The organism is Raoultella sp. T31 (genome assembly GCF_002806725.1).
In the GTDB taxonomy this organism is placed as follows: Bacteria; Pseudomonadota; Gammaproteobacteria; order Enterobacterales; family Enterobacteriaceae; genus Klebsiella; species Klebsiella electrica.
In genome coordinates this window covers 1-57,671 of record NZ_PIBO01000002.1, presented here as the reverse complement: position 1 = coordinate 57,671, position 57,671 = coordinate 1, and the positions used below count along the sequence as shown (strand labels likewise).

50 protein-coding genes are annotated in these 57,671 nt (G+C 55.9%); 34 read left to right on the top strand and 16 right to left on the bottom strand.

What is annotated here, in order from left to right:
• Positions 1–185: 185 nt before the first annotated feature.
• The 5 genes from mrcB (at position 186) to fhuB (ending at position 8,891) form a co-directional block, all read left to right on the top strand.
• Positions 186–2,735 carry a bifunctional glycosyl transferase/transpeptidase gene (gene mrcB / locus CWM52_RS01755; protein ID WP_100682514.1) on the top strand — a complete coding sequence of 850 codons (2,550 nt, stop codon included), beginning with the start codon at positions 186–188 and terminating at the stop codon, positions 2,733–2,735.
• A 229-nt stretch (positions 2,736–2,964) separates the two neighbouring features.
• Positions 2,965–5,178, top strand: a complete 2,214-nt coding sequence (gene fhuA / locus CWM52_RS01750) for a ferrichrome porin FhuA (RefSeq protein WP_100682513.1) — start codon at positions 2,965–2,967, stop codon at positions 5,176–5,178.
• A 46-nt stretch (positions 5,179–5,224) separates the two neighbouring features.
• Positions 5,225–6,022, top strand: a complete 798-nt coding sequence (fhuC, locus tag CWM52_RS01745; RefSeq protein ID WP_100682512.1) for a Fe3+-hydroxamate ABC transporter ATP-binding protein FhuC — start codon at positions 5,225–5,227, stop codon at positions 6,020–6,022.
• The gene (gene fhuD / locus CWM52_RS01740) at positions 6,022–6,912 is read left to right on the top strand and encodes a Fe(3+)-hydroxamate ABC transporter substrate-binding protein FhuD (protein ID WP_100682511.1); all 891 of its coding nucleotides are present in this window, start codon (positions 6,022–6,024) and stop codon (positions 6,910–6,912) included. The genes fhuC and fhuD overlap by 1 nt, the downstream gene beginning before the upstream one ends.
• Entirely contained in the window at positions 6,909–8,891 is a 1,983-nt protein-coding gene (gene fhuB / locus CWM52_RS01735; protein ID WP_100682510.1) for a Fe(3+)-hydroxamate ABC transporter permease FhuB, read from the top strand. Before fhuD ends, fhuB begins: the two co-directional genes overlap by 4 nt.
• A 275-nt stretch (positions 8,892–9,166) precedes the next feature.
• On the opposite strand, the gene hemL is transcribed toward fhuB, so the two are convergent.
• On the bottom strand, positions 9,167–10,447 hold the full coding sequence (gene hemL / locus CWM52_RS01730; protein WP_100682509.1) for a glutamate-1-semialdehyde 2,1-aminomutase: 1,281 nt from the start codon (positions 10,445–10,447) through the stop codon (positions 9,167–9,169).
• Positions 10,448–10,625: 178 nt separating this feature from the next.
• On the opposite strand from hemL, the gene clcA reads away from it, so the two are divergent.
• Complete coding sequence (clcA, locus tag CWM52_RS01725) at positions 10,626–12,044, top strand: H(+)/Cl(-) exchange transporter ClcA (protein ID WP_100682657.1); 1,419 nt, start codon at positions 10,626–10,628, stop codon at positions 12,042–12,044.
• Positions 12,045–12,125: 81 nt separating this feature from the next.
• Positions 12,126–12,470 carry an iron-sulfur cluster insertion protein ErpA gene (gene erpA / locus CWM52_RS01720; RefSeq protein ID WP_004858085.1) on the top strand — a complete coding sequence of 115 codons (345 nt, stop codon included), beginning with the start codon at positions 12,126–12,128 and terminating at the stop codon, positions 12,468–12,470.
• A 57-nt stretch (positions 12,471–12,527) separates the two neighbouring features.
• On the opposite strand, the gene CWM52_RS01715 is transcribed toward erpA, so the two are convergent.
• The 3 genes from CWM52_RS01715 to mtnN all read right to left on the bottom strand — a co-directional run bounded on the left by CWM52_RS01715 (position 12,528) and on the right by mtnN (position 14,786).
• Entirely contained in the window at positions 12,528–13,151 is a 624-nt protein-coding gene (locus CWM52_RS01715) for a TRIC cation channel family protein (RefSeq protein WP_100682508.1), read from the bottom strand.
• A 143-nt stretch (positions 13,152–13,294) separates the two neighbouring features.
• Complete coding sequence (btuF, locus tag CWM52_RS01710; RefSeq protein ID WP_100682507.1) at positions 13,295–14,095, bottom strand: vitamin B12 ABC transporter substrate-binding protein BtuF; 801 nt, start codon at positions 14,093–14,095, stop codon at positions 13,295–13,297.
• Positions 14,088–14,786 carry a 5'-methylthioadenosine/S-adenosylhomocysteine nucleosidase gene (gene mtnN / locus CWM52_RS01705; RefSeq protein WP_100682506.1) on the bottom strand — a complete coding sequence of 233 codons (699 nt, stop codon included), beginning with the start codon at positions 14,784–14,786 and terminating at the stop codon, positions 14,088–14,090. Before mtnN ends, btuF begins: the two co-directional genes overlap by 8 nt.
• A gap of 84 nt (positions 14,787–14,870) precedes the next feature.
• Between mtnN and dgt the strand changes: the two genes are divergently transcribed.
• The 3 genes from dgt to CWM52_RS01690 all read left to right on the top strand — a co-directional run bounded on the left by dgt (position 14,871) and on the right by CWM52_RS01690 (position 19,306).
• Positions 14,871–16,385 carry a dGTPase gene (dgt, locus tag CWM52_RS01700; protein ID WP_100682505.1) on the top strand — a complete coding sequence of 505 codons (1,515 nt, stop codon included), beginning with the start codon at positions 14,871–14,873 and terminating at the stop codon, positions 16,383–16,385.
• Between the two features lie 133 nt (positions 16,386–16,518).
• Positions 16,519–17,958: a serine endoprotease DegP gene (gene degP, locus CWM52_RS01695; protein ID WP_100682504.1), complete on the top strand. Its 1,440-nt coding sequence runs from the start codon at positions 16,519–16,521 to the stop codon at positions 17,956–17,958.
• Between the two features lie 190 nt (positions 17,959–18,148).
• Positions 18,149–19,306, top strand: coding sequence for a CdaR family transcriptional regulator (locus tag CWM52_RS01690; protein ID WP_100682503.1), 1,158 nt, complete (start codon positions 18,149–18,151; stop codon positions 19,304–19,306).
• A 70-nt stretch (positions 19,307–19,376) separates the two neighbouring features.
• Here CWM52_RS01690 and CWM52_RS01685 read toward each other — a convergent pair whose 3' ends face one another.
• The 4 genes from CWM52_RS01685 to map all read right to left on the bottom strand — a co-directional run bounded on the left by CWM52_RS01685 (position 19,377) and on the right by map (position 24,471).
• Entirely contained in the window at positions 19,377–19,763 is a 387-nt protein-coding gene (locus tag CWM52_RS01685; RefSeq protein ID WP_100682502.1) for a DUF3461 family protein, read from the bottom strand.
• A gap of 107 nt (positions 19,764–19,870) precedes the next feature.
• The gene (gene dapD / locus CWM52_RS01680; protein WP_004858103.1) at positions 19,871–20,695 is read right to left on the bottom strand and encodes a 2,3,4,5-tetrahydropyridine-2,6-dicarboxylate N-succinyltransferase; all 825 of its coding nucleotides are present in this window, start codon (positions 20,693–20,695) and stop codon (positions 19,871–19,873) included.
• A 35-nt stretch (positions 20,696–20,730) separates the two neighbouring features.
• Positions 20,731–23,394 carry a bifunctional uridylyltransferase/uridylyl-removing protein GlnD gene (glnD, locus tag CWM52_RS01675; RefSeq protein ID WP_100682501.1) on the bottom strand — a complete coding sequence of 888 codons (2,664 nt, stop codon included), beginning with the start codon at positions 23,392–23,394 and terminating at the stop codon, positions 20,731–20,733.
• Positions 23,395–23,676: 282 nt separating this feature from the next.
• Positions 23,677–24,471, bottom strand: a complete 795-nt coding sequence (gene map, locus CWM52_RS01670) for a type I methionyl aminopeptidase (protein WP_100682500.1) — start codon at positions 24,469–24,471, stop codon at positions 23,677–23,679.
• A gap of 323 nt (positions 24,472–24,794) precedes the next feature.
• Here map and rpsB point away from each other — a divergent pair, with 323 nt between their 5' ends.
• The 20 genes from rpsB (at position 24,795) to tilS (ending at position 48,574) form a co-directional block, all read left to right on the top strand.
• Positions 24,795–25,520, top strand: coding sequence for a 30S ribosomal protein S2 (rpsB, locus tag CWM52_RS01660; RefSeq protein WP_100682499.1), 726 nt, complete (start codon positions 24,795–24,797; stop codon positions 25,518–25,520).
• A 117-nt stretch (positions 25,521–25,637) separates the two neighbouring features.
• Complete coding sequence (gene tsf, locus CWM52_RS01655; RefSeq protein ID WP_095103655.1) at positions 25,638–26,489, top strand: translation elongation factor Ts; 852 nt, start codon at positions 25,638–25,640, stop codon at positions 26,487–26,489.
• A gap of 147 nt (positions 26,490–26,636) precedes the next feature.
• Positions 26,637–27,362 carry a UMP kinase gene (gene pyrH / locus CWM52_RS01650; RefSeq protein WP_004858112.1) on the top strand — a complete coding sequence of 242 codons (726 nt, stop codon included), beginning with the start codon at positions 26,637–26,639 and terminating at the stop codon, positions 27,360–27,362.
• Between the two features lie 150 nt (positions 27,363–27,512).
• Positions 27,513–28,070: a ribosome recycling factor gene (gene frr, locus CWM52_RS01645; RefSeq protein ID WP_100682498.1), complete on the top strand. Its 558-nt coding sequence runs from the start codon at positions 27,513–27,515 to the stop codon at positions 28,068–28,070.
• Between the two features lie 238 nt (positions 28,071–28,308).
• Positions 28,309–29,511: a 1-deoxy-D-xylulose-5-phosphate reductoisomerase gene (gene ispC / locus CWM52_RS01640; RefSeq protein ID WP_100682497.1), complete on the top strand. Its 1,203-nt coding sequence runs from the start codon at positions 28,309–28,311 to the stop codon at positions 29,509–29,511.
• Between the two features lie 249 nt (positions 29,512–29,760).
• A complete protein-coding gene (ispU, locus tag CWM52_RS01630) occupies positions 29,761–30,519 on the top strand; it encodes a (2E,6E)-farnesyl-diphosphate-specific ditrans,polycis-undecaprenyl-diphosphate synthase (RefSeq protein ID WP_100682656.1) in 759 nt (252 codons plus the stop codon).
• A 12-nt stretch (positions 30,520–30,531) separates the two neighbouring features.
• The gene (cdsA, locus tag CWM52_RS01625; RefSeq protein WP_100682496.1) at positions 30,532–31,389 is read left to right on the top strand and encodes a phosphatidate cytidylyltransferase; all 858 of its coding nucleotides are present in this window, start codon (positions 30,532–30,534) and stop codon (positions 31,387–31,389) included.
• An 11-nt stretch (positions 31,390–31,400) separates the two neighbouring features.
• Positions 31,401–32,753 (top strand): sigma E protease regulator RseP, encoded by a 1,353-nt coding sequence (rseP, locus tag CWM52_RS01620; RefSeq protein ID WP_100682495.1) that lies wholly within the window; start codon positions 31,401–31,403, stop codon positions 32,751–32,753.
• A gap of 31 nt (positions 32,754–32,784) precedes the next feature.
• The gene (gene bamA / locus CWM52_RS01615) at positions 32,785–35,214 is read left to right on the top strand and encodes an outer membrane protein assembly factor BamA (RefSeq protein WP_100682494.1); all 2,430 of its coding nucleotides are present in this window, start codon (positions 32,785–32,787) and stop codon (positions 35,212–35,214) included.
• 122 nt (positions 35,215–35,336) lie between these two features.
• Complete coding sequence (gene skp / locus CWM52_RS01610) at positions 35,337–35,822, top strand: molecular chaperone Skp (RefSeq protein WP_100682493.1); 486 nt, start codon at positions 35,337–35,339, stop codon at positions 35,820–35,822.
• A gap of 3 nt (positions 35,823–35,825) precedes the next feature.
• The gene (gene lpxD, locus CWM52_RS01605; RefSeq protein WP_100682492.1) at positions 35,826–36,851 is read left to right on the top strand and encodes a UDP-3-O-(3-hydroxymyristoyl)glucosamine N-acyltransferase; all 1,026 of its coding nucleotides are present in this window, start codon (positions 35,826–35,828) and stop codon (positions 36,849–36,851) included.
• Between the two features lie 172 nt (positions 36,852–37,023).
• Positions 37,024–37,479: a 3-hydroxyacyl-ACP dehydratase FabZ gene (fabZ, locus tag CWM52_RS01600; RefSeq protein WP_004858132.1), complete on the top strand. Its 456-nt coding sequence runs from the start codon at positions 37,024–37,026 to the stop codon at positions 37,477–37,479.
• A gap of 3 nt (positions 37,480–37,482) precedes the next feature.
• Positions 37,483–38,271, top strand: coding sequence for an acyl-ACP--UDP-N-acetylglucosamine O-acyltransferase (gene lpxA / locus CWM52_RS01595; protein WP_100682491.1), 789 nt, complete (start codon positions 37,483–37,485; stop codon positions 38,269–38,271).
• Complete coding sequence (gene lpxB / locus CWM52_RS01590; protein ID WP_100682490.1) at positions 38,271–39,419, top strand: lipid-A-disaccharide synthase; 1,149 nt, start codon at positions 38,271–38,273, stop codon at positions 39,417–39,419. The genes lpxA and lpxB overlap by 1 nt, the downstream gene beginning before the upstream one ends.
• The gene (gene rnhB, locus CWM52_RS01585; protein WP_100682489.1) at positions 39,416–40,012 is read left to right on the top strand and encodes a ribonuclease HII; all 597 of its coding nucleotides are present in this window, start codon (positions 39,416–39,418) and stop codon (positions 40,010–40,012) included. The genes lpxB and rnhB overlap by 4 nt, the downstream gene beginning before the upstream one ends.
• 37 nt (positions 40,013–40,049) lie before the next feature.
• Positions 40,050–43,532: a DNA polymerase III subunit alpha gene (gene dnaE, locus CWM52_RS01580; protein WP_100682488.1), complete on the top strand. Its 3,483-nt coding sequence runs from the start codon at positions 40,050–40,052 to the stop codon at positions 43,530–43,532.
• 12 nt (positions 43,533–43,544) lie between these two features.
• Positions 43,545–44,504, top strand: a complete 960-nt coding sequence (gene accA, locus CWM52_RS01575; RefSeq protein WP_100682487.1) for an acetyl-CoA carboxylase carboxyl transferase subunit alpha — start codon at positions 43,545–43,547, stop codon at positions 44,502–44,504.
• Between the two features lie 113 nt (positions 44,505–44,617).
• Positions 44,618–46,774, top strand: a complete 2,157-nt coding sequence (locus CWM52_RS01570) for a lysine decarboxylase LdcC (protein ID WP_100682486.1) — start codon at positions 44,618–44,620, stop codon at positions 46,772–46,774.
• A gap of 42 nt (positions 46,775–46,816) precedes the next feature.
• On the top strand, positions 46,817–47,206 hold the full coding sequence (locus tag CWM52_RS01565; protein ID WP_100682485.1) for a VOC family protein: 390 nt from the start codon (positions 46,817–46,819) through the stop codon (positions 47,204–47,206).
• A gap of 66 nt (positions 47,207–47,272) precedes the next feature.
• On the top strand, positions 47,273–48,574 hold the full coding sequence (gene tilS / locus CWM52_RS01560; protein ID WP_100682655.1) for a tRNA lysidine(34) synthetase TilS: 1,302 nt from the start codon (positions 47,273–47,275) through the stop codon (positions 48,572–48,574).
• 15 nt (positions 48,575–48,589) lie between these two features.
• On the opposite strand, the gene rof is transcribed toward tilS, so the two are convergent.
• Positions 48,590–48,850, bottom strand: a complete 261-nt coding sequence (gene rof / locus CWM52_RS01555) for a Rho-binding antiterminator (protein ID WP_100682484.1) — start codon at positions 48,848–48,850, stop codon at positions 48,590–48,592.
• Positions 48,837–49,037, bottom strand: a complete 201-nt coding sequence (locus tag CWM52_RS01550; protein WP_100682483.1) for a YaeP family protein — start codon at positions 49,035–49,037, stop codon at positions 48,837–48,839. The genes rof and CWM52_RS01550 overlap by 14 nt, the downstream gene beginning before the upstream one ends.
• Before the next feature lie 196 nt (positions 49,038–49,233).
• Here CWM52_RS01550 and CWM52_RS01545 point away from each other — a divergent pair, with 196 nt between their 5' ends.
• Genes CWM52_RS01545 through nlpE form a run of 3 tightly spaced genes read left to right on the top strand, consistent with a single transcriptional unit; the run spans position 49,234 to position 50,930 of the window.
• Complete coding sequence (locus CWM52_RS01545; RefSeq protein ID WP_100682482.1) at positions 49,234–49,779, top strand: YaeQ family protein; 546 nt, start codon at positions 49,234–49,236, stop codon at positions 49,777–49,779.
• On the top strand, positions 49,776–50,189 hold the full coding sequence (gene arfB / locus CWM52_RS01540; protein ID WP_100682481.1) for an alternative ribosome rescue aminoacyl-tRNA hydrolase ArfB: 414 nt from the start codon (positions 49,776–49,778) through the stop codon (positions 50,187–50,189). Before CWM52_RS01545 ends, arfB begins: the two co-directional genes overlap by 4 nt.
• 42 nt (positions 50,190–50,231) lie before the next feature.
• Positions 50,232–50,930: an envelope stress response activation lipoprotein NlpE gene (gene nlpE / locus CWM52_RS01535; protein ID WP_100682480.1), complete on the top strand. Its 699-nt coding sequence runs from the start codon at positions 50,232–50,234 to the stop codon at positions 50,928–50,930.
• An 84-nt stretch (positions 50,931–51,014) separates the two neighbouring features.
• Here nlpE and proS read toward each other — a convergent pair whose 3' ends face one another.
• From proS to metN, 6 genes are all read right to left on the bottom strand, one after another.
• The gene (proS, locus tag CWM52_RS01530; RefSeq protein WP_100682479.1) at positions 51,015–52,733 is read right to left on the bottom strand and encodes a proline--tRNA ligase; all 1,719 of its coding nucleotides are present in this window, start codon (positions 52,731–52,733) and stop codon (positions 51,015–51,017) included.
• A 111-nt stretch (positions 52,734–52,844) separates the two neighbouring features.
• Positions 52,845–53,552, bottom strand: a complete 708-nt coding sequence (gene tsaA, locus CWM52_RS01525; RefSeq protein ID WP_100682478.1) for a tRNA (N6-threonylcarbamoyladenosine(37)-N6)-methyltransferase TrmO — start codon at positions 53,550–53,552, stop codon at positions 52,845–52,847.
• Positions 53,549–53,956 (bottom strand): Rcs stress response system protein RcsF, encoded by a 408-nt coding sequence (rcsF, locus tag CWM52_RS01520; RefSeq protein WP_100682477.1) that lies wholly within the window; start codon positions 53,954–53,956, stop codon positions 53,549–53,551. The genes tsaA and rcsF overlap by 4 nt, the downstream gene beginning before the upstream one ends.
• Positions 53,957–54,064: 108 nt before the next feature.
• Positions 54,065–54,880 (bottom strand): methionine ABC transporter substrate-binding lipoprotein MetQ, encoded by an 816-nt coding sequence (gene metQ, locus CWM52_RS01515; RefSeq protein WP_100682476.1) that lies wholly within the window; start codon positions 54,878–54,880, stop codon positions 54,065–54,067.
• An 82-nt stretch (positions 54,881–54,962) separates the two neighbouring features.
• Complete coding sequence (locus tag CWM52_RS01510) at positions 54,963–55,616, bottom strand: methionine ABC transporter permease MetI (RefSeq protein ID WP_100682475.1); 654 nt, start codon at positions 55,614–55,616, stop codon at positions 54,963–54,965.
• Positions 55,609–56,640, bottom strand: a complete 1,032-nt coding sequence (gene metN, locus CWM52_RS01505) for a methionine ABC transporter ATP-binding protein MetN (RefSeq protein ID WP_100682474.1) — start codon at positions 56,638–56,640, stop codon at positions 55,609–55,611. The genes CWM52_RS01510 and metN overlap by 8 nt, the downstream gene beginning before the upstream one ends.
• 188 nt (positions 56,641–56,828) lie before the next feature.
• Here metN and gmhB point away from each other — a divergent pair, with 188 nt between their 5' ends.
• A complete protein-coding gene (gene gmhB / locus CWM52_RS01500) occupies positions 56,829–57,395 on the top strand; it encodes a D-glycero-beta-D-manno-heptose 1,7-bisphosphate 7-phosphatase (protein ID WP_100682473.1) in 567 nt (188 codons plus the stop codon).
• Positions 57,396–57,671 lie beyond the last annotated feature (276 nt).

Here is a 57,671-nt window from a genome sequence, read left to right as displayed (position 1 = left end):
TGAATTATCAACGAGTGCATAAGCGTACATCATGACCGCGCCCTGAGACGCGACGCGCGGTGATACCAGGGGCGTTGTCTGCGGATGGCGACCTCCGGGCGTGAATTTGAGAGATATCTTCTTCCTCTTTCAAGAGGAAGTATTGAGAATCAGGCTTTTACGCCTGAAAGTTGCGGAGAAGAAGCATGGCGGGAGATGACCGCGAGCCTATCGGACGTAAGGGAAAGCCCTCGCGTCCGGCAAAACAAAAGGTGACTCGTCGTCGGGTCCGGGATGAGGACTATGACGATGATTACGACGACGATGATTATGAGGATCAAGAGCCGATGCCGAAGAAAGCAAAAGGCAAAGGTAACAAGCCTCGCCGTAAACGGACCTGGCTATGGCTGCTGTTCAAGATAGGGGTCGTGATTGCGGTGCTGGTTGCCGCTTACGGTGTCTATCTCGATCAGAAAATCCGTAGCCGTATCGACGGCAAGGTTTGGGAGCTTCCGGCGGCGGTTTATGGCCGCATGGTTAACCTCGAACCGGATATGCAGATCAGCAAAAGCGAGATGGTTCGTCTGCTGAATGCCACGCAGTACCGCCAGGTCAGCGCGATGACGCGTCCGGGCGAGTATACCGTGCAGGCCAACAGCATTGAGATGATCCGTCGTCCGTTTGATTTCCCTGATAGTAAAGAAGGGCAGGTGCGCGCGCGCCTGACCTTTGACGGCGATCACCTGGAGACGATCGAGAATATGGAGAACAACCGCCAGTTCGGTTTCTTCCGTCTCGATCCGCGGCTGATTACCATGCTGCAGTCGGCAAATGGCGAACAGCGTCTGTTTGTCAAGCGCAGCGGCTTCCCGGATCTGCTGGTGGATACGCTGCTGGCGACCGAAGACCGTCACTTCTATGAACACGACGGGATTAGCCTGTACTCGATTGGTCGCGCGGTGCTGGCGAACCTGACGGCCGGGCGCACGGTGCAGGGGGCCAGTACGCTGACCCAGCAGCTGGTGAAAAACCTGTTCCTTTCCAGCGAGCGCTCTTACTGGCGTAAAGCGAACGAAGCCTATATGGCGCTGATCGTTGATGCGCGTTACAGCAAGGATCGTATCCTTGAGCTGTATATGAACGAGGTGTACCTCGGTCAGAGCGGCGACAACGAAATTCGCGGTTTCCCGCTGGCGAGCCTTTATTACTTTGGCCGCCCGGTCGAAGAGCTCAGCCTCGATCAGCAGGCGCTGCTGGTCGGGATGGTGAAAGGCGCATCGATTTACAACCCGTGGCGTAATCCGAAGCTGGCGCTGGAAAGACGCAACCTGGTGCTGCGTCTGCTGCAGCAGCAGAACGTGATCGATCAGGAGCTGTATGACATGCTGAGCGCGCGTCCGCTGGGCGTGCAGCCGCGCGGCGGCGTGATCTCGCCACAGCCGGCGTTTATGCAGATGGTTCGTCAGGAACTGCAGGCGAAACTGGGTGATAAGGTGAAAGATCTCTCCGGCGTGAAGATCTTTACGACCTTTGACTCCGTCGCGCAGGATGCGGCGGAAAAAGCGGCGACCGACGGCATTCCGCTGTTGAAGAAACAGCGTAAGCTGCCGGATCTGGAAACCGCGATGGTGGTGGTTGACCGCTTTACCGGTGAAGTGCGGGCGATGGTCGGCGGTGCGGAACCGCAGTTTGCCGGTTACAACCGCGCGATGCAGGCCCGCCGTTCAATCGGTTCTCTGGCGAAGCCAGCGACCTATCTGACGGCGCTCAGCTTGCCGAACCAGTATCGCCTGAACACCTCGATTGCCGATGCGCCGATCACCATCCGTCTGCCCAACGGTCAAACCTGGTCCCCGCAGAACGACGATCGCCGTTTTAGCGGTCAGGTGATGCTGGTGGATGCGTTGACGCGCTCGATGAACGTGCCGACCGTTAACCTCGGGATGGCGCTGGGTCTGCCGGCGATAACCGACACCTGGGTCAAACTGGGGGCGCCGAAAGATCAGCTGCACCCGGTGCCGGCGATGATTCTCGGGGCGCTGAACCTGACGCCGATTGAAGTCGCGCAGGCGTTCCAGACTATCGCCAGCGGCGGTAACCGCGCGACGCTTTCGGCGCTGCGTTCGGTCATCGCCGAAGATGGTACCGTGCTGTATCAGAGCTATCCACAGGCAGAGCGGGTGGTGCCGGCGCAGGCTGCGTACATGACGCTGTGGACCATGCAGCAGGTTGTGCAGCGCGGTACCGGCCGTCAGCTTGGCGCGAAGTATCCGGGTCTGCATCTGGCGGGGAAAACCGGGACCACCAACAATAACGTCGATACCTGGTTTGCCGGGATTGACGGCAGCCAGGTGACCATTACCTGGGTGGGGCGCGATAACAACCAGCCGACGAAACTCTACGGTGCCAGCGGCGCAATGTCTATTTACCAGCGCTATCTGGCTAACCAGACGCCGACGCCGCTGGCGTTGACGGCACCGGAAGACGTGGTGGATATGGGCGTGGACAGCAATGGCAACTTCGTGTGTAGCGGGGGAATGCGTTCGCTTCCGGTCTGGACAACCACCCCGGATGCGCTGTGTCGCCAGGGCGAGCAGATGCAACAGCAGCAGCTGGAGCAACAGCAGCAGAACAATCCGTTCAATCAGTCCGGGCAGCAGCAGCCGGCACAACAGCAACAGCAGCAACAGCAAGCGAAGCAGGAAAAGAGCGATGGCGTAGCAGGCTGGATTAAGGATATGTTCGGCGGTAACTGATCGTCGTCACCAGGCCCCCTGATAGCAGAGTATCAGGGGGCTTTTTTATTTCTGCGCATGACTTAACAGTCACTTATCCCCACAGTAACTGCCTGGTTATTATTTCATCCTTCGGTCTGCCGCATGGGGCATAGCTCTTGCCTTGCATTCTGCGTTTCGCCTATTATAGAAATAGTCATAATAATAATTCTCGTTTACGTTATTATTCACTTTCATCAGAGATATCCCCATGGCGCGTCCAAAAACTGCTCAGCCAAATCACTCGCTGCGTAAAATCGCAGTCGTAGTAGCCACGGCGGTTAGCGGCATGTCTGTCTATGCGCAGGCAGCAGTTGAACCGAAGCAAGAAGAAACCATCACCGTTATCGCGGCGCCAGCCCCGCAAGAGAGTGCCTGGGGTCCGGCGCCCACGATCGCGGCGAAACATTCGGCGACGGCGACCAAGACCGATACCCCGATTGAAAAAACACCGCAGTCTGTCTCCGTCGTCACCCGTGCCGAGATGGACATGAAGCAGCCGACGACGGTGAAAGAGGCGCTGTCCTATACGCCGAGCGTGTTCTCCACCCGCGGCAGCTCTACCACCTATGACGTGGTGACCATTCGCGGCTTCACGACTTCCACAACGGTCAATACCAACCAGTATCTGGACGGTATGAAGCTGCAGGGGAACAACTATGCCGAAGTGTCAATGGACCCTTACTTCCTTGAACGGGTGGAAGTGATGCGTGGGCCAACATCGGTACTGTACGGCAACAGCAACCCTGGCGGCATCGTCAGCATGGTGAGCAAGCGTCCGACGACCGAACCGCTGAAAGAAATTCAGTTCAAAATGGGTACCGATAATCTGTGGCAGACCGGTTTTGACTTCAGTGATGCCATCGATGATAACGGCGTATGGTCGTATCGACTGACCGGTTTAGGCCGCAGTCAGGATGCGCAGCAGCAGATGGCGAAATCGACTCGCTATGCGGTCGCACCCTCCTTCAGCTGGCGTCCGGATGATAAAACCGACTTCACTTTCCTGAGCAACTTCCAGAACGATCCGTATGCCGGTTACTACGGCTGGCTGCCTCGCGAAGGGACCGTGGTGCCGTATTATGACGCCAACGGCAACGCCCATAAACTGCCGACTGATTACAATGAAGGCGAGCCGGATAACAAGATGTCCCGCCGTCAGCAGATGGTCGGCTACAGCTTCTCGCATCAGTTCGATGACACCTTCACGGTGCGTCAGAACCTGCGCTATAGCGACGTGAAGACGCTGTATCGCTCCGTTTACGGTAATGGCTATTCGGCTACGGGCCAAATCAAGCGCGCCTATGTGCGATCTGATGAACATCTCAATACGTTCACCGTTGATACGCAGCTGCAGTCTGACTTTGCCACTGGCGCGGTCAACCATACCTTGCTGACCGGAGTTGATTACTCGCGCATGCGTAATGATATCAATGCCGATTACGGTTCTGCCGATGCCATCAGCATGAACAACCCGCAATACGGTGATGCGAACGTCAATGTGAACTTCCCCTACGCGGTGCTGAACCGCATGGAGCAGACCGGCCTGTATGCCCAGGATCAGATGGAGTGGGACAAATGGGTGATGACGTTGGGCGGCCGCTATGATTACGCCATGGCTTCGACCCTGACGCGCTCTTCTGACGATCTCGCGGAAAACCACGATCGGCAGTTTACCTGGCGTGGTGGTATTAACTATCTGTTTGACAACGGCATCTCTCCGTACTTCAGCTATAGCCAGTCCTTCGAACCGGTTTCCGGCTCTTCCCGCGAAGGCAGGCCGTTCGATCCTTCTCGCGGCGAGCAGTATGAAGCGGGCGTGAAATACGTTCCGAAAGATATGCCGGTGGTGGTGACCGCGGCGGTCTATCAGCTGACCAAAGATAAAAACCTGACGGCTGATCCCAATGATCCGTATGGAATTTATAGCGTTCAAACAGGTGAAATTCGCTCACGCGGTTTTGAGCTGGAAGCAAAAGCGGCGGTCAATGCCAATATCAATCTGACGGCGGCCTATAGCTATACCGATGCAGAATACACCGAAGACACTGTATTCAAAGGCAAACGCCCGGCGGAAGTACCGCGCAATATGGCATCGCTGTGGGCGGATTATACCTTCCACGAGAACGCGCTGAGCGGTCTGACGGTCGGGGCCGGCGCGCGTTATATCGGCTCGACGGTGAGCTACTACAAAAATGATACGGACTCCGGGAAGAAAAACGACGCCTTCAACGTGACTGGCTATGCATTGATGGATGCCACGGTGAAATACGATCTGGCGCGTTTTGGTCTGCCAGGTTCGTCAGTGGGGATCAACGTGAACAACCTGTTCGATCGTGAGTACGTATCCAGCTGCTACAGCGAATACGCCTGCTACTGGGGCGCAGGACGTCAGGTTATTGCAACTGCAACCTTCCGCTTCTAATCACTTACCGGGCGCGGTTCGCCGCGCCGTTCACCAGGTCGCCGCTATGCAGGAAAACTCTCCGCACGCTGATACCACGTTTTCGTTGAATCACGTTACCTTTCGCGTACCAGGCCGTACGCTGCTGCATTCTCTCTCCTTAACTTTCCCGGCGGGAAAAGTGACGGGGCTGATTGGCCATAACGGCTCCGGCAAATCCACGCTGCTGAAAATGCTCGGCCGCCATCAGCCGCCGTCGCAAGGCGATGTACTGCTGGACGGGCAGCCGCTGGATAGCTGGGGCAGCAAAGCCTTTGCCCGTAAAGTGGCCTATCTGCCGCAGCAGTTGCCGCCAGCGGAAGGGATGACGGTGCGCGAGCTGGTGGCCATTGGCCGCTATCCGTGGCACGGTGCGTTGGGGCGTTTTGGCACCGCCGATCGGCAGAAAGTTGAAGAGGCGATTGCGCTGGTCGGCCTGAAACCGCTGGCGCACCGGCTGGTTGATAGCCTGTCCGGCGGCGAACGCCAGCGGGCGTGGATTGCTATGCTGGTGGCGCAGGACAGCCGTTGTTTACTGCTGGATGAACCTACCTCGGCGCTGGATATTGCCCATCAGGTTGATGTCCTGGCGCTGGTACACCGTCTGAGTCAACAGCGCGGGTTAACGGTGATAGCCGTCCTGCACGATATCAACATGGCCGCCCGTTACTGCGATTATCTGGTCGCGTTACGCGGCGGTGAGATGATTGCGCAGGGAACGCCCGCGCAGCTGATGCGCAGCGAAACGCTGGAGCAAATTTACGGTATTGCGATGGGTATTCTGCCGCATCCGGCGGGTAGCGCGCCGGTAAGCTTTGTCTATTGATGGAAAAGACCCCTTTAATCACCCGTCGCCGTCTGCTGACGGCGATGGCCCTGTCGCCTCTGCTGTGGCAGATGCGCGGCGCCCAGGCTGCAACCCTTGATCCGCAGCGTATTGTGGCGCTGGAGTGGCTGCCGGCAGAACTCCTGCTGGCGCTTGGCGTGACGCCCTACGGCGTGGCCGATATCCCGAACTATAACCTGTGGGTGAATGAACCGGCGCTGCCCTCCTCGGTGATTGATGTCGGGCTGCGTACGGAGCCGAATCTCGAGCTGCTGACGCAGATGAAACCGTCGTTTATCGTCTGGTCGGCCGGATATGGACCGTCGGCAGAGAAGCTGGCGCGCATTGCTCCGGGGCGGGGATTCACCTTCAGCGACGGTAAACGACCGCTGCTGATGGCGCAGCAATCCCTCAACGAGATGGCCGGGCTGATTGGCCGGCAGCAGGCGGCGAAGCGCCATCTGGCGGAGTTTGATGCGCTGATGGAGAACCTGCGCCCGCGCTTCGCCCATCGCGGCGAGCGTCCGCTGCTGATGATCACTGTGCTCGATCCCCGTCATGTCCTGGTTTTCGGCCAGAATTGTCTGTTCCAGGAAGTGCTCGATCGCTTCGGCATTAAAAATGCCTGGCGCGGTGAAAGCGCCTTCTGGGGCAGCGTCAGCGTGGGAATCGATCGGCTGGCCGCCTACAAAGAGACCGATGTCATCTGCTTTGACCATGGTAATCATGCCGAAATGCGCCAACTGATGAGTACGCCGCTATGGCAGGCGATGCCGTTTGTCCGCGAAGGGCGCTTCCAGCGCGTGCCGGCTGTCTGGTTCTACGGCGCGACGCTGTCGGCGATGCATTTTGCCCGCGTGCTGGCGGATGCCCAGGGAGGTGCGGCATGAGATCGCGACTGTCTCCTCTGGCGGCTCTGCTGCTGACCGTGCTGGCGATTTCCGCGTTTGCGTTCAGCTTCTTGAATCTCCAGGCAGCGCTGCCGCAGCATGAGTGGCGTCAGGCGCTGTGGCAGCCGGATATCGACAATATCGCTCAGATGTTATTCCACTACAGCCTGCTGCCGAGGCTGGCGGTGTCGCTGCTGGTTGGCGCGGGACTCGGACTGGTGGGCGTGCTGTTCCAGCAGGTGCTGCGTAACCCGCTGGCGGAACCGACCACCCTCGGGGTGGCGACTGGCGCCCAGTTGGGGATGACGGTGACGACGCTGTGGGCGATTCCCGGGGTACTGGCTTCGCAGTTTGCCGCGCTGGCGGGGGCCTGTCTTGTCGGAGCGCTGGTTTTCGGCGTCTCGTGGGGGAAGCGGCTCTCGCCGGTGACCCTGATTCTTGCCGGTCTGGTGGTCAGTCTGTACTGCGGGGCGCTGAATCAACTGATGGTTATTTTCCATCACGATCAGCTGCAAAGTATGTTTCTGTGGAGCACCGGTACGCTGACGCAAACCGACTGGAACGTGGTGCAACGGCTATGGCCGCTGCTGCTCGGTGGCTTCATCTTAACGCTGCTGCTGCTGCGCCCCCTCACGCTGATGGGGCTGGATGATGGCGTGGCGCGTAATCTTGGACTGGCGCTTTCCCTGGCGCGCCTGGCCACGCTGACGCTGGCGATCGTTATCAGCGCGATGCTGGTGAACGCGGTGGGGATTATCGGTTTTATCGGCCTGTTTTCGCCGCTGCTGGCGAAAATGCTCGGCGCGCGTCGTCTGCTGTCGCGTCTGCTGCTGGCGGCGCTGATTGGCGCGCTCATTCTCTGGCTGTCGGACCAAATTATTCTGTGGCTGACCCGGGTGTGGCGGGAGGTTTCCACTGGCTCCGTGACGGCGCTGATCGGCGCGCCGCTGCTGCTGTGGCTGCTGCCGCGCTTGCGCAGCATCAGTGCGCCGGTGATGAATGCCGGTGATAAGGTGCCGGTGGAACGGCAAAACGTATCGGGATTTGCGTTGGGGGGCGGGCTGATTCTGCTGCTGGCGCTCCTCGTTGCGCTGGCCTTTGGGCGGGATGCTCAGAGCTGGCACTGGGCGAGCGGCTCGCAGCTGGATCAACTGATGCCGTGGCGCTGGCCGCGGGTGTTCGCCGCGCTGTTCGCCGGGGTGATGCTGGCGGTCGCGGGCTGTATTATCCAGCGCCTGACCGGTAACCCGATGGCCAGTCCGGAAGTGCTGGGCATCAGCTCCGGCGCAGCTTTTGGTATTGTCCTGATGCTGTTTTTCGTTCCCGGTAATGCTTTCGGCTGGCTGCTGCCTGCCGGTAGTCTGGGGGCAGCTGTGACGCTGCTGGTGATCCTCGTTGCTGCCGGGCGCGGCGGTTTCTCGCCGCACCGGATGCTGCTGGCGGGGATGGCGCTCAGCACCGCCTTCACCATGCTGTTGATGATGCTGCAGGCCAGCGGCGATCCGCGAATGGCGCAGATTCTGACGTGGATCTCCGGGTCGACGTACAGCGCAACGCCGGAAATGGTGATACGCAGCGGGATCGCCATGGTGCTACTCCTGATTCTGCTGCCGCTGTGTCGGCGCTGGCTGACGATTCTGCCGTTGGGCGGTGAAGCCGCGCGCGCGGTAGGCATGGCGCTGACATCGTCGCGGGTTGCTCTGCTGCTGCTGGCCGCCTGTCTGACGGCAGCGGCCACGCTGACTATCGGTCCGTTAAGTTTTGTTGGCCTGATGGCGCCGCATATTGCGCGCATGATGGGCTTTCGCCGCACGATGCCGCAGATGGTGATGGCCGGGCTGATCGGTGGGTTGCTGTTGGTCTTTGCCGACTGGTGCGGGCGAATGATGATGTTCCCGTATCAGATCCCGGCCGGGCTATTGTCGACCTTTATCGGTGCGCCGTACTTTATTTATCTGCTGAGGAAACAGAGCCGGTAATGCCCCCGGTGGCGCTTCGCTTACCGGGGCTACAAAAAAAGTATTCCCGGTGGTGCTTCGCTTAACAGGGCGACAAAAATGCATCTGGGTGGTGCTTTACTTGCCAGGGCGACAGAAATGCCCCCCGGTGGCGCTTCGCTTACCGGGGCTACAAAAAAGTATCCCTGGTGGCGCTTTGCTTACCGGGGCTACAAAAAAAGTATCCCTGGCGGCGCTTTGCTTACCGGGGCGATAAAAATGTAGGCCGGGCAAGCGAAGCGCCGCCCGGCATTGCGTTACAGCTTCGCAAACGCCTTGCGGGCGGCGGCGATGGTGTCGTTGATATCATCGGGGGTGTGGGCAATCGACATAAAGCCGGCCTCAAATGCCGATGGCGCCAGATAGACGCCTTCGTCCAGCATCAGATGGAAGAAACGCTTAAAGCGCTCAACGTCGCACTTCAGCACATCCTGATAGCAGGTGACCGTTTCGGCGTCGGTAAAGAAGAGGCCAAACATACCGCCGACATTATTTACCACCAGTGGAATGCCCGCTTCGCGTGCGGCATCCAGCAGCCCTTGCGAGAGCTGATTGGTTAAATCCGTTAACGTTTCGTGGACGCCCGGCTGCGCGACTTCGTTCAGGCAGGCAAAACCGGCCGCCATGGCAATCGGGTTACCAGACAAGGTCCCGGCCTGATACACCGGGCCGGTCGGGGCCAGGGCATCCATCACATCGCGACGACCGCCAAATGCGCCGACCGGCATACCGCCCCCGATGATTTTGCCCAGACAGGTCAGATCCGGGACCACGTCATAGTATGACTGCGCGCCCGCCAGCGCCACGCGGAAGCCGGTCATCACTTCATCGATAATCAGCAGCGCGCCAAATTCGTCGCACAGTGCGCGCAGGCCAGGCAGGAACGCCGGCAGCGGTGGGATGCAGTTCATGTTGCCAGCGACCGGCTCCACGATGATGCAGGCAATCTCTTGCGGATACTGCTCGAACGCGGCGCGAACGGAAGCCAGATCGTTATAGGTGCAGGTCAGGGTATGTTTAGCGAAATCAGCCGGTACGCCCGGCGAGTTCGGCTGGCCCAGCGTCAGTGCGCCGGAGCCTGCTTTCACCAGCAGACAGTCGGCATGGCCGTGATAGCAGCCTTCAAACTTGATGATTTTGTCGCGGCCGGTAAAGCCACGAGCCAGGCGAATGGCGCTCATCGTCGCCTCGGTACCGGAGTTCACCATCCGCACCATATCCATCGTTGGGACCAGCTCGGTCACCAGCTCCGCCATTTTGACTTCCATTTCCGTCGGCGCGCCAAAGCTCAGGCCGCGCTCTGCGGCTTCAATCACCGCGTTGCGAATGGCCGGATGGTTATGGCCCAGCACCATAGGTCCCCAGGAGCCGACATAATCGATATACGCTTTACCGTCGACATCGTACAGTCTGGCGCCGTCGGCGCGTTCGATAAACAGCGGCGTACCGCCCACGCCGCTAAAGGCGCGAACCGGCGAGTTCACGCCGCCGGGGATGAGTTCACGTGCGGCGCTATAGAGTGTTTCAGATTTGCTCATTGCCATGATCCTGGTTCGTGATAAATGTTTTGCTGGTTATTCTAAGTTATTCCCGGATAGTTATGAAAGTTTTGCCCAATTGAAACAAGGCGTGGCAGGCGCATTTTCTCCGCGACGCGGGACGTTCAGAAGGCTAAACTGTCCTCTTCGTATTGGTATGACTATTGACGATAAGAGTATGAAAACAGAAGCCTCTACTTTTGAAGCAAAACAAATCGTGCGCTTGCGTCGTGGCGATGTGGTACGTCGCTTAGTTCAACGTGACAAAACGCCGCTGGCGGTGCTGCTGATGGCCGCCGTAGTCGGTACGCTGGCCGGGCTGGTGGGGGTCGCTTTTGAAAAGAGCGTCAACTGGGTGCAGAACATGCGCATCGGTTCGCTGGCGCAGGTGGCGGATCACGGGTTCCTGATTTGGCCGTTGGCCTTTATTTTATCTGCCTTGCTGGCGATGGTGGGCTATTTTCTGGTGCGACGTTTTGCGCCGGAGGCGGGGGGATCCGGCATACCGGAGATCGAAGGGGCGCTGGAAGAGTTGCGTCCGGTTCGCTGGTGGCGAGTGCTGCCGGTAAAATTTATCGGCGGGATGGGGACGCTGGGCGCTGGCATGGTGCTCGGTCGCGAAGGGCCGACGGTGCAGTTGGGCGGCAACGTCGGGCGAATGGTGCTGGATATCTTCCGTATGCGCAGTCCCGAAGCGCGTCATACGTTGCTGGCCACCGGGGCAGCGGCGGGGCTCTCTGCGGCATTTAACGCGCCGCTGGCGGGGATCTTATTCATTATTGAAGAGATGCGCCCGCAGTTTCGCTACAACCTGATTTCGATTAAAGCCGTCTTTACCGGCGTGATTATGTCGAGCATCGTGTTCCGTATCTTTAATGGCGAATCGGCGATTATTGAAGTCGGCAAGCTGAGCGATGCGCCGGTGAATACGCTGTGGCTGTACCTGATCCTGGGGATGATTTTTGGCTGCGTCGGCCCGCTGTTTAATAGCCTGGTGCTGCGCACCCAGGATACGTTCCAACGTATTCATGGCGGCAATACAAAGAAGTGGGTGCTGATCGGCGGGTTAATCGGCGGGATGTGCGGCATCCTCGGGCTGATTCAACCGGCGACGACGGGGGGCGGCTTTAACCTGATTCCGATTGCGGCGGCGGGCAATTTTTCCGTCGGGCTGCTGCTGTTTATCTTTATCGCCCGCGTGATTACCACCTTACTCTGTTTCTCCTCCGGGGCGCCCGGCGGCATTTTTGCGCCGATGCTGGCGCTGGGAACCTTGCTGGGAACCGCCTTCGGGATGGCGGTAACGCCGATGCTGCCGGCCTATCATCTGGATGCCGGGACCTTTGCGATTGCCGGAATGGGGGCTCTGCTGGCGGCATCAATCCGCGCTCCGCTGACCGGGATTGTGCTGGTACTGGAGATGACCGATAACTATCAGCTCATTTTGCCAATGATTATTACCTGTCTTGGCGCAACACTACTGGCGCAATTCCTTGGCGGTAAGCCTTTGTATTCGACGATCCTGGAGCGCACGCTGGCGAAACAGGCCGCAGAACAGGCGGCAAAAGCGCAGCAGGTTGCCGGGGAGAATACTTGAACGATTTGACCCCGTATTAGATAATGGCTCATAAGGTCGGGTTATTCTTTAACCGGTCAGAAGTATCAATGGGAGCATAAAATGAGTGATGACGTAGCGTTGCCGCTGGAGTTTACTGAAGCTGCAGCCAAAAAAGTAAAATTCCTGATTGCAGATGAAGACAATCCAAACCTGAAACTGCGTGTGTATATCACCGGTGGTGGTTGCAGTGGTTTCCAGTACGGCTTCACCTTCGACGATCAGGTTAACGAAGGCGATATGACCATCGAAAAACAGGGCGTCGGCCTGGTGGTCGATCCGATGAGCCTGCAGTATCTGGTCGGCGGTGCCGTCGACTACACCGAAGGCCTGGAAGGTTCGCGTTTTATCGTGACCAACCCGAATGCGAAAAGTACCTGCGGCTGCGGGTCCTCATTCAGCGTCTGATCCCCGCACTGGATTCTCGCTCCGGTAGAGTTTCTCCGCCGGGGCAATTCCCCCGTTTTAGCGCCCGTTATCGTCGAGAGCAAAAGTCGGCAGCTTCAGATGCCAACGGATGGCCGCAAGGCGAATCACCAGCGTGACGACCATGCCCATCATCGCCGAATTTTGTAGCGAAACATGAAACGCGTCATAGGCCGTGGCGTGCACAATACCGCCGGCAATACAGGCCGTGGCATAGATTTCCGTGCGTAAAATCATCGGAATTTCGCGGGCCAGCACGTCGCGAATAATCCCGCCACCCACGCCGGTGACGACCCCCATACAGATAGCGACCAGCGGGCCGCTGTGGGCCAGAAACGCTTTATTCACCCCGATGCCGACAAACACCGCCAGCCCAACGGCATCAAGCACCGGCAATATCCATTTCGGCAGCCGACGCGGCTGACGCACCAGCAGAATGGTCATCATGCTGGTGACCATCGCCACCACCAGGTCGGTGGGGTCTTTGACCCAGAACACCGGGCCGTTGGCGAGCGCCATATCGCGAATGGTTCCACCGCCCACGGCGGTGACCACGCCGAGCACCAGTACGCCAAAGGGGTCCATCCGGAGTTTTCCGGCCAGTAATACGCCCGAGATAGCAAATACGGCGGTGCCAATAATATCCAGCCAATAGACTAGCATCGTCAGTTCTCGTTAAGCGCCCGGTTCTCTGGGCTGTTTTACTCATCAAATTGAATCGGCACAGCGTCCGCCAGGCGTTCGTATAGCGGTTACGCGCTGGCGTTCTCTGTGCCGGATGTCGTTTTACCCTGCGCAAACGGTGCTTATTTAACCTGCCCGAGCGCCTCGCAGAGCTGTTTTGCGGCGAGGATAATACGCGGGCTTGCGCGTTCAAACCAGTCGCCATCGACTGCAATCAGGGAAATTTTTAACTGATTATGCCAGTAGCGTTCAACTTCAGGGAGTTGGCGGGCATCACCGGCGATAACAATGGCCTGAGGCTGTCTCGCCAGGACCTGTTCACGGCTCACCTGGGGCCAGGGAACCGGGCTGGAGGCAAATATATTGTCACCGCCGCACAATGTCAGCACCTGGTCCTGAATCGACCCCCGACTGCTGGTGAAAAGAGGATTGGTGCCAAACTGCAGAAAGACGCGTTTTTTCGGCGTATGGGCGTAGCGGGCTTTGAGAGCCTCATAGTCGTCCTGCATGCGCTGTGCGGATGCGCGGGCCTTTTCCGGCTGCGGACTCCACTGCGCCAGCTGCCGTAGCGTCGCAATGATCTCTTCAATCGTGGCGGTATTGACCCACAGTACCTTGATCCCCAGCGCGCTCAGTTGATTAACCTGCCGCTCGGCATTGCCGCCGCGCCATGCCAGAATCAGATCCGGTTTCAGCGCGACGATGCGCTCAAGGTTCATCCCTTGCCAGCTGGCAACCTGCTCGATACCGACAGCTTCCGCTGGATAATCGGAATGGCTGCTGACGCCAACCGGCGTAATGCCGGCGGCAAAGGCCAGTTCGGTATTGGACGGTGACAGCGTGATTACCCGCGGCGCGGCGAAGAGCCACGCCGGGGTAAGCAGCAGCAGAGCGGCAAGCGCCCGTTTTAGCGACTTAGCCACGCGCCAGCGTCTGTACCAGCTTTTCCACCATCAGCGTGGACTGTCTGGCGGCAACGGCGAGGAACTCATCAAAGCTCAGATGAGACTGCTGATCCGCCACGTCGGAAATCGCGCGTACCACCACGAACGGCACGCCGAAGTTGTGGCAAACATGGGCGATGGCCGTGGCTTCCATTTCAACCGCTACGGCCTGCGGGAAGTTGTGGCGGATTTTCGCCAGTCCGACCGAGCCGTTGATGAAGGCGTCGCCGCTAACGATCAGGCCGCGGACCGCGTGCAGATTCAGCGCTTCGATGCAGCTTTGCGCGGCGGCAATCAGCTTATCGTCGGCTTTGAAGCCTGCCGGGCAGCCGGGCAGCTGGCCATACTCATAACCAAAGGCGGTGACGTCAGCATCGTGGTAGCGCGTCTCGTCGGAGATAACGATATCGCCGACTTTCAGCGTCGACGCCAGTCCGCCTGCGGAACCGGTGTTGATAATCACGTCCGGCTTACAAATCTCCAGCAGCAGGGCTGCGCCCATGGCCGCAGCCACTTTGCCAATGCCTGATTTGAGCAGGACAACATCGGTGCCGTTCAGCTGACCGGTGTAGATTTCGCTCCCGCCATGGGTCAGAGTCTGGCGGTTTTCGATTTTGTCGCGCAGAAGGGTAACTTCTTCTTCCATAGCGCCAATAATGCCGATTTTCATAGATTTACTCGCGATGTGTCAGGTTTAGTTGCATAGTCTATCATGCACTCAAAGGGAAACGTTATTGCTCGCGCGGGAGAGGCCATGGCAAAGATTGATTTTCGCAACAAGATTAACTGGCGTCGGCGCTACCGCTCGCCGCAAGGGGTCGAAACGGAACGTGAGATCCTGCGTATTTTTGAAAGCGACCGCGGGCGAATTATCAACTCGCCGGCCATCCGCCGTTTACAGCAAAAAACCCAGGTCTTCCCGCTGGAACGTAATGCCGCGGTGCGTACCCGGTTAACCCACTCCCTTGAAGTTCAGCAGGTGGGACGCTATATCGCCAAAGAGATCCTCAGCCGCCTGAAAGAGCAGCGTCAGCTGGAGGCCTACGGGCTGGATGAGCTCACCGGGCCGTTTGAGAGCGTGGTGGAAATGGCCTGTCTGATGCATGACATCGGCAATCCGCCGTTCGGCCATTTTGGCGAGGCGGCGATAAATGACTGGTTCCGTCAGCGGCTCGCGCCTGACGATGCGGCCGGCGCGCCGTTAGCGCAGGATCGTTGTACGGTGGAGGCGCTCCGTTTGCAGGAGGATGCTGGCGGGCTGAATGCGCTGCGGAGCAAGGTTCGTCAGGATCTGTGCTGGTTTGAAGGCAACGCGCAGGGGATTCGCTTAGTGCATACCCTCATGCGGATGAATCTGACCTGGGCGCAGGTTGGCTGCATTCTAAAATATACTCGCCCGGCGTGGTGGCGGGGAGAACTCCCCGCCAGCCACAGTTATTTAATGAAGAAGCCTGGTTATTATTTAGCCGAAGAGGGGTATATTGAGAGGTTGCGTAAAGAACTTGCTCTGGCTCCTTACAATCGCTTCCCTTTGACATGGATTATGGAGGCGGCGGACGATATCTCATATTGTGTGGCCGATCTTGAGGATGCGGTAGAAAAACGTATTTTCAGCGTAGAGCAACTCTATCAACTCCTTCACGAGGCGTGGGGACAGCATGAGAAAGGCTCTTTATTTTCGCAGGTGGTGGAAAATGCCTGGGATAAATCGCGCTCTAATTCTCTGAGTCGGAGTACGGAAGATCAGTTCTTTATGTATTTACGAGTCAATACGCTGAATAAACTGGTGCCGTATGCGGCCCGCCGGTTTATCGATAATTTACCGAAGATCTTTACCGGTGATTTTAATCATGCGTTGCTTGAGGACGATAGCGACTGCAGTCAACTGCTGGAGCTATATAAAAACGTCGCGATAAAACATGTATTTAGTCATCCTGATGTTGAACAGCTGGAATTACAAGGCTATCGGGTGATTAGCGGTCTTCTGGATATCTATGAGCCGTTGCTAAAATTATCGCTGGAGGAGTTCAGCTTATTAGTGGAGAAAGAGCGGGTGAGGAGCTTACCTATCGCCTCGCGCTTGTTCCAGAAACTTTCGACGCGTCATCGGTTGGCCTATGTTGAAGCAGTAAATAAGGTTTCACGAGATGCTGAGGAATTTCCGGTGATGGAATATTATTATCGCTGTCGCCTGATACAGGACTATATCAGTGGGATGACGGATTTGTATGCATGGGATGAATATCGGCGCTTGATGGCGGTGGAATAGGTACAGGTTTTGTAAAGACGGACAATAAATTTTTACTTTTTCCAGATACTTAATTCCGGAACTTAGCGCGATAAAATGACTCTGATGGTCACATACATAGCAATTTTCGTTATCTAAAATAGAGTGAGACATGATGAAAAAAACCACGTTAGCAATGAGTGCACTGGCTCTGAGTTTAGGTCTGGCGTTATCACCGCTCTCTGCGAGCGCGGCAGAAACGTCCTCTTCGGCCTCAAGTACACAGCAAATGCCAAGCCTGGCTCCGATGCTGGAAAAAGTGATGCCGTCGGTTGTCAGCATTAATGTTGAGGGCAGCACGACCGTCAACACTCCGCGGATGCCGCGTAACTTCCAGCAGTTCTTTGGTGATAATTCACCGTTCTGCCAGGATGGTTCGCCGTTCCAGAGTTCCCCGTTCTGTCAGGGCGGTGGACAGGGCGGCGGGGCACCGGCTGATGGCAGCCAGCAGCAGAAATTTATGGCGCTGGGCTCCGGGGTCATCATTGATGCTAATAAAGGCTATGTCGTGACCAATAACCACGTTGTCGATAATGCGACCACGATTAAAGTCCAGTTGAGCGACGGACGGAAGTTTGATGCCAAAGTCGTCGGCAAAGATCCGCGTTCCGACATTGCGCTGATCCAGATTCAGGATCCGAAAGATTTGACGGCGATTAAGCTGGCAGATTCCGATGCGCTGCGCGTCGGCGACTACACCGTGGCTATCGGTAACCCGTTTGGTTTGGGTGAAACCGTCACGTCGGGGATTGTCTCCGCGCTTGGCCGTAGCGGCCTGAACGTTGAAAACTACGAAAACTTTATCCAGACCGATGCGGCGATCAACCGCGGTAACTCCGGCGGCGCGCTGGTGAACCTCAACGGCGAACTGATCGGGATTAATACCGCGATCCTGGCGCCGGACGGCGGCAATATCGGTATCGGTTTTGCCATCCCGAGCAACATGGTCAAAAACCTGACCGAGCAGATGGTCAAGTATGGCCAGGTGAAACGCGGCGAGCTGGGTATTATGGGAACCGAGCTGAACTCTGAGCTGGCGAAAGCCATGAAGGTTGATGCGCAGCGCGGTGCCTTCGTCAGTCAGGTTATGCCGGGTTCCGCGGCCGCGAAAGCGGGTATCAAAGCCGGTGACGTGATTACCTCGCTGAACGGTAAGCCTATCAGCAGCTTTGCTGCGCTGCGTGCGCAAGTCGGTACTATGCCTATCGGCAGCAAAGTCGAGCTGGGGCTGGTCCGCGATGGCAAAGCGGTCAATGCGACCGTCGAGCTGCAGCAGAGTAGCCAGAATCAGGTTGACTCCAGCACCATCTTCAATGGTATTGAAGGTGCGGAAATGAGCAACAAAGGTCAGGACAAAGGTGTGGTGGTCAATAATGTGAAAGCGGGGACTCCGGCGGCACAAATTGGCCTCAAGAAAGGTGACATCATCGTCGGCGCTAACCAGCAGCCGGTGAAAAATATCGCCGATCTGCGCAAAATCTTTGATGCCAAACCTTCGGTACTGGCGCTGAACATCCAGCGTGGCGATAGCATTATCTATCTGCTGATGCAGTAATCGCCAACGGCTAAGCCTGCCCCTTCTCCTCGTTGAGGGAAGGGGCTTTTTTTGGCCCCGCTATCCGGTGCGTTTCCCTTTCTGTGACTCCACACGCAACTCCATACTTCTCTGTCATGCTTTATGCGTATGCACAATGCAGCGTCCAGCCGACTCTTTTATGCTGGCCTCCTGTTGACGGGAGGATTACATGGCTGGCTGGCATCTTGATACCAACATGGCGCAGGATATTGTGGCGCGTACGATGCGCATCATTGATACCAATATCAACGTAATGGACGCCCGCGGGCGCATTATCGGCAGCGGCGATCGCGAGCGGATTGGGGAATTGCACGAAGGCGCGCTGCTGGTGCTTTCCCAGGGACGGGTTGTGGATATTGATGATGCGGTCGCTCGCCATCTGCACGGCGTGCGTCAGGGGATTAATCTGCCTTTGCGCCTGGAGGGGGAGATCGTCGGCGTCATCGGCCTGACCGGCGAACCCGAAACGCTGCGTAAATATGGCGAGCTGGTGTGCATGACTGCCGAGATGATGCTGGAGCAGTCCCGGCTGATGCACCTTCTGGCCCAGGATAGCCGCCTGCGCGAAGAGCTGGTTATGAACCTGATCCAGGCCGAAGAGAATACGCCCGCATTAACCGAGTGGGCGCAGCGGCTGGGTATCGATCTGAACCAGCCTCGCGTGGTCGCCATGATTGAAGTGGATAGCGGTCAGCTCGGCGTAGACAGCGCTATGGCCGAACTGCAGCAGCTGCAAACCGCCCTGACCACGCCCGATCGCCACAATCTGGTGGCGATTGTCTCACTGACCGAGATGGTGGTGCTCAAACCGGCATTGAATGCTTTTGGCCGCTGGGACGCGGAGGATCACCGCAAAAGGATCGATCAGCTGATCGCCCGAATGAAAGAAAACGGCCAGCTGCGTTTTCGCGTGGCGCTGGGGAACTTCTTTACCGGTCCCGGCAGCATCGCCCGTTCCTGGCGCACCGCCCGTACCACAATGATGGTCGGCAAACAGCGCATGCCTGAGAGCCGTAGCTATTTTTATCAGGATTTAATGTTGCCGGTGCTGCTCGATAGCCTGCGCGGCGGCTGGCAGGCGAATGAGCTTGCCCGTCCACTGGTGCGGCTGAAGGCGATGGATAATAACGGTCTGCTGCGACGCACGCTACAAGCCTGGTTTCGCCATAACGTGCAGCCGCTGGCGACGTCAAAGGCGCTGTTTATTCATCGCAATACGCTGGAGTATCGCCTGAATCGTATTGCTGAACTGACGGGGCTGAACCTGGGGAATTTTGATGACCGCCTGCTGCTGTATATCGCGCTGCAGTTGGATGAGCAAAGATAGTCTGTTTTAGACAAAAAAATGCCGGGTGGCGGCTTCGCCTGACCCGGCCTACAGAGCCATCCGCGTACGGCTATTTGCGCGTCAGTTTTTCCAGATCGGCTTCAATTTCACTGATCTTATGGGTGACGACGCTTTCCAGATGACGCAGATCGTCGAGGATCTTACGTTTGAGGTCGACTTCGGTACGATCGCGCTGGCAGATCTGATCCAGCTCATCGATAACGTAGCGCAGATTCGGGCTAATTTCCTGAACCTCTTTATACCCCTGGCCTACGCCATCGGCGACAACGGTCTTACGCTGGCGCGGGTATTTAAACTTGACGCTTTTGGCGAAGAACTCGCCTTTGTCTTTCTGAAAATAGATTTTCAGAATGTCGTTGTTGGCTTCCTGCCGCAGGCTATAGCGATCGATCTCATCGGGATTGGTAATGCCAAGACTTTTCAGATTATCGTACATAACGGTACCTTTGATATCATCATAACCTTTGAATAATTAACGAAAAGATCCATCTTCGCCAGCTTCAAATATAAAAAAAGCGGGATATCTCCCGCTTTTTATTCTGCTTAGTCGATGGTACGCAGCAGTTCGTTAATGCCGACCTTGCCGCGAGTTTTCGCATCCACTTTCTTCACGATAACGGCGCAGTACAGGCTGTACTTGCCATCTTTCGACGGCAGGTTGCCGGAAACCACCACTGAACCCGCCGGAACGCGGCCGTAATGGACTTCGCCGGTTTCGCGATCGTAAATTTTGGTGCTCTGACCCAGGTACACGCCCATGGAGATCACGGAACCTTCTTCAACGATCACGCCTTCAACCACTTCAGAGCGCGCGCCGATGAAGCAGTTGTCTTCGATGATGGTCGGGTTAGCCTGCAGCGGCTCGAGGACGCCGCCGATACCGACGCCGCCGGACAGGTGCACGTTTTTACCAATCTGCGCGCAGGAACCCACGGTGGCCCAGGTATCTACCATGGAGCCTTCGTCCACGTAGGCGCCGATGTTGACGTAGGACGGCATCAGCACGGTGTTGCGGGCAATAAATGCGCCCTGACGAACCGCCGCCGGCGGAACCACGCGGAAGCCTTCTTTCTGGAAACGCGCTTCATCATAGTCAGCGAATTTCATCGGCACTTTATCGAAGTAGCGGCTTTCAGCACCGTCGATAACCTGGTTATCGTTAATACGGAAAGAGAGCAGAACCGCCTTCTTCAGCCATTGATGGGTGACCCACTGGCCATCGATCTTTTCAGCGACACGCAGCGCGCCGGAATCAAGCAGAGAAATCACCTGGTTAACCGCTTCGCGGGTTACGGTATCCACATTTGCCGGCGTGATGTCGGCGCGACGCTCAAAAGCGGACTCAATAACATTCTGTAATTGCTGCATTGTTTTACTCTTTCTCTTTACACATTAAAAGTTCGTCACCCTTTATCGTTTGGATTGAGGGCCTCTGTCAACCGTTGTTGTACTTCTTGTTGCAGCGCATTATTAAGCGCACGCCGGTCCGCCGTCGCGATTATAAATAAATCTTCTACTCGCTCACCGATTGTCGTAATTCGCGCTCCGTGAAGCGAAATATTGAGGTCGGCGAACACCTGACCCACGCGCGCCAGCAGGCCCGGCTGATCGAGCGCAATCAGCTCAAGAAACGATTTTCTGTCGGTGTGCGTCGGCAGGAAATTGACTTCGGTAACGACGGAGAAATGGCGAAGTTTCGCCGCCTGACGGCGCGGGGCCGGCGGCTGCCAGCTGCGCTGGGTAATGGTCTGTTCCAGACCGTGACGGATAATCTCATGGCGATCGGCGGAAAGCGGACTGCCGTCCGGCTCCAGCACAATAAAGGTATCCATCGCCATGCCGTCGCGGGTGGTAAAAATCTGGGCATCGTGAACGCTGAGGTTGCGGCGATCCAGCTCACCACAGACGGCGGCAAACAGATACGGGCGGTCCGGGCTCCAGATAAAAATTTCGGTCCCGCCGCGCGTGGCCTGCGAGCTGAGCAGGATCATCGGTTTGCTCAGGTCGTGTTTGAGCAAATTGCGGGCGTGCCAGGCGAGCTGGTTGGGCGTATGGCGCACGAAGTAGTTGGCGCGGCAGCGATTCCAGATTTGATGCAGCGCCTCTTCATTAATATTTTCCATCCGCAGCAGCGCCAGCGCCTGCAGCTGATGATGGCGAACCCGTTCGCGCATATCCGGCGTGCTTTGCATGCCGCGCCGCAGCTGTTTTTCGGTGGCGAAATAGAGCTCGCGCAGCAGGCTCTGCTTCCAGCTGTTCCACAAGGTTTCGTTGGTCGCACAGATATCGGCGACGGTCAGGCATACCAGGTAGCGCAGGCGGTTTTCAGTTTGCACCTCTTCGGCAAACTGCTTGATGACCTCGGGATCCTGAATATCACGGCGCTGGGCGGTGACCGACATTAACAGATGATGGCGCACCAGCCAGGCGACCAGCTGGGTTTCCCGCGAGTTAAGCCCGTGCAGCTCGGCGAATTTCAGCACATCCTGGGCGCCGAGGACCGAATGATCGCCGCCGCGACCTTTGGCAATATCATGGAACAGGGCGGCAATCAGAATCAGCTCCGGGTGCGTCAGGCGAGGCCACAGTTCCACGCACAGCGGATGGCGGCTGCGGGTCTCTTCTTTAGCGAAGCTTTCCAGCTTCAGCAGCACGCGGATCGTATGCTCATCGACCGTATAGGCATGGAACAGGTCAAACTGCATCTGGCCCACGATATGCGACCACTGCGGCATATAGGCCCACAGTACGCTGTGGCGGTGCATCGGCAACAGCCCCCGGCTGACCGCGCCCTGGTGACGCAACATGCTGAGGAAAATCGTGCGCGCTTCCGGGATATAGCACAGCGGCTGCGTCAGGTGGCGCCGCGCGTGACGCAGGTGGCGAAGCGTCGTCGAGTAGATGCCGGTGATGCTGCTGTTACGCACCATAATATAGAACATGCGCAGGATAGCCTGCGGTTCGCGGATAAACAGCGTGTCGTCGCGTAGGTCAATCAGCGTGCCGCGCAGTTGAAAATCATCATCGATGGGCCGCGGCTTTTCATCTTCGGTGAGGGCGAGGATGGCTTCATCAAACAGCTGGAGCAGCATGTGATTCAGTTCGCTGACCCGCCGGGTGACGCGGAAGAAATCCTTCATCATGTATTCGATAGGCTGATTGCCTTCGCCTTCGTAGCGCAGTCGGCGGGCGACGCTGAACTGGCGATCGAATAACAGACGGTTGTCGTAGCGGTTTAACTCGAGGTGCAGCGCAAAGCGAATCCGCCACAGCTGGTGCAGACATTCGTTAAGCTCGTTACGTTCGGCTTCGGTAAGAAAGCCGAAACCGACCATTTCATCCAGCGAAGTGGCGCCGAAGTGACGACGGGCGACCCACTGCAGGGTGTGGATATCGCGCAGGCCGCCGGGACTGCTTTTCACGTCCGGTTCGAGGTTATAGCTGGTGCCGTGGTAGCGCTGGTGGCGTATATTCTGCTCTTCGACCTTGGCGGCGAAAAACTTCTCCGAGGGCCAGAAGCCATCGCTGAAAATATGTTTTTGTAGCTCCAGAAATAGCGCGACGTCGCCAATCAGCAGACGCGTTTCGATCAGGTTGGTGGCAACGGTCAGATCGGACAGTCCTTCCAGCAGGCACTCTTCGAGCGTACGCACGCTGTGGCCGACTTCGAGCTTGATATCCCACAGCAGCGTCAGCAGTTCGCCCACTTTCTGCGCCTGCTCATCGGAGAGTTTTTTGCGGCTGAGAATCAGCAGGTCGATGTCGGAGAGCGGGTGCAGCTCGCCGCGACCGTATCCTCCAACCGCGACCAGCGCCAGATCGCTGACCGAACCAAAACCGTAATCCACCCACAGGCGCTGGAGCAGCTGGTCGATAAATTCGGTTCGCGCTTCGATGAGCTCCCCGGCGGGGATACCGCTATCAAATGCTTCGCCCAGCCAGCGCTGGAAAATATCGAGATGTGCCTTGATGGCGGCACAGTTCAAATCCCCTTGTGGCCAGCTACCTGGATTCTCAGGTTGAGCGGAGAGGGTAGGGGAGACAGTATCAGGTAAAGAGTTACTCATCGCGTCACCATATGAAAAAACTATCAACTATCGCCCATAAAAAATCGCCGGGAGCGATTTTTAACGTCGCTTGCGGCGGCCCGTAGGGTGACGGGCAGGACGCCCGTCATACAAAATCGCCGGGAACGATTTTTAACGTCGCTTGCGGCGGCCCGTAGGGTGACGGGCAGGACGCCCGTCATACAAAATCGCCGGGAACGATTTTTAACGTCGCTTGCGGCGGCCCGTAGGGTGACGGGCAGGACGCCCGTCATAAAAAAGCCGGCGGGCGCCGGCTTTTCGTTATGCGTTGTGCGAGATTATCGCCGGGATGGTGTCATCCTTGCGTAGCGTCAGAATCTCGCAGCCGTTCTCTGTCACCACAATAGTATGCTCGTACTGCGCAGACAAGCTCCGGTCTTTGGTTTTCACCGTCCAGCCGTCTTTCATACTGCGGATCTCTTTCTTGCCGGCATTGACCATCGGTTCGATGGTAAAGGTCATGCCAGGCTTGAGCACCACATTGGTCTCTGGCGAGTCGTAGTGCAGCACCTGCGGCTCTTCATGGAAACCACGACCGATACCGTGACCGCAATACTCACGCACCACCGAGAAACCTTCCGCTTCGACGAATTTCTGGATGGCTGCGCCGATGGCGCGCAGGTTAATTCCCGGCTTAACCATCTTCAGGGCCAGATACAGGCTTTCCTGAGTGATGCGGCACAGGCGCTCGCCAAGAATCGTCGGTTTGCCGACGATGAACATTTTAGAGGTGTCGCCGTGGAAATCATCCTTAATGACCGTGACATCAATGTTGACGATGTCGCCGTCTTTCAACAGTTTTTCGTCGTCAGGAATCCCGTGACAGACGACTTCGTTAATAGAGATACAGACGGATTTCGGGTAGCCGTGGTAGCCGAGGCAGGCGGAGATCGCTTTCTGTTCGTTAACAATGTAATCGTTACAGATACGGTCCAGTTCGCCGGTGCTGACCCCAGGTTTAACGTAGGGTTCGATCATTTCCAGCACTTCAGCGGCCAGGCGGCCGGCGACGCGCATTTTTTCGATGTCTTCAGATGTTTTGATAGATATAGCCATGGATTGTGTCCAGCTGTGTCGGTTTTTTCGACAATAATAGAGTTATTCCTGCCAATGTTAACAGTCCGGGTGTCCTGGTGCCAAATTGAGAATCATTAACAGCACTCAGCGTCAACAACAGTTGGTTTCCGATCGGATTTTGTGGTATAAAGCGCGCCGGACTTCCGTTCCATTTGGTACTACACAGGATGGACTGAAGCGACAAATCTCACTTTGTGTAAATAACACACACGTATCGACACATATTCCGGGGTGCCCTTTGGGGTCGGTAATATGGGATACGTGGAGGCATAACCCCAACTTTATCTATAGAGGTTTTAAACATGGCAACTGTTTCCATGCGCGACATGCTCAAGGCTGGTGTTCACTTTGGTCACCAGACCCGTTACTGGAACCCGAAAATGAAGCCTTTCATCTTCGGCGCGCGTAACAAAGTTCACATCATCAACCTTGAGAAAACTGTACCGATGTTCAACGAAGCTCTGGCTGAACTGAACAAGATCTCTGCTCGTAAAGGTAAAATCCTTTTCGTTGGTACTAAACGCGCTGCAAGCGAAGCGGTAAAAGAAGCTGCTAACAGCTGCGACCAGTTCTTCGTGAACCATCGCTGGTTGGGCGGCATGCTGACTAACTGGAAAACCGTTCGTCAGTCCATCAAACGTCTGAAAGACCTGGAAACTCAGTCCCAGGACGGTACTTTCGAGAAGCTGACCAAGAAAGAAGCGCTGATGCGCACTCGTGAGCTGGACAAGCTGGAAAACAGCCTGGGCGGTATCAAAGACATGGGCGGCCTGCCGGACGCACTGTTTGTTATCGACGCTGACCACGAGCACATCGCTATCAAAGAAGCAAACAACCTGGGTATCCCGGTATTTGCTATCGTTGATACTAACTCCGATCCGGACGGCGTAGACTTCGTTATCCCGGGTAACGACGACGCAATCCGCGCTGTTAGCCTGTACCTGGGCGCTGTAGCTACAACCGTGCGCGAAGGTCGTTCTCAGGATCTGGCTTCTCAGGCGGAAGAAAGCTTCGTAGAAGCTGAATAATAAGGTTTCACCCCTTATTAGTACCGTGTATGAATAGGGGCCCATTTTTGGCCCCTTTTTTCAATTTATACTGTTTGGCCCCCGGCCGGGCAGTTCACATCTCCCGAGGATTTAAGAATGGCTGAAATTACCGCATCCCTGGTAAAAGAGCTGCGTGAGCGTACTGGCGCAGGCATGATGGATTGCAAGAAAGCGCTGACCGAAGCGAACGGCGACATCGAGCTGGCAATCGAAAACATGCGTAAATCCGGCGCAATCAAAGCGGCGAAAAAAGCAGGTAACGTTGCTGCTGACGGCGTGATCATCACTAAGATCGACGGTACCTACGGCATCATTCTGGAAGTTAACTGCCAGACTGACTTCGTTGCTAAAGATGGCGGTTTCCAGGCATTTGCTAACAAAGTTCTGGATGCAGCTGTGGCTGGTAAAATCACCGACGTTGAAGTTCTGAAAGCACAGTTCGAAGAAGAGCGTGTTGCGCTGGTTGCTAAAATCGGTGAGAACATCAACATCCGTCGCGTTGCGGCCCTGGAAGGCGAAGTTCTGGGTTCATACCAGCACGGCGCGCGTATCGGCGTTCTGGTTGCGGCTAAAGGCGCTGACCAGGAGCTGGTTAAACAGCTGGCAATGCACATCGCTGCAAGCAAGCCGGAATTCGTTAAGCCGGAAGACGTGTCTGCTGAAGTGGTAGAGAAAGAGTACCAGGTTCAGCTGGACATCGCGATGCAGTCTGGTAAGCCGAAAGAAATCGCTGAGAAAATGGTTGAAGGCCGCATGAAGAAATTCACCGGCGAAGTTTCTCTGACCGGCCAGCCTTTCGTTATGGACCCGAGCAAATCTGTTGCTCAGCTGCTGAAAGAGCACAATGCCGACGTTACTGGCTTCATCCGCTTTGAAGTGGGCGAAGGCATCGAGAAAGTTGAGACTGACTTTGCAGCAGAAGTTGCTGCGATGTCCAAGCAGTCTTAATTTTCAAAAGGAGCCGCCTGAGGGCGGCTTCTTTTTGCGCCCGTTTTGTAAATTCAGCTCATCGCTTATAGTGGCTGTGCTGAAAAGCGGCATACAATGTCGCCAGAATTAACTCATCTCACTCGTTGACAGTCTCAGGAAAGAAACATGGCTACCAATGCAAAACCCGTCTACAAACGTATTCTGCTTAAGTTAAGTGGCGAAGCTCTGCAGGGTTCGGAAGGCTTCGGTATTGATGCAAGCATACTTGACCGTATGGCTCAGGAAATCAAAGAACTGGTTGAACTGGGTATTCAGGTTGGTGTAGTGATTGGTGGTGGTAACCTGTTCCGTGGTGCTGGGCTGGCGAAAGCGGGTATGAACCGCGTTGTGGGCGACCACATGGGCATGCTGGCAACGGTGATGAACGGCCTCGCCATGCGTGACTCACTGCATCGCGCCTATGTGAACGCTCGCCTGATGTCAGCGATTCCGCTGAATGGCGTGTGTGATAACTACAGCTGGGCAGAGGCCATCAGCCTGCTGCGTAATAATCGCGTGGTGATTCTTTCCGCCGGCACCGGTAACCCGTTCTTCACCACCGATTCCGCTGCCTGCCTGCGCGGTATTGAAATCGAAGCTGATGTGGTGCTGAAAGCCACCAAAGTCGACGGTGTGTTTACCGCTGATCCGGCCAAAGACCCGTCTGCCACCATGTACGATCAGCTGACCTACAGCGAAGTACTCGATAAAGAGCTGAAAGTCATGGATTTGGCCGCCTTTACCCTGGCGCGTGACCATAAATTGCCGATTCGCGTTTTCAACATGAATAAACCTGGCGCACTGCGTCGCGTGGTGATGGGCGAAAAAGAAGGCACACTGATTACGGAATAATTCCCGTCAGCGCCAAATCCGGGTAATATTCCGCCTTACTTTCGCGGGCTGATTGCCCGGTGATTTGCATTAAATCTGACTATACTTAGCTCACTTTCGCGGTGAGCGACCGTCTGGTCTGTCTGAGACAAGTTTTCAAGGATTCGTAACGTGATTAGCGATATCAGAAAAGATGCTGAAGTACGCATGGAAAAATGCGTCGAAGCGTTCAAAACCCAAATCAGCAAAATACGCACGGGTCGTGCTTCTCCCAGCCTGCTGGATGGCATCGTCGTAGAATACTACGGCACGCCGACGCCGCTGCGTCAGCTGGCAAGCGTCACGGTGGAAGACTCCCGTACTCTGAAAATTAACGTGTTCGATCGCTCCATGAGCCCGGCCGTTGAGAAAGCGATCATGGCTTCCGATCTCGGTCTGAACCCAAGCTCTGCGGGCAGCGACATCCGTGTTCCGTTGCCGCCGCTGACCGAAGAACGTCGTAAGGATCTGACGAAGATCGTTCGCGGTGAAGCCGAACAAGCGCGTGTTGCCGTGCGTAACGTGCGTCGTGACGCCAATGATAAAGTAAAAGCGCTGTTGAAAGATAAAGAGATCAGCGAAGATGACGATCGCCGTTCTCAGGACGACGTGCAGAAAATGACTGACGCCGCCATCAAGAAAGTGGATGCGGCGCTGACAGATAAAGAAGCGGAACTGATGCAGTTCTGATTCTCTGCCGATACGCTCGCCGCCTGCCATTATTCATGGGCTGCGGGCGTTAAGTCTGAAACGCCGTACAGAAGACCGAACGCTCAATTCCTGGGATTGTGTTAACACGGTCGGCCCTGTAGCCTCTGGCATGCTTGCCGAAGGTGATAGACCGCCGACCTGCTCCCGGATGATTGTGGCGTAAGGGCTACTGGCGGCGTTTTTCTTTTTATCCTGTCTCAATTCTTCTGGACATCTCATGAAGCAATTAACCGTTCTCGGTTCGACCGGTTCAATTGGCTGCAGCACGCTGGATGTGGTGCGCCATAACCCCGATAGCTTTTCCATCGCCGCGCTGGTCGCAGGGAAAAATGTCGACCGCATGGTTGAACAATGTCTGGAATTCTCTCCCCGCTACGCGGTGATGGACGATGTTCAAAGCGCCGACGCGCTGCGCATCCGCCTGCGTGAAAACGGTAGCCGCACTGAGGTATTGAGCGGCCAGCACGCTGCCGCGGAAGTGGCTGCGCTGGACGAGGTTGACCAGGTGATGGCGGCGATTGTGGGGGCTGCGGGACTGGTGCCAACGCTGTCGGCCATCCGTGCCGGCAAAACGGTGCTGCTGGCGAATAAAGAGTCGCTGGTCACCTGCGGGCGCCTGTTTATGGATGCTGTGCAACAGTACGGCGCGCACCTGCTGCCCGTGGACAGCGAACATAACGCGATTTTTCAGAGTATGCCGGTAACGGTGCAGCATAATCTTGGATACGCTGACTTAACGCAGAATGGCGTTTCGTCGATTCTGCTGACCGGTTCCGGTGGTCCTTTCCGGGAAACGGCGATAGCGGAACTGGTGGCGATGACGCCGGATCAGGCCTGCCGTCACCCCAACTGGTCAATGGGACGCAAAATCTCTGTCGATTCCGCCACGATGATGAACAAAGGGCTGGAATATATCGAAGCCCGCTGGCTGTTCAACGCTTCAGCCCGGCAGATGGAAGTGCTGATCCACCCGCAGTCTGTCATTCACTCGATGGTGCGTTATCTTGACGGCAGCGTCATCGCGCAACTCGGTGAACCGGATATGCGCACGCCTATCGCCCATACGATGGGCTGGCCAGATCGCCTGAATTCTGGCGTGCCGGCGTTAGACTTCTGTCAGTTGAGCCACCTGAGCTTTTCCGCGCCGGACTACGGGCGCTATCCGTGTCTCAAACTGGCGATGGACGCATTCGATCACGGTCAGGCGGCGACAACGGCGCTGAATGCGGCAAATGAAATCTCAGTGGCAGCCTTCCTGGCTGAAGAGATTCGCTTTACCGACATTGCGGGAGTCAACCTGGCAGTACTGGATCAGCTGACGCTGGATGAACCGCAAAGCATTGATGAGGTGCTGGTTATTGACGCTCAGGCCAGAGTCGTTGCCGGGAAGCAGATTAAACATCTGACAACGCGGGGCTGAACCTCACGCCACGTTGTGATATTTGTGGGCGCTGGGCTTCAGTGATATAGTCTGCGCCACCCAATCGTTGCATTTTGTTGTAAAAGATTGTGGTGGCCGTGGAAAAACACGGCTTTTTTGCGTAAAGCTTTGGGTTGTTCTCTGCGATGAGCTGTAGCTTCGGCACTGGATAAAAATGCGTATACAGCGCTGACCGGTTGCTCGCGTTTAGTGGCTTGGCTAATCCTTATTATGGACTTAAAACGCGTTATGTTGTCTGCTAATCACACTGTCAGCGAAATATCGCCTGCACATGGCTGTCGTCATGTCGCCATTATCATGGACGGCAACGGTCGTTGGGCGAAACAGCAAGGAAAAATTCGCGCATTCGGCCATAAAGCCGGGGCGAAGTCGGTTCGTCGCGCGGTCTCCTTCGCGGCGAACAATGGTATTGAAGCGTTGACGCTGTATGCATTCAGCAGCGAGAACTGGAACCGCCCCGAGCAGGAAGTCAGTGCCCTGATGGAGCTGTTCGTTTGGGCGCTGGATAGCGAAGTGAAAAGCCTGCATCGGCATAACGTCCGCCTGCGGATCATCGGCGAGACAACGCGTTTTAATGCTCGCCTGCAGGAGCGTATCCGCAAAGCGGAAGCGCTGACGGAGAACAACACGGGCTTAACGCTGAATATTGCGGCGAACTACGGTGGGCGCTGGGATATTATTCAGGGTGTCCGCAATCTGGCAAGACAGGTTCAGAACGGGTTACTTCAGCCCGAACAGATCACGGAAGACATGCTGAGTCAGCAGGTCTGTATGCATGAACTGGCACCTGTAGATTTAGTTATTAGGACCGGGGGAGAGCATCGCATCAGTAATTTTTTGATTTGGCAAATTGCGTATGCCGAACTTTACTTTACCGATGTTCTTTGGCCCGATTTTGCTGAACAGGACTTTGAAGGTGCACTCCATGCCTTTGTTAATCGAGAGCGTCGTTTTGGCGGCACTGAGCCGGGTGGCAATCATGCCTGATGGGGGTCACTTTTGCTGAAGTATCGCCTGATATCGGCTTTCGTTTTAATCCCCGTGGTGATTGCGGCGCTTTTTCTGTTGCCGCCTGCGGGTTTTGCCATCGTCACGCTCGTGGTGTGTATGCTCGCTGCGTGGGAGTGGGGGCAATTTAGCGGTTTCACTTCAACTTCACAACGCATCTGGCTGGCGCTGCTGTGTGGCCTGCTACTGGCGTTGATGCTTTTCCTGATGCCGGAATATCACTATGACGTTCATCAACCGCTGGTTGAAGGATCGCTCTGGGCGTCGTTTGGCTGGTGGATTGTGGCGCTGCTGCTGGTGCTTTCTTACCCGGCGTCCGCTGCTTTCTGGCGCAACTCGAAAGCGCTGCGTCTGATCTTTGGTATTCTGACTATCGTCCCGTTCTTCTGGGGCATGCTGGTGCTGCGCGCCTGGCATTATGCGGATAACCATTACAGCGGCGCGCTGTGGCTGCTGTACGTGATGATTCTGGTCTGGGGCGCGGACTCTGGCGCCTATGTGTTTGGCAAGATGTTCGGCAAGCATAAGCTGGCACCGAAAGTGTCTCCGGGTAAAACCTGGCAGGGTTTCTTCGGTGGCCTGGTGACGGCGGCGATCATCTCCTGGGCCTACGGTCAGTGGGCGAATCTGGATGTTACGCCAACGGTATTGCTGGTTTGTTCCGTTGTTGCGGCGCTGGCCTCAGTGCTCGGCGATCTGACAGAGAGTATGTTTAAGCGAGAGGCCGGCATTAAGGATAGCGGTCATCTGATTCCCGGACACGGTGGAATACTCGATCGTATCGACAGCCTGACGGCGGCGGTACCGGTGTTTGCTTGTCTGCTATTGTTGGTCTTCAGGACGATTTGACGGAAGGTTTTATGCTAAGCGTTCTCTGGAATTTGGCTGCCTTTATCATTGCGCTGGGCGTATTGATCACCGTGCATGAGTTTGGCCATTTCTGGGTGGCTCGTCGCTGCGGCGTTCGCGTTGAGCGTTTTTCCATTGGCTTTGGTAAAGCGCTATGGCGGCGTTTTGACAAGCAGGGAACGGAATTCGTCATCGCTCTTATTCCACTCGGCGGCTATGTCAAAATGCTCGACGAACGCGTCGAGCCGGTGGTGCCTGAGATGCGCCACTACGCTTTCAATAACAAAACCGTTGGCCAGCGTGCGGCCATCATTGCCGCTGGTCCTGTCGCGAACTTCATTTTTGCCATCTTTGCCTACTGGCTGGTCTTTATTATCGGTGTCCCTGGCGTACGTCCGGTTGTTGGTGAAATAGTACCCGACTCGATTGCCGCGCATGCACAAATTGCAAAAGGTACGGAACTTAAAGCGATAGATGGCATCGAAACGCCTGATTGGGATGCAGTGCGTATGGCGCTGGTCTCTAAGATAGGCGACGAGCAAACAATAGTTACGCTCGCCCCTTTCGGGAGCAGTCAGCGCCAGGATAAAATCCTCGATCTGCGGCACTGGGCGTTTGAGCCGGATAAACAAGATCCGGTGACATCGCTGGGCATTCAGCCTCGCAGCGCGCAGATTGATACGGTGCTGGCTGAAGTACAATCTGGTTCGGCGGCGCAGAAGGCCGGTTTGCAAGCGGGCGACAGGATCGTTAAAGTCGATGGTCAACCGTTAACGCAGTGGATGACGTTTGTCAATCTGGTGCGTGATAATCCGGGTAAGGCGCTGGTTCTGGAGATCGAGCGACAGGGGAGTCCCTCGTCTGTTACGCTGACGCCAGATAGCCGATCCGCAAAAGGTCAAGCCGAAGGGTTTGCAGGGGTTGTACCTAAGGTCATCCCGCTGCCTGATGAATATAAGACAGTGCGTCAGTACGGGCCGTTTGCCGCCATTGCTGAAGCCACGGATAAAACCTGGCAACTGATGTCATTAACCGTCAGGATGCTGGGTAAATTGATAACCGGTGATGTCAAACTGAACAACCTCAGCGGGCCGATTTCTATCGCCCAGGGGGCTGGAATGTCAGCGGAGTTTGGGTTGATTTACTATCTGATGTTCCTTGCGCTGATTAGCGTGAACCTCGGGATAATCAATCTGTTCCCGCTTCCCGTCCTGGACGGGGGGCACCTGCTATTTTTGGCGATTGAAAAGCTGAAGGGCGGGCCGGTATCCGAGCGAGTTCAAGACTTTAGTTATCGCATTGGCTCAATACTGCTGGTGTTGTTAATGGGGCTTGCACTTTTCAATGATTTCTCTCGGTTGTAAGAGAGTTTGTTAGGAAGAACGCATAATAACGATGGCGATGAAAAAGTTGCTCATAGCGTCGCTGCTGTTTAGCAGCGCAACCGTATACGGTGCTGAAGGGTTCGTGGTGAAGGACATTCATTTCGAAGGCTTGCAGCGTGTCGCTGTTGGTGCGGCCCTCCTCAGTATGCCAGTGCGTCCTGGCGATACGGTGACCGATGATGATATCAGTAACACCATTCGTGCTTTGTTTGCCACTGGCAACTTTGAGGACGTCCGCGTCCTGCGCGATGGTGATACCCTGTTGGTGCAGGTGAAAGAGCGCCCAACGATTGCCAGCATCACTTTCTCCGGTAACAAGTCGGTGAAGGATGACATGCTCAAGCAAAACCTTGAGGCATCCGGCGTTCGCGTTGGGGAGTCCCTTGACCGCACGACCCTCGCTGATATCGAGAAAGGGCTGGAAGATTTCTACTACAGCGTCGGTAAGTACAGCGCCAGTGTAAAAGCTGTCGTCACGCCGCTGCCGCGTAACCGCGTCGACCTGAAACTGGTATTCCAGGAAGGCGTCTCGGCGAAAATCCAGCAGATTAACATTGTCGGTAACCATGCGTTCAGCACCGATGAACTGATCTCAACATTCCAGCTGCGCGATGAAGTGCCGTGGTGGAACGTTGTCGGCGATCGCAAATACCAGAAGCAGAAGCTGGCCGGGGATCTCGAAACCCTGCGCAGCTACTATCTGGATCGCGGCTACGCGCGTTTCAACATCGACTCCACGCAGGTGAGCCTGACGCCGGATAAAAAAGGCATCTACATCACCGTGAATATCACTGAAGGCGAGCAGTACAAGCTTTCCGGTGTCCAGGTGACGGGCGATCTGGCGGGGCATTCGGCAGAAATCGAAGCGTTGACCAAAGTCGAGCCGGGCGAGCTGTATAACGGCGCCAAAGTGACCAAAATGGAGAATGATATTAAGAAACTCCTCGGTCGCTATGGCTACGCCTATCCGCGCGTCCAGTCTCAGCCGGAAATTAACGATAGCGATAAGACTGTGAAGCTGCACGTTAACGTCGATGCCGGCAACCGCTACTACGTGCGTAAAATTCGCTTCGAGGGCAACGACACCTCCAAAGACTCCGTCCTGCGTCGCGAAATGCGTCAGATGGAAGGGGCATGGCTGGGCAGCGACCTGGTCGACCAGGGTAAAGATCGTCTCAACCGCTTAGGCTATTTTGAAACGGTAGATACCGATACGCAGCGCGTACCGGGCAGCCCGGATCAGGTCGACGTGGTCTATAAAGTCAAAGAACGTAACACCGGTAGCTTCAACTTTGGTGTCGGCTACGGTACGGAAAGCGGCGTCAGCTTCCAGGCTGGCGTTCAGCAGGACAACTGGTTGGGTACCGGCTATTCCGTTGGAATTAACGGCACCAAAAACGATTACCAGACCTATACTGAACTGTCGGTCACTAACCCGTATTTCACCGTTGACGGCGTGAGCCTCGGTGGTCGTATTTTCTATAACGACTTCGACGCGAACGACGCGGATCTGTCTGACTATACCAACAAAAGCTATGGTACGGACGTTACGCTGGGCTTCCCGATCAACGAATACAATACGCTGCGCGCGGGCTTAGGTTATGTCCATAACGCCCTGTCCAATATGCAGCCGCAGGTGGCGATGTGGCGTTATCTGAACTCGATGGGGCAATATCCGAGCGACACGAATGACAGAAACTCGTTTAGCGCCAACGATTTCACCTTCAACTACGGTTGGACCTATAACAAGCTCGACCGTGGCTTCTTCCCGACGGAAGGTTCGCGTGTCAACCTGAATGGTAAAGTGACCATTCCAGGTTCTGATAACGAATACTACAAAGCGACGCTGGATACGGCGACCTACGTACCGATCGATAACGATCATCAGTGGGTGGTTCTGGGACGTACCCGCTTTGGCTACGGTGATGGCATTGGTGGTAAAGAGATGCCGTTCTACGAGAACTTCTATGCCGGTGGCTCAAGCACCGTGCGCGGGTTCCGGTCGAACACCATTGGTCCGAAAGCGGTTTATTTCCCGGCCAGCAACCGCCACGATGGCGATAATAGCTATGACAGTAACTGTAAGAGCACTGAATCCGCGCCGTGTAAATCGGATGATGCGGTGGGCGGTAACGCCATGGCCGTTGCCAGCCTGGAGCTGATTACGCCGACGCCGTTTATCAGCGATAAATATGCTAACTCGGTCCGTACCTCCTTCTTCTGGGATGTGGGTACCGCGTGGGATACGCACTGGGATTCGAGCGCTTACGCGGGTTATCCGGATTACGGTGATCCGAGCAACATCCGTATGTCCGCCGGTATTGCGGTACAGTGGATGTCTCCGTTGGGGCCGTTGGTATTCTCCTACGCCCAACCGTTTAAAAAGTACGAAGGAGACAAGTCCGAGCAGTTCCAGTTTAACATTGGTAAAACCTGGTAATTGCGGGCGGCAATGGAATGTAAGTGCAGTATAGCGCTGACTTTAGGCGATAATTACGGTTATCGCCTGGCCACGCAAATAACGGTACCCCTGGGTACTCATGGGATGGTAAGGAGTTAATTGTGAAAAAGTGGTTATTAGCTGCAGGTCTGGGTTTAGCAATGGTAACTTCCGCTCAGGCGGCAGATAAAATTGCAATGGTTAACATGAACAGCCTGTTCCAGCAGGTTGCCCAGAAAACAGGCGTTTCTAACACGCTGGAAAACGAGTTCAAAGGCCGTGCGAGCGAGCTGCAGCGTATGGAAGGCGATCTGCAGTCCAAGATGCAGCGTCTGCAGTCCATGAAACCGGGTGCCGACCGTACCAAGCTGGAAAAAGACGTTATGGCTCAGCGCCAGACCTTCTCTCAGAAAGCACAGTCTTTTGAGCAGGATCGCGCACGTCGCTCCAACGAAGAGCGCGGCAAACTGGTTACTCGTATCCAGACTGCTGTGAAAAGCGTAGCGAGCAGCCAGAGCATCGACCTGGTTGTTGATTCTAATGCCGTTGCATACAACAGCAGCGATGTAAAAGACATCACCGCTGATGTGCTGAAACAGGTTAACTAAGTAATGCCTTCTATTCGACTGGCTGATCTGGCACAGCAGTTGGATGCAGAATTACACGGTGATGGCGATATCGTCATCACCGGCGTTGCGTCCATGCAAACTGCAAAAGCAGGTCATATTACGTTCATGGTCAATCCTAAGTACCGCGAACACCTGGCCGCCTGCCAGGCTTCTGCCGTTGTCATGACGCAGGATGATTTACCTTTTGCCCACAGCGCCGCACTGGTCGTGCGTAATCCCTACCTGACCTATGCGCGTATGGCTCAAATTCTGGATACCACGCCGCAGCCGGCGCAGAATATCGCCCCGAGCGCGGTGATTGATGCCACGGCGAAGCTGGGTAAAAATGTCTCGATTGGCCCTAACGCGGTGATCGAATCTGATGTTGTGCTTGCTGACAATGTGGTGATTGGCGCCGGGTGCTTCGTTGGGAAAAAGACGAAAATTGGCGCTGGCTCCCGTTTGTGGGCCAACGTGACCGTTTACCACGAAATTGAGATCGGTGAGAATTGCCTGATTCAGTCCAGCACCGTGATCGGTGCCGATGGTTTCGGTTATGCCAACGATCGCGGTAACTGGGTGAAGATCCCGCAGCTGGGTCGCGTTATTATTGGCGATCGCGTGGAGATCGGCGCCTGTACCACCATTGACCGTGGTGCGCTGGATGATACCGTGATCGGCAATGGCGTTATCATTGATAACCAGTGTCAGATTGCGCATAACGTGGTGATTGGTGACAATACTGCCGTTGCGGGTGGCGTTATCATGGCAGGCAGCCTGAAAATTGGCCGTTACTGCATGATTGGCGGAGCCAGCGTGATTAACGGACATATGGAAATTTGCGACAAAGTCACCGTCACCGGGATGGGGATGGTCATGCGTCCTATCACCGAGCCTGGCGTCTATTCTTCAGGTATTCCGCTGCAACCGAATAAGGTGTGGCGTAAAACCGCGGCGCTGGTGATGAATATTGATGAGATCAACAAACGCCTCAAATCGATTGAGCGTAAGGTTAATCAGCAAGATTAGCGCATTCGTTGACACACAAAATCATGCAAAGCAGCATCTGCGTGGGTAACTGCCGCTGATAAAGACGCTGCCTGAAAGATGAAGTGTAAAAATTTTCGGCCTGTTGCATTCATAAGATTGCCGCAGGCCGTGTTATTATTGCCTTTTAGTATATTTAGACAGGAAGAGTATTTTGACTACTGAAACTCATACTCTGCACATTGAAGAGATTCTGGAACTTCTCCCTCACCGCTACCCGTTCCTGCTGGTAGACCGCGTGCTGGATTTTGAAGAAGGTCGTTTTCTGCGCGCAGTAAAAAATGTTTCTGTTAACGAGCCGTTTTTCCAGGGGCACTTCCCTGGTAAACCGATTTTACCGGGCGTGCTGATTCTGGAAGCGATGGCGCAAGCCACCGGTATTCTGGCATTCAAAAGCGTAGGTAAGCTCGAGCCGGGTGAACTTTATTACTTCGCCGGGATTGATGAAGCGCGTTTCAAACGTCCGGTAGTACCAGGCGATCAGATGATTATGGAAGTCACTTTCGAGAAAACCCGTCGCGGCCTGACTCGTTTTAAAGGCGTCGCGCTGGTCGATGGTAAAGTGGTTTGCGAAGCAACGATGATGTGTGCGCGTAGCCGGGAGGCCTGATACGTGATTGATAAAACCGCCTTTATTCATCCGACTGCCATCGTGGAAGACGGTGCCGTTATCGGTGCAAACGCCCACATTGGCCCGTTTTGTATTGTTGGTGCTAACGTCGAAATTGGCGAAGGTACCGTACTGAAGTCTCATGTTGTTGTTAACGGCCATACCAAAATTGGTCGTGATAATGAGATCTATCAGTTCGCTTCCATCGGTGAAGTTAACCAGGACCTGAAATACGCTGGTGAACCGACACGTGTGGAAATTGGCGATCGCAACCGCATCCGCGAGAGCGTCACCATTCATCGTGGCACAGTACAGGGCGGTGGACTGACGAAGGTGGGCAGCGATAACCTGCTGATGATCAACGCGCACGTTGCACACGATTGTACGGTCGGAGATCGCTGTATTCTGGCCAACAATGCCACGCTCGCCGGACATGTCTCGCTGGATGATTTCGTCATCATCGGCGGCATGACGGCAGTCCATCAGTTCTGCATCATCGGCGCACACGTCATGGTCGGCGGCTGCTCAGGCGTCGCGCAGGATGTCCCGCCGTTCGTGATTGCTCAGGGCAACCACGCGACGCCGTATGGCGTCAATATTGAAGGGCTGAAGCGTCGTGGCTTTAGCCGCGAAGCTATCACCGCGATTCGCAATGCGTACAAACTGCTGTACCGCAGCGGGAAAACGCTGGATGAAGCGAAACCGGAAATCGCCGAGCTGGCGGCTCAGTATCCTGAAGTTCAGCCATTTGTCGATTTCTTCGCCCGCTCCACACGCGGTCTGATTCGTTAATGTCCGCACAGCGTCCCCTGACAATTGCCCTGGTCGCCGGAGAAACCTCCGGCGATATTCTTGGTGCAGGTCTGATCCGCGCCCTTAAAGCACGTATTCCCGATGCTCGCTTTGTCGGCGTGGCGGGCCCATTGATGCAGGCTGAAGGCTGTGAGGCCTGGTATGAGATGGAAGAGCTGGCGGTGATGGGCATTGTCGAAGTGCTCGGTCGCCTGCGTCGCCTGCTGCATATCCGGGCCGATCTTACCCGCCGCTTCAGCGAATTACGTCCTGATGTTTTCGTCGGTATTGACGCTCCGGACTTTAACATTACGCTTGAAGGCAACCTGAAAAAGCAGGGTATTAAAACCATTCATTACGTCAGCCCCTCCGTATGGGCCTGGCGGCAAAAACGCGTTTTCAAAATCGGCAGATCGACGAATCTGGTACTGGCATTTCTGCCTTTCGAAAAAGCGTTTTACGACAAATTTAACGTTCCCTGCCGCTTTATCGGCCATACCATGGCGGATGCCATGTCGTTGGATCCGGATAAAGGCGCCGCGCGGGATCGCCTGGGCATTGCCCGGGATGCGCACTGCCTGGCGCTGCTGCCGGGCAGTCGCGGCGCTGAAGTCGAAATGCTCAGCGCAGATTTTCTGAAAACCGCGCAAATTCTGCGCCAGGATTACCCTGACCTGCAGGTCCTGGTACCGCTGGTGAATGCCAGAAGGCGGGAGCAATTCGAACGTATTAAAGCGGAAACGGCGCCGGAACTGACGGTACATCTGCTGGATGGCCAGGCGCGCGATGCCATGATCGCCAGCGATGCGGCCCTGCTGGCTTCCGGAACCGCGGCGCTGGAGTGCATGCTGGCCAAGTGTCCGATGGTGGTTGGCTATCGTATGAAGCCGTTTACTTTCTGGCTGGCGAAACGACTGGTGAAAACCGACTACGTGTCGTTGCCGAACCTGCTGGCCGGCCGCGAACTGGTCAAAGAGCTGTTGCAGGACGAATGCCAGCCCGGGTTGCTTGCGGATGCGCTGCGGCCGCTGCTGGCCGATGGTAAAACCAGCCATGAAATGCATGACACTTTCCGCGCTCTGCATCAACAAATTCGCTGCAATGCGGATGAGCAGGCGGCGGACGCAGTACTGGAGTTAGCAAAATGATGGAGTTTGTGTATCCGCATACTCACCTGGTCGCCGGCGTCGATGAAGTCGGTCGGGGTCCGCTGGTCGGCGCGGTCGTGACCGCCGCAGTGATCCTTGACCCGGCACGGCCAATTGTGGGTCTGAATGACTCCAAAAAATTAAGCGAAAAGCGTCGTCTGGCGCTGTTCGATGAAATCAAAGAGAAAGCGTTGGCCTGGAGTTTCGGCCGTGCGGAACCGCACGAAATAGACGAGCTGAATATTCTGCATGCGACCATGCTGGCGATGCAGCGCGCCGTTGCTGCTCTGCCGGTTGTGCCGGAGTTTGTGCTGATCGATGGCAACCGCTGCCCGCCGCTGCCCGTGCCTTCACAGGCGGTGGTAAAAGGCGACAGCCGGGTGGCAGAAATCAGCGCAGCGTCTATTCTGGCTAAAGTCGCGCGCGATGCGGAAATGGCTGAGCTGGACCTTGAATTTCCTCAATACGGCTTTGCGCAGCATAAAGGCTATCCTACCGCTTTCCATCTGGAAAAACTGATCGAACATGGCGCAACCGAGCATCATCGGCGTAGTTTTGGCCCGGTAAAACGCGCGCTGGGCCTTGCGTCCTGATTCTTGTGTCGAGAAATAAGTAAACCGGAATCTGAAGATGTCTGAACCACGTTTCGTCCACCTGCGGGTGCATAGCGACTATTCCATGATCGATGGGCTGGCAAAAACCGGGCCGCTGGTGAAAAAGGCGGCCTCGCTTGGCATGCCTGCGCTGGCGATCACCGATTTTACTAACCTGTGCGGGCTGGTGAAGTTCTACGGAACGGGACATGGCGCCGGGCTGAAACCTATCGTCGGCGCGGATTTTCACGTCCAGAGCGAACTGATGGGCGATGAGTTCACTGAACTCACGGTGCTGGCGGCCAACAATGTGGGTTATCAAAACCTGACGCTGCTGATTTCGCGCGCCTATCAACGCGGCTACGGCGCGCTGGGTCCGTGGATTGACCGGGACTGGCTGGCCGAACACCATGAAGGGCTGGTCCTGCTTTCCGGCGCACGTAAGGGCGATGTTGGCGTCAGTCTGACGCGCGGCAATACGGCACTGGTCGATCAATGCCTCGCGTTCTACCAGCAACATTTCCCGGATTGCTACTATCTGGAGCTGATCCGCACCGGCCGCGCCGATGAAGAGACCTATTTACATGCCGCAGTGCAGCTGGCGGAGGAGCGCGGGCTGCCGGTAGTGGCGACCAACGACGTGCGCTTCCTTGAGACCGGCGACTTTGACGCGCATGAAATCCGCGTGGCGATCCATGACGGTTTCACCCTCGACGATCCGAAGCGCCCGCGTAACTATTCGCCGCAGCAGTATATGCGCAGCGAAGAAGAAATGTGCGAGCTGTTCTCTGATATTCCGGAGGCGCTGGAAAATAGCGTCGAAATTGCCAAACGCTGCAACGTCACCGTGCGCCTTGGCGAATACTTCCTGCCGCAGTTCCCGACCGGGGATATGACGACGGAAGATTTCCTGGTGGTTAAATCGAAAGAAGGGCTGGAAGAGCGTCTGGCTTTCCTGTTCCCTGATCCGCAAGAGCGCGCTAAACGCCGTCCTGAGTACGATGAACGTCTGGATATCGAGCTGCAGGTGATTAACCAGATGGGCTTCCCCGGCTACTTCCTGATCGTTATGGAGTTTATCCAGTGGTCCAAGGATAACGGCGTACCGGTCGGCCCAGGCCGCGGCTCCGGCGCCGGATCGCTGGTTGCGTATGCGCTGAAAATTACCGACCTCGATCCGCTGGAATTCGATCTGCTGTTCGAACGTTTCCTCAACCCTGAACGTGTATCGATGCCCGACTTTGACGTCGACTTCTGCATGGAGAAGCGCGATCAGGTTATCGAGCACGTCGCCGATATGTACGGTCGCGATGCGGTATCGCAGATCATCACCTTCGGTACGATGGCGGCGAAAGCGGTTATTCGCGACGTGGGTCGCGTGCTTGGTCATCCGTACGGGTTTGTAGACCGGATCTCAAAACTGGTGCCGCCCGACCCGGGGATGACGCTGGCGAAAGCGTTTGAGGCCGAGCCGCAGCTGCCGGAGATCTACGAAGCTGACGAAGAGGTTAAAGCGCTAATTGATATGGCGCGGAAACTGGAAGGCGTCACGCGTAACGCCGGTAAACATGCGGGGGGGGTGGTTATCGCTCCGACCAAAATTACCGATTTCGCCCCGCTATATTGCGATGAAGCCGGTCTGCACCCGGTCACCCAGTTTGACAAGAACGACGTCGAATACGCCGGGCTGGTGAAGTTTGACTTCCTTGGCCTGCGTACGCTGACCATCATCAACTGGGCGCTGGAGATGATCAACAAGCGGCGGGCGAAGCACGGCGAGCCGCCGCTGGATATCGCGGCGATTCCGCTGGACGATAAGAAAAGTTTCGATATGCTGCAACGCTCGGAAACCACGGCGGTGTTCCAGCTTGAATCGCGCGGCATGAAAGACCTGATTAAACGTCTTCAGCCCGACTGCTTCGAAGATATGATAGCCCTGGTGGCCCTGTTCCGTCCGGGGCCGCTGCAATCAGGGATGGTAGATAACTTTATCGACCGTAAACACGGCCGCGAAGAGATCTCTTACCCGGACGTGCAGTGGCAGCATGAGTGTCTGAAACCGGTGCTTGAGCCGACGTATGGCATTATCCTGTATCAGGAACAGGTCATGCAGATTGCCCAGGAGCTTTCCGGCTATACCCTCGGCGGCGCGGATATGCTGCGTCGCGCGATGGGTAAGAAGAAGCCGGAAGAGATGGCCAAGCAGCGCGGTACCTTCGAAGAAGGGGCGAAAAAGCGCGGCGTGGACGGCGAACTGGCGATGAAAATCTTCGACCTGGTGGAGAAGTTTGCCGGTTATGGATTTAACAAATCGCACTCGGCGGCCTATGCGCTGGTCTCCTACCAGACGCTGTGGCTGAAAGCGCACTATCCGGCCGAATTTATGGCGGCGGTAATGACCGCGGATATGGATAACACCGAGAAAGTGGTCGGGCTGGTCGATGAGTGCTGGCGAATGGGGCTGAAAATCCTGCCGCCGGATATTAACTCCGGTCTGTACCATTTCCACGTCAACGACGACGGTGAAATCGTCTACGGTATCGGCGCGATTAAAGGGGTCGGCGAAGGCCCAATTGAAGCTATTATTGAAGCACGTAACAACGGCGGTTATTTCCGCGAGTTGTTCGATCTTTGCGCCCGCACCGATACCAAAAAACTGAACCGTCGGGTGCTGGAAAAACTGATTATGTCCGGGGCATTTGACCGCCTCGGGCCGCACCGCGCGGCATTAATGAATTCGCTGGGCGATGCGCTGAAGGCCGCCGATCAGCATGCAAAAGCCGAGGCGATTGGCCAGGCGGATATGTTCGGGGTGCTGGCGGAAGAGCCGGAACAAATCGAGCAATCCTATGCCAACTGCCAGCCGTGGCCGGAGCAGGTGGTGCTGGATGGTGAACGGGAGACCCTGGGGCTGTACCTGACGGGTCATCCTATCAACCAGTATTTGAAAGAGATTGAGCGCTATGTTGGCGGCGTGAGACTCAAAGATATGCATCCGACCGATCGTGGTAAAGTCACCACGGCGGCGGGGCTCGTTATTGCTGCGCGGGTAATGGTCACCAAGCGCGGCAATCGTATCGGTATCTGTACGTTGGATGACCGTTCCGGGCGTCTGGAGGTGATGTTATTTACCGACGCGCTGGATAAATATCAGCAATTGCTGGAAAAAGACCGCATACTTATCGTCAGCGGACAGGTCAGCTTTGATGACTTCAGCGGGGGGCTTAAAATGACCGCCCGCGAAGTCATGGACATTGACGAAGCCCGGGAAAAATATGCTCGCGGGCTTGCTATCTCGCTGACGGACAGGCAAATTGATGACCAGCTTTTAAACCGACTCCGTCAGTCTCTGGAACCCCACCGTTCGGGAACCATTCCAGTACACCTCTATTATCAGAGGGCGGATGCGCGCGCTCGGTTGCGTTTTGGCGCAACATGGCGCGTCTCTCCGAGCGATCGTTTACTCAACGATCTGCGTGGCCTTATCGGCCCGGAGCAGGTGGAACTGGAGTTTGACTAATACAGGAATACTATGAGTCTGAATTTCCTTGATTTTGAACAGCCGATTGCAGAGCTGGAAGCGAAAATCGATTCCCTGACTGCGGTAAGCCGTCAGGATGAGAAACTCGATATTAACATCGACGAAGAAGTGCATCGTCTGCGCGAGAAAAGCGTTGAACTGACGCGTAAAATCTTCGCCGATCTGGGGGCATGGCAGGTTGCTCAACTGGCACGCCATCCACGTCGCCCGTACACCCTGGATTATGTTCGCCTGGCATTCGACGAATTTGACGAACTGGCCGGCGACCGCGCTTACGCTGACGATAAAGCCATTGTTGGCGGTATTGCGCGTCTGGACGGGCGTCCGGTGATGATTATCGGCCACCAGAAAGGACGCGAAACGAAAGAGAAGATTCGTCGCAACTTCGGTATGCCGGCGCCGGAAGGCTACCGTAAGGCGCTGCGCCTGATGGAGATGGCCGAGCGTTTCAAAATGCCGATCATCACCTTTATCGACACCCCAGGCGCCTATCCGGGCGTGGGCGCGGAAGAGCGCGGCCAGTCCGAGGCGATTGCCCGTAACCTGCGCGAAATGTCGCGTCTGAGCGTTCCGGTCATCTGTACCGTTATCGGGGAAGGCGGGTCCGGTGGCGCGCTGGCAATCGGCGTTGGCGATAAGGTCAACATGCTGCAGTACAGCACCTACTCGGTTATTTCGCCGGAAGGCTGCGCCTCCATTCTGTGGAAAAGCGCGGATAAAGCCCCGCTGGCGGCCGAAGCGATGGGGATCGTTGCCCCGCGTCTGAAAGAGCTGAAGCTTATCGACTCGATTATTGCGGAACCGCTGGGCGGCGCCCACCGTAACCCGGAAGCCATTGCGGCAAGCCTGAAGGCGCAGCTGCTGGCGGATCTGGCCGATCTCGACACGCTGAGTAAAGAAGAGCTGTTAAATCGTCGCTACCAGCGTCTGATGAGCTACGGCTACGCCTGATTATTTCTCGCGTCAATATTGCCAGGGGCCGGATTTTCCGGCCCCTTTTTTATGTGCGATACGTCAGCGCGATTGCTATGATGCCTGACTCAGGTCAATTCCAGGAGGAAAGCGTGAATATCATCGCCATTATGGGGCCCCACGGCGTCTACCACAAAGACGAACCGATCAAAGAGCTGGAGGCGGCCCTGCAACGGCAAGGCTTTCAGACTATCTGGCCGCAAAACAGCGCCGACCTGCTGCAGTTTATCGAACATAATCCGCGGATCTGCGGGGTCATCTTTGACTGGGATGAGTACAACGCCGATCTGTGCAGCGATATCAATCAGCTGAATGAGTATCTCCCGCTATACGCCTTTATCAACGCGCATTCGACGATGGATGTCAGCAGCCAGGATCTGCGTATGACGCTGTGGTTCTTTGAATACGCGCTTGGTCTGGCAGAAGAGATAGCTACCCGAATCGCCCAGTACACGCGCGAATACCTGGATAACATCACGCCGCCGTTTACCAAAGCCCTGTTCAACTATGTGCAGGAGGGAAAATATACCTTCTGTACGCCTGGGCATATGGGGGGAAGCGCGTACCAGAAAAGCCCGGTTGGCTGCCTGTTTTATGATTTCTTCGGCGGTAATACGCTGAAAGCCGACGTGTCGATTTCGGTCACCGAGCTGGGGTCGCTCCTCGACCACAGCGGGCCGCACCTGGAGGCTGAAGAGTATATCGCCCGCGCTTTTGGCGCCGAGCAGAGCTATATGGTGACCAACGGGACCTCGACGTCGAACAAGATTGTCGGCATGTATTCGGCGCCAGCGGGCAGCACGCTGCTGATTGACCGTAACTGCCATAAGTCACTGGCGCACCTGCTGATGATGAGCGATGTTGTTCCGCTGTGGCTGAAACCGACGCGTAACGCGCTGGGCATTCTGGGCGGCATACCGAAACGGGAATTCACTCGCGACAGCATTCAGCAGAAGGTCAATACCGCGAGCGGCGCCGGGTGGCCGGTACATGCGGTGATCACCAACTCCACCTATGACGGACTGTTGTATAACACCACCTGGATCAAAGAGACGCTCGATGTGCCCTCGATCCATTTTGATTCCGCCTGGGTGCCTTACACCCATTTCCACCCGATCTATCAGGGGAAAAGCGGGATGAGCGGCGATCGCATTCCGGGCAAGGTGGTCTTCGAAACGCAATCAACGCACAAAATGCTGGCGGCGTTGTCGCAGGCCTCGCTTATCCATATTAAAGGTAGCTACGACGAAGAGACCTTTAATGAAGCTTTTATGATGCACACCTCGACGTCGCCAAGCTATCCGATCGTTGCTTCGATAGAAACCGCGGCGGCGATGCTGCGCGGCAATTCGGGCAAGCGGTTGATCCAGCGCTCCATTGAGCGAGCGCTGGATTTCCGCAAAGAGGTCCAGCGTCTGCGCGAAGAGTCTGACGGCTGGTTCTTTGATATCTGGCAGCCGGAGGATATTGAGCAGGTGCAGTGCTGGCCGGTGGCAAGCGGTGAGAACTGGCACGGTTTTAAAGACGCTGACGATAACCATATGTTCCTCGATCCGGTGAAGGTGACTATCCTGACGCCGGGAATGGATGAACAGGGCAATATGGATGACGAGGGGATCCCGGCGGCGCTGGTGGCGAAATTCCTTGATGAGCGCGGCGTGGTGGTGGAGAAAACCGGGCCCTACAACCTGCTGTTTCTGTTCAGTATTGGTATCGATAAAACCCGGGCGATGGGGTTGTTGCGTGGCTTAACCGAATTTAAGCGCGCCTACGATCTCAACCTGCGGGTGAAGAACATGCTGCCGGATCTCTACGCGGAAGATCCCGATTTTTATCGCAATATGCGTATTCAGGATCTGGCGCAGGGGATCCATCGCCTGATCCGCCAGCACCAGCTGTCACAGCTGATGCTGAGTGCGTTTGATGTGCTGCCGGAAATGAAAATGACGCCACATCAGGCCTGGCAGCGGCAAATCAAAGGTGAAGTCGAAACCATTGAGCTGGAAAATCTGGTCGGGCGCATTTCGGCTAACATGATTCTGCCGTACCCGCCGGGCGTGCCGCTGCTGATGCCCGGTGAGATGATTACCGAAGAGAGCCGGGCGGTGCTCGATTTCCTGCTGATGCTTTGCTCGATTGGCCGCCATTATCCGGGCTTCGAAACGGATATTCACGGGGCGAAGCGCGATGACGACGGCGTCTACCGGGTACGAGTCTTAAAAAATGACCCACTGCTTGCGCCGCGTTAAGCGGCGCGAGTCACCTGGATGGTATTAACTGGAGGAGTAGATATGCTGGGTTTAAAACGGGTTCACCATATTGCTATCATCGCGACCAACTATGCGCAGAGCAAGGCCTTTTACTGCGATATCCTGGGCTTTACGTTGCAGAGCGAGTTCTATCGTGAAGAGCGCGACTCATGGAAGGGCGATCTGGCGTTGAACGGCGAGTATGTCATTGAACTGTTCTCTTTCCCGTTCCCGCCTGCTCGTCCGAGCCGCCCGGAAGCCTGTGGGCTGCGTCATCTGGCCTTTAGCGTGGATGATATTGACGCGGCGGTGGCCCATCTGCAAGCGCATGGGGTGGCCTGTGAGGGGATTCGTATCGATCCTTTTACCGGCAAACACTTCACCTTTTTTAACGATCCCGACGGCCTGCCGCTGGAGATTTATCAGCAGTAACCCTTGCCAGAGCGCGCCCGGCCCGGTAACGTGCCGGGCTATCTCCCCAGCGACACTATCAAGATGATGACGCCCGATATTGCGCAAACCCTACACCCCTGTCGTCAGTTTTTGATCGCCTTCAGCGGCGGTCTGGATTCGACGGTGCTTTTACATCAGCTGGTCTGCTGGCGTGAACGAGACCCGACGCTACAGCTGCGGGCCATCCATATCCACCATGGCCTGAGCGCGAATGCCGATAGCTGGGTTGCGCACTGCCAGCAGGTTTGTCAGCACTGGCAGGTGCCGCTGGTGGTCGAGCGCGTTACCCTGGCGGATGACGGACTGGGCGTGGAGGCGCATGCGCGTCAGGCGCGTTATCAGGCTTTCCGGATGGCGCTGCAACCGGGAGAAGCCCTGGTGACGGCTCAGCATCTCGACGATCAGTGTGAAACCTTCCTGCTGGCGCTCAAACGCGGCAGCGGCCCAACCGGGCTGGCGGCGATGGCGACATCCTCCGAATTTGCCGCTACGCGGCTGCTGCGTCCTCTGCTGAGTACCCGCCGTGAAACGCTGCTCCAGTGGGCGCTGGCCCATCAGCTCAGCTGGATTGAGGACGAGAGCAATCAGGATGATACCTACGATCGTAACTTCCTCCGTCTGCGCGTCGTTCCGCAGCTTAACGCGCGCTGGCCCCACTTTACCGAGGCGGTCGCCCGTAGCGCCAGCCTGTGCGGCGAGCAGGAGCAGTTGCTGGATGAACTGCTGGCGGAAGATTTGGCAAAACTGGTGGCGAATGACGGTTCGTTAGCTATCGACGCGCTGGCATCCATGAGCGCGCCGCGCCGTGCCGCGCTGCTGCGGCGCTGGCTGGCCGGGCACTCTGCGCCGATGCCCTCGCGCGAGGTGCCGGAGCGAATCTGGCGTGAAGTCGCGCTGGCGCGGGAGGATGCCTTTCCCTGCTTGCGTCTTGGCGATTTTTCCGTGCGTCGTTATCAGCAGCGGCTGTGGTGGGTCAGATATCAACCCGGTCAGACGGATGCGGTGCTAGCGTGGCCGGATTACCGCCAGCCGCTGCGGTTGCCGGCAGGCCTTGGCGAGCTGACGCTGCGGCCAGGCGGACCGTTACGCGCCCCGCGTGGTGAAGAGCCGGTGACGGTGCGCTTTCGCGCCAGCGGAAATCTGCATATTGTCGGCCGTCACTGCGGCCGCAAGCTGAAGAAAATCTGGCAGGAGCTGGGGGTTGCCCCCTGGCGCCGCGATACGACTCCGCTGCTGTTTTACGGCGAGACGCTGATTGCGGCGGCGGATTCGCTGTTCGTCACCTGCGAAGGGGCCGCGCGGGAAGGCGAGGGGACAGAGATGATATGGAGGAAAACGGGCGGCTGAGCCACCCGTTTTTATTCAGGACTCACTGACCACCACGGTACCGATTTCCGGGTGGCTGAAGCTGGCGATTTTATCCAGGCGTAGCTCGCGAATGTTTCCGCTCAGGTCCACCACCAGATACTCGATATTTTTGCGCGAGATAAGATCGTTTGCCTTCGCTTGCAGCTGCTCACCATCTTTGAGCGTCAGGACAAGCACCAGGTGATGCTGGCAGGCAAGTTCGAGGTTGTCATAATCATCACAATTGATGGGTTGATAAGTATCATTCATTGACATAATCGCTCACCAGTAAGTTTGCTGCCGCACAGGCGGCCTTTTCCCTGACTGACTCCGAAAGGGCCTCATCCGCCGCAATTTCATTCAATACTTTCAACACGCAACCCAGCGCGTCTGAAATATACCCTAGGTCTCCGCTGGCTATTTCCGCATACCGTTTGCGTATTAACTCACAATATTGGTCCACATGCCCTCCTGTCAGTATTCTGACTCAACCGTGGGATGTAAGTTTAAGCCTACGAAGATACACTCTGTTTAGCAAGGTGACTATACCATAGTCATTTAAGCAATATCAGCAGGATGAAAAGAGAGCCGCCGATTGTCGGCAGCCTTTTGTCGTGAGTTTCGTTACAATGTACGCCATTTATTTCAGGAGTGTATTCATGGCGCTGAAAGCGACAATTTATAAGGCTACGGTGAACGTCGCCGATCTCGATCGCAACCAGTTTCTGGATGCCAGCCTGACGCTGGCTCAACATCCGTCGGAAACCCAGGAGCGTATGATGCTTCGCCTGCTGGCGTGGATCAAATACGCCGACGATCGTCTGCAGTTTACCCGCGGTCTGTCGTCAGATGATGAGGCGGAGCTGTGGCTGCTCAACGATCATCTCGGCGTTGACCTGTGGATCGAGCTGGGTTTGCCGGATGAGCGGCGGATTAAAAAAGCGTGTTCGCGGGCCCAGGAGGTGGTGCTGTTTGCCTACAACAGCCGGGCGGCGGAAATCTGGTGGCAGCAGAACAAGAGCAAAATGGCGCAGTTTAGCAAGCTGACGGTGTGGTATCTGGATGATGAGCAGCTCGCCCGGCTCAGCGCTTTTGCCGATCGTTCAATGGTGCTGCAGGCGACGTTACAGGACGGCGGCATCTGGCTATCCGACGCTAAGAATAATCTGGAAATTCATTTAACGGCGTGGCAGCCGTCGGCATGATTACAATTAGCCGCAGCGTGGTGATTGCGGATGAAGAGATAACCCTGTCCGGGATACGCGCGCAGGGTGCGGGCGGTCAGCACGTGAATAAAGCGTCTACCGCCATCCATCTGCGCTTTGACATAAAAGCATCCAGCCTGCCTGACTCTTATAAAGAACGCTTACTGGCCGCCAGTCACCACTTAATTTCTGCCGATGGTGTGGTTATCATTAAGGCTCAGGAATATCGCAGCCAGGAAATGAATCGCGAAGCGGCCATTTCTCGTCTGGTTGCGTTAATACAAGAATTAACCGCAGTGCAAAAAAGTCGCCGTGAGACCCGGCCGACCCGGGCGTCAAAAGAGCGTCGTCTTGCCTCGAAGGCGCAAAAGTCCTCAGTCAAAGCACTGCGTGGGAAAGTTCGTCAGTAAGCGGCATGGCGAACGGGTGGAATGGATTATAAGGAATTCACAGTGAAGAAAATCGTACTCTCCGTTGCGCTAGCGTGTTCGTTCTTTGCGCTATTTGGCTGCAATCATCGTTCGGATGTCGAGATGCTGCAGCCAGCGCCGATGGCAGAACTGAAGCCGATGCAGCAAAGCTGGCGCGGTATTTTGCCCTGCGCCGATTGTGAAGGGATTGAAACCTCGTTGTTCCTCGAAAAAGATGGCAGCTGGGTAATGAACGAACGCTATCAGGGGGTCAGTCATGAGCCGTCATCGTTCGCCTCTTACGGGACCTGGGCGCGGACCGCAGATAAGCTGGTACTGACCGACAGCAAAGGTGATAAGTCCTACTATCGCGCGAAGGGGGAAACCCTCGAGATGCTCGATCGGCAAGGCAACCCCATTGAGTCGACGCTCAACTACACCCTGAAATCGGTCCAGGCCAGCCTGCCGACCACGCCGATGACGATGCGCGGGATGTATTTCTATATGGCGGACGCGGCCACCTTCACCGACTGCGCGACCGGTAAGCGGATCGCGGTGGCTAACAATGCCCAGCTTGAGCGCGATTATGCCGCCGCTCGCGGGACGCAAACGCGCCCGGTACTGCTGGTGGTGGAAGGGCACTTTACGCTGGAAGCCAATCCCGATAGCGGGGAGATGGTGAAAACGCTGATGGCGGATAAAGATATTAAATTCGTGCCGGGCAAAGACTGTAACCAGTAAGTCGTTTTCTCGCGAACGCGGCAAACAGCGTTGAAATAAAAAAAGGCCCCGCTGAAGCGGGGCCTTTTACGTTTAGCGGTGGGGTCAGCCTTTGATAGCTTTAACCAGGTAATTCACAATATCGCCGGTTTTGATCAGCTGCTTCTCGCCGTTGCGACGATATTTGTATTCAATATCGTCATTGTCGAGGTTGCGATCGCCGAGCACGATGGTATGCGGAATACCAATCAGCTCCATATCGGCAAACATCACGCCCGGACGCTCTTTACGATCGTCCATCAGCACTTCGATGCCCTGTGCGCGCAGTTCGCTATACAGCTTCTCTGCCAGTTCCTGCACGCGGTAGGATTTGTGCATGTTCATCGGCAGGATGGCGACCTGGAACGGCGCAATCGCGTCTGGCCAGATAATACCGCGATCGTCATGGTTCTGCTCAATGGCGGCAGCCACCACGCGGGTTACCCCGATACCGTAGCAGCCCATCGTCAGCACCTGGTTACGACCGTCTTCACCCTGCACCGAGGCGTTCATCGCCTGGGAGTACTTGGTCCCCAACTGGAAGATGTGACCCACTTCGATGCCACGCTTAATCAGCAGCGTGCCCTGACCATCCGGGCTCGGATCGCCGGCGACAACATTACGGATATCAGCGACTTCCGGGGTCGCCACATCGCGATCCCAGTTAATACCGAAGTAGTGTTTGCCATCGATATTGGCGCCGGCAGCGAAATCGCTCATGGCCGCCACGGTACGGTCGATAACCAGCGGAACCGTCATGTTGACCGGACCGAGAGAGCCAGGGCCCGCTTTGATGATAGCGCGGATCTCTTCTTCGGTGGCGAAAGTCAGCGGGCTGGCAACCTGCGCCAGTTTTTCTGCCTTCACTTCGTTCAGCTCATGGTCGCCGCGCACCAGCAGGGCAACCAGCGGATAGCTGCTGCCTTCAACGGCTTTGACCAGCAGCGTTTTGACGGTTTTCTCAACCGGCAGGTTGAACTGCTCAACCAGCTCGGCGATGGTTTTCGCATTCGGCGTATCGACCAGGTTCATCTCCTGAGTGGCCGCTGCGCGCGGCGCTTTCGGCGCGATCGCTTCTGCAAACTCAATATTGGCCGCAAAGTCGGAGCTGTCAGAGAAGATCACGTCATCTTCGCCGCTCTGCGCCAGAACCTGGAACTCATGAGAAGCACTACCGCCGATTGAACCGGTATCAGCCTGTACCGCGCGGAAATCGAGACCCATACGGGTGAAGATTTTGCTGTAGGCGGCATACATCGCATCGTAGGTCTCTTGCAGCGATTCCTGAGAGGTGTGGAAAGAGTAGGCATCTTTCATCAGGAACTCGCGGGAGCGCATCACGCCAAAGCGCGGGCGAACTTCGTCACGGAACTTGGTCTGAATCTGGAAGAAGTTCAGCGGCAGCTGCTTATAAGAGTTCAGTTCGTTACGGATCAGGTCGGTAATGACCTCTTCATGCGTCGGGCCGAGCACAAACGGACGATCGCCACGGTCAACGAAACGCAGCAGTTCCGGACCATACTGTTCCCAGCGACCGCTCTCCTGCCACAGGTCCGCTGGCTGAACTACCGGCATGGACACCTCGATGGCACCGGCGTTGTTCATCTCTTCACGCACGATGTTTTCGACTTTTTTCAGGACGCGCAGACCGGTCGGCAGCCAGGTATACAACCCGGAGGCCAGCTTGCGGATCATCCCGGCGCGCAGCATCAACTGATGGCTGATGACTTCGGCGTCGGCAGGTGTCTCCTTTTGAGTGGAGAGCAGGTATTGGCTAGTACGCATGTTGTTACGGTTCCATTTGGACGATCGGAACAGGCTGGGGGACCAGCCTGAAACAAAAAAGTGGTTTAGTTTACCAGTGTGGCAAAGATGCCAAAAGAGAGGAAAATAAAATTAGCGCGCTTCAAGGGAAAAGACTTCAAAACCGGACGGAATCACCCGCCAGCGGACGTTAAAATCGAGCAGCCAGACGGCATAGGTTTTTCCCGCTTCTTCCTCTTTACGATAGGCCGGCCGCGGATCCTGGGCCAGCACCTCGCAGATGAACGCTTTAAGGTGCGGATAGCGCTTTTCCAGGGCGAAGAGCTGCGCCTGCGTTTCAGGGGTAAAGCTGACCGCCATCTCCGCCTGCGGCGCCTGCTGGGCGTAGCTGGCGCTGGCATCCGGTAGCGCTTCGGCAAACGGCAGATAGGGTTTGATATCGACGACCGGTGTACCGTCAACCAGATCCAGACTGCCAAGCTCCAGGATGACCCGATCTTTATGGCAGCGGATGCCTTTTAGTTCAACCAGTGACATCCCAATGGGATTCGGGCGAAACGTCGAACGCGTGGCGAACACGCCCATGCGCGCATTGCCGCCGAGGCGAGGTGGGCGCACGGTGGGTCGCCAGCCGCCTTCCATCGTCTGATGGAAAACAAACAGCACCCACAGATGACTGAATGCTTCCAGGCCGCGTACGGCATCAGCCTGGTTATAAGGGGGCAGCAGATGCAATTCGCCGCCGCCATGTTTGACCAGGCCTGGCTGGCGCGGGACGGCAAATTTTTCTTTATATGGCGAGCGAATAACGCCTATCTGCGTAAACTGAAAAGCACTCATTGCGCCGAGACATCAAGCGCTGACCCCAGGCAAACGGCCTGGCGATAGCAACCTGGCGTGCCGCTGGTGACTTCACAGCGGTGCAGAAGGACCGCGTTGGCTTTCATTCTCGCGGCGTTGATTTGCAGACGCTTGCGTGCGGTTGGGATATTGGGCGGTGAGTCCTGATTGCTGGCCTGGCATGATTCGCCGGTTACCTCACCGAGATCGCGAAATGGCTTCCCGACCAGTGCGGAAGCATCGGTATAAATTCTTACTGGCGCCGGGCGGACGGTTTTCGGTTTGGCTGGTTCCGTTTTAGCCGGTGCGGTTACGGTACTTTGTACAGGCTCGACGGGAGATCTGCTTAGCATGGAACAGCCGCTTAACATGAGTGCTAATAAACAGACCGGTAAAGCACGCATAGTATTTCCTCAATAAAAGATCAAACAGGGCGCTATTGAATCAGGCGCTTGCATAAATGACAAGACGGGCATAAAGCCCGTCCTGAATGATATTACGGTGAACAGAGATTACCAGCCTTTCACTGCACCGCCGTTAAAGATTTTGTTAGCGGCTTCATAAACTTCATCGCTCTGGTAAGCCTGAACAAATTTCTTAACATTTTCCGCATCTTTGTTGTCTTCACGAGCAACAATCAGGTTTACGTACGGGGAGTCTTTATCTTCTACGAAAATACCGTCTTTGGCTGGGGTCAGGCCGATCTGGCTGGCGTAGGTGGTGTTGATGACTGCCAGCGCAATCTGTGCATCGTCGAGGGAACGCGGCAACTGCGGTGCTTCCAGCTCAACAATCTTCAGGTTTTTCGGGTTTTCAATGATATCCAGGGCGGTCGGCAGCAGACCTACGCCTTCTTTCAGTTTGATAAGGCCCACCTGTTGCAGCAGCAGCAGGGAACGACCGAGGTTGGTCGGATCGTTAGGAATGGCAATCTGGGAGCCCGGCTGCAGCTCATCCAGTGACTTGATTTTTTTGGAATAACCGGCAATCGGATAGACAAAAGAGTTGCCCACGGCAACCAGTTTGTAGCCACGGTCTTTAATTTGCTGATCGAGGTACGGTTTGTGCTGGAAGGCGTTCACGTCGATATCGCCTTTGCTCAATGCTTCGTTCGGCAGAACGTAATCGTTAAAGGTCACCAGCTCAACATCGAGACCGTATTTCTCTTTCGCCACTTTTTGTGCCACTTCAGCAACCTGCTGCTCGGCACCTACGATGACGCCGACTTTAATGTGGTTCGGATCTTTTTCATCCTGACCACAACCCACCAGAGCCAGAGAACCGATTAATGCGCCAACTGCCGCAAAGGTTTTGAAATTAAAGGCCATGTTATTTCCTTCTGTAAGAGTCTGTGTATACACGAGTCATTGGGCCGCGCGAAGACGGCCCAATGAGGTGGTGTAGATAATGTTATTTGTGAGTCACAGCCCGGACGATGCGATCGCCAGAGAATTGGATTAAATAAACCAGAATAACCAGTAATACCAGCACGGTATTCATTACCGTAGCGTTGTAGCCGATATAGCCGTACTGATAGCCAATCTGCCCCAGACCGCCGGCGCCCACCGCCCCGCCCATCGCGGAATAGCCGACCAGCGTGATGAGGGTGATGGTTGCGGCGTTGACCAGACCCGGCAGCGCTTCAGGCAACAGCACTTTACGCACGATCTGTATCGGCGTGGCGCCCATCGCGCGGGATGCCTCGATAAGCCCGGTTGGAATTTCCAGCAGCGCATTTTCCACCATACGGGCGATAAACGGCGCCGCGCCAACCGTCAGCGGCACAATGGCGGCCTGCAGCCCAATGGACGTACCGACAATCACGCGGGTGAAAGGAATCATCCACACCAGCAGGATAATGAAAGGAATGGAACGGAAAATGTTAACCAGCGCGGACAGCGTCCGGTACAGTTTTGCGTTGGCGACAATCTGTCCTGGGCGGGTGACGTACAGCAGCACACCTACCGGCAGGCCGATAACGAAACCGAAAAAGCCGGAGACGAACGTCATGGCCAGCGTTTCCCACACGCCGCGCAACAGCAGCCAAATCATTGCCTCAGACATATCCCAGTACCTCTACTTTTACATGGTGTTCCTGCAACCAGGCGATAGCCGCCTGGGTATCTTCCTGCGTGCCGTGCATCTCAGTCAGCATAATGCCGAACTTCACGCCGCCGGCGTAATCCATCTGCGCGCTAATAATGTTGTTATTTACATTAAAGCGACGGGCGGTTTCAGAGAGCAGCGGAGCGTCGACAGAATGGCCGGTGAACTCCATGCGCAGCATAGGAACGCTATCGGGCAGCGCGGTCGGCTTCAGGCGTGCCTGGTAGTCGTCCGGAATATCCAGATGCAGCGTGGATTGAATAAATTGCTGGGCCAGCGGGGTTTTCGGGTGAGAGAAGACCTCACTCACCGTATCCTGCTCGATCAACTGGCCATTGCTGATAACCGCGACGCAATCGCAGATGCGTTTGACGACATCCATCTCGTGCGTAATCAGCAGAATAGTCAGGCCCAGGCGACGGTTGATATCTTTCAGCAACTCCAGAATGGAGCGCGTGGTTGCCGGGTCCAGGGCGCTGGTGGCTTCGTCACACAGCAGCACCTTCGGGTTGCTTGCCAGCGCGCGAGCAATCGCCACACGCTGTTTCTGGCCGCCGGAAAGGTTCGCCGGGTAGCTGTCATGTTTATCGGCAAGACCGACCAGCTCCAGCAGTTCAGTGACGCGGCGTTTAATCTCCGCCTGCGGGGTATTGTCCAGTTCCAGCGGAAGCGCCACATTGCCGAAGACGGTGCGCGAGGCCAGCAGGTTAAAGTGCTGGAAAATCATGCCAATCTGGCGACGCGCGCGGGTCAGCTCTTTTTCAGACAGCGCTGTCAGCTCCTGGCCGCCAACCTGGACACTGCCTTCGGTCGGACGTTCAAGCAGGTTGACGCAGCGAATCAACGTACTTTTACCGGCGCCGGATGCGCCGATCACGCCATAAATTTGCCCGGCAGGGACATGCAGGCTGACATTATTCAGCGCCTGTATAGTGCGATTCCCCTGCTGGAACACTTTGGTGATATTCGAAAGTTTAATCATCAGTTATTTATTATCGTTTAGCCGTTTGTCGTGGCATTTTCTTCTGCCGTGTCCAGGCGATGCCTGTCAATGAAATGGATGTTAAGGCATCCAGACGTCTAAATCAATCTGCCTCTGTATAATGAGCACTTTCTTGCCTCCAGAAACATGCGATACTAATCAGACTAGCCTTTATCAGGAGTAAACCGGTGGCAAAGTCAGTACCCGCAATTTTTCTCGACCGTGACGGCACGATTAATGTCGATCATGGCTATGTCCACGAAATCGACAACTTTGAATTTATCGATGGCGTCATTGACGCGATGCGTCAGTTAAAGGAGATGGGATTCGCCCTGGTGGTGGTCACCAATCAGTCCGGCATTGCGCGCGGTAAATTCACGGAAGCGCAGTTTGAAACGCTGACCGAATGGATGGACTGGTCTCTGGCCGATCGCGGTATCGACCTGGACGGCATCTATTACTGTCCGCACCACCCGCAGGGGACGGTTGAAGAGTTTCGTCAGACCTGTGATTGCCGCAAGCCGCAACCGGGGATGCTGATCTCGGCGCGCGACTATCTGCATATAGATATGGCCGCTTCTTATATGGTTGGCGATAAAGTGGAAGATATGCAGGCCGCTACCGCTGCATCTATTGGGACTAAAGTCCTGGTTCGTACCGGTAAGCCGGTCACGCCGGAAGCGGAAAAGGCCGCCGACTGGGTGCTGAATAGCCTGGCAGACCTGCCGGAAGCCATCAAAAAGCAGCAAAAATAGGCGTTAAGTACAAAAGATGAGCGGTTGAAATAAAAATGCATTTTTCCGCTTGTCATTCCCGTTCGGCTCCCTATAATGCGCTCCCACTGACACGGCACATGTGAACGAGTTCACAGAGTAAGCCGGGTCGGCAGAGAAAAAATTCTGAAATTCAGGGTTGACTCTGAAAGAGGAAAGCGTAATATACGCCACCTCGCGACAGAGCGCTAAAGCGCATCGCAACTGCTCTTTAACAATTTATCAGACAATCTGTGTGGGCACTCAAAGTGACATGGA

Coding starts and splice junctions, on each gene's coding strand:
- rcsF (WP_100682477.1), bottom strand. CDS start 53,956: ATGCGTGCTTTACCGGTCTGTTTATTAGCACTCATGTTAAGCGGCTGT.
- dapD (WP_004858103.1), bottom strand. CDS start 20,695: ATGCAGCAATTACAGAATGTTATTGAGTCCGCTTTTGAGCGTCGCGCC.
- fhuB (WP_100682510.1), top strand. CDS start 6,909: ATGAGATCGCGACTGTCTCCTCTGGCGGCTCTGCTGCTGACCGTGCTG.
- ispC (WP_100682497.1), top strand. CDS start 28,309: ATGAAGCAATTAACCGTTCTCGGTTCGACCGGTTCAATTGGCTGCAGC.
- bamA (WP_100682494.1), top strand. CDS start 32,785: ATGGCGATGAAAAAGTTGCTCATAGCGTCGCTGCTGTTTAGCAGCGCA.
- erpA (WP_004858085.1), top strand. CDS start 12,126: ATGAGTGATGACGTAGCGTTGCCGCTGGAGTTTACTGAAGCTGCAGCC.
- tsaA (WP_100682478.1), bottom strand. CDS start 53,552: ATGAGTGCTTTTCAGTTTACGCAGATAGGCGTTATTCGCTCGCCATAT.
- lpxB (WP_100682490.1), top strand. CDS start 38,271: ATGTCCGCACAGCGTCCCCTGACAATTGCCCTGGTCGCCGGAGAAACC.
- map (WP_100682500.1), bottom strand. CDS start 24,471: ATGGCTATATCTATCAAAACATCTGAAGACATCGAAAAAATGCGCGTC.
- dnaE (WP_100682488.1), top strand. CDS start 40,050: ATGTCTGAACCACGTTTCGTCCACCTGCGGGTGCATAGCGACTATTCC.
- CWM52_RS01690 (WP_100682503.1), top strand. CDS start 18,149: ATGGCTGGCTGGCATCTTGATACCAACATGGCGCAGGATATTGTGGCG.
- fhuC (WP_100682512.1), top strand. CDS start 5,225: ATGCAGGAAAACTCTCCGCACGCTGATACCACGTTTTCGTTGAATCAC.
- CWM52_RS01545 (WP_100682482.1), top strand. CDS start 49,234: ATGGCGCTGAAAGCGACAATTTATAAGGCTACGGTGAACGTCGCCGAT.
- CWM52_RS01510 (WP_100682475.1), bottom strand. CDS start 55,616: ATGTCTGAGGCAATGATTTGGCTGCTGTTGCGCGGCGTGTGGGAAACG.
- tsf (WP_095103655.1), top strand. CDS start 25,638: ATGGCTGAAATTACCGCATCCCTGGTAAAAGAGCTGCGTGAGCGTACT.
- metN (WP_100682474.1), bottom strand. CDS start 56,640: ATGATTAAACTTTCGAATATCACCAAAGTGTTCCAGCAGGGGAATCGC.
- degP (WP_100682504.1), top strand. CDS start 16,519: ATGAAAAAAACCACGTTAGCAATGAGTGCACTGGCTCTGAGTTTAGGT.
- tilS (WP_100682655.1), top strand. CDS start 47,273: ATGACGCCCGATATTGCGCAAACCCTACACCCCTGTCGTCAGTTTTTG.
- CWM52_RS01565 (WP_100682485.1), top strand. CDS start 46,817: ATGCTGGGTTTAAAACGGGTTCACCATATTGCTATCATCGCGACCAAC.
- clcA (WP_100682657.1), top strand. CDS start 10,626: ATGAAAACAGAAGCCTCTACTTTTGAAGCAAAACAAATCGTGCGCTTG.
- rof (WP_100682484.1), bottom strand. CDS start 48,850: ATGTCAATGAATGATACTTATCAACCCATCAATTGTGATGATTATGAC.
- accA (WP_100682487.1), top strand. CDS start 43,545: ATGAGTCTGAATTTCCTTGATTTTGAACAGCCGATTGCAGAGCTGGAA.
- CWM52_RS01685 (WP_100682502.1), bottom strand. CDS start 19,763: ATGTACGATAATCTGAAAAGTCTTGGCATTACCAATCCCGATGAGATC.
- CWM52_RS01715 (WP_100682508.1), bottom strand. CDS start 13,151: ATGCTAGTCTATTGGCTGGATATTATTGGCACCGCCGTATTTGCTATC.
- rpsB (WP_100682499.1), top strand. CDS start 24,795: ATGGCAACTGTTTCCATGCGCGACATGCTCAAGGCTGGTGTTCACTTT.
- ispU (WP_100682656.1), top strand. CDS start 29,761: ATGTTGTCTGCTAATCACACTGTCAGCGAAATATCGCCTGCACATGGC.
- fhuA (WP_100682513.1), top strand. CDS start 2,965: ATGGCGCGTCCAAAAACTGCTCAGCCAAATCACTCGCTGCGTAAAATC.
- hemL (WP_100682509.1), bottom strand. CDS start 10,447: ATGAGCAAATCTGAAACACTCTATAGCGCCGCACGTGAACTCATCCCC.
- proS (WP_100682479.1), bottom strand. CDS start 52,733: ATGCGTACTAGCCAATACCTGCTCTCCACTCAAAAGGAGACACCTGCC.
- lpxD (WP_100682492.1), top strand. CDS start 35,826: ATGCCTTCTATTCGACTGGCTGATCTGGCACAGCAGTTGGATGCAGAA.
- mrcB (WP_100682514.1), top strand. CDS start 186: ATGGCGGGAGATGACCGCGAGCCTATCGGACGTAAGGGAAAGCCCTCG.
- pyrH (WP_004858112.1), top strand. CDS start 26,637: ATGGCTACCAATGCAAAACCCGTCTACAAACGTATTCTGCTTAAGTTA.
- metQ (WP_100682476.1), bottom strand. CDS start 54,880: ATGGCCTTTAATTTCAAAACCTTTGCGGCAGTTGGCGCATTAATCGGT.
- arfB (WP_100682481.1), top strand. CDS start 49,776: ATGATTACAATTAGCCGCAGCGTGGTGATTGCGGATGAAGAGATAACC.
- dgt (WP_100682505.1), top strand. CDS start 14,871: ATGGCAAAGATTGATTTTCGCAACAAGATTAACTGGCGTCGGCGCTAC.
- glnD (WP_100682501.1), bottom strand. CDS start 23,394: ATGAGTAACTCTTTACCTGATACTGTCTCCCCTACCCTCTCCGCTCAA.
- rseP (WP_100682495.1), top strand. CDS start 31,401: ATGCTAAGCGTTCTCTGGAATTTGGCTGCCTTTATCATTGCGCTGGGC.
- rnhB (WP_100682489.1), top strand. CDS start 39,416: ATGATGGAGTTTGTGTATCCGCATACTCACCTGGTCGCCGGCGTCGAT.
- mtnN (WP_100682506.1), bottom strand. CDS start 14,786: ATGAAAATCGGCATTATTGGCGCTATGGAAGAAGAAGTTACCCTTCTG.
- fhuD (WP_100682511.1), top strand. CDS start 6,022: ATGGAAAAGACCCCTTTAATCACCCGTCGCCGTCTGCTGACGGCGATG.